Here is a 57,671-nt window from a genome sequence, read left to right on the forward strand (position 1 = left end):
ATAATGACAGTGAATATTTTACAACACTTAACTATTTAATAGACCTTTTAGAAGAGGATGATATTTCGTTTATTATAAGATTAGACTGGAAAGCTGATATTAAAGATTTAGAATGGTTTTTAAAATCAACATTAAAAGATAATTTTAACTTATCTATTGACTTACCCAGTCCTAATAATTACAAAAAAAATGCATCTGTTTCTTTTGATAACGTTTTTGAGGATTTCGATAAACCTTTAAGACAAAATAATCTTCAATTAGGTTTTATAGATACTCAGTCAGACGAATATGTTTTTATTTTACATAAAATTACAGATAAAAAAAGAATACAAAAACTTATTAAACTTATTGGATACAACTATTACGAAAAATAAAAGTTATTTAAGTTACAAACACTAATTATATAGTTATTTAATGAACTTAATTACAAACTACCCTTATATATCAACAATCATAATTATACTTATTTTGAATTTTATAATTAAAAAAATTACACGAGCTAAACATTCTCCTCTTCTAAAGGCATTCTTATTTATAATGGCGATTATCTCTCAAGCCTGTAGTCCTTTTGCAGGTCCTGTAGATAAATCTATTTCAGATTCCTATTACTATTCAAAATCAAAAAATAACATCTGTTATTCTCCTATGGGAAATTGGTTTGAATTGGGTAACACTAAAATAAATGCAGATGTTGAGAGCTTCAAGGTCTTAGGAAGAGATTTTGGAAAAGACAAAAATCACCTATATTTTAAAACTCATATTATAGATAATGAAGTAGATGTTTCTACCTTTTATGTCCACAAAGACAATTACATCTGTTTTGATAAAGACCATGTATATTTAGCTGTAAACTATTTACCCCAAGATATTCAAGAGGAAAGTCAAGGAAAAAAGCACTTGTGGAAAATAGCTAAAGCTAATCCAAATACATTTCAAAAAATTGATAATGATTGGTCTAAAGACGACAAATTTTATTTTTACAACTATAAGCCTGTAAATGTAGATTATAATTCATTTACAATTATAAATAGCAACTTTGTTAAAGATAAAAATAATGTATACTCATTAAAAAGCTATAAATTACTAGCTTCTACAATAGATCCAGCTACAACTAAAAAAATCAACAATAGATATATTGCTGATAAAAACAATATTTATGATTTTCAGGAGTATCAAAATGGTAAAATGGTAGACTCTCTAATATCGATACCTTACCAAAACATCAACAATTTAACTGTTTTAAAAGATAAGTTTCTATTATTTGACAATAAGGTTGTTTATGATGGAGTAAAAATTGAGAATGCTGATCCTGCTTCTTTTGAAATAATTCAATTCCCGTATTCTAAAGATAAAAACAACGTGTTCTATCACGGAGATATAATTGAAAAAGCTGACCCAAATACGTTCAGTATATTTAAAACCTCTTTTTATTCAAAAGATAAAAACCATGTATTTGTTTATGGAAAACTATTAAAAGACGCTGATGTGGCTACTTTTGGACCAGTAAATAAAAAACATTCTTTACTGTATAAGGATAAAAATCATACTTATCGAGGAGACCAAATTGTAGAAAACAATTAAACCTACTTCCTTAATAGTAACTATTTGAAAACAAACATAAAATACGAATACACTATACTTTATATTGAGAATATAAAAAAACGGTTAGTTTTAATAAAAAATTGACTTTATCTAAAAGGCCATCATAAACCTAATCTACTAAAACCTTATACTTTTTGGTACTTTTATTACTTTATAAAGTTTGCTTATACTTCTTGAAAAGAGGAAGAAGCATAAATTTAAAAAAAATAAAATGTCAATAACAAAAGAATCAGAGCTTATTGGAATGAAAAAAATTAGTAAAGTGGTTGGATTAACACTTAAACTAATGAGAGAATATGCTAAAGTTGGAATGTCTACCAAAGAGCTTGACGAATATGGTGGTGAAATTTTAAAAAGCTTTGGCGCTAAATCTGCTCCTTATGTAACTTATGGTTTTCCTGGTTATACCTGTATTAGTGTAAATGAAGAAGCGGTTCATGGAATTCCTTCTGATAAAAAAATTCTAAAAGAAGGAGACTTAATTAACATTGATGTATCTGCTGAGTTAAATGGCTTTTGGTCAGATAATGGAGGTTCATTTGTACTGGGTAAAGACATTTACAATCATCAACCTCTTGTAGATGCTTCTAAAAACATCTTAAAAAAAGCTATAAATAATATAAAAGGAAGTGTTAAAATGGTTGATATTGGATATTTAATAGAAACTGAATCTAAAAAATTGGATTTAAAGTAATTAAAAACTTAGCTGGACATGGAGTTGGAAGAAGTTTGCACGAAGAACCAGAAAATATTTTAAACTACAGAGTAAAAACCAACCAAGAACGATTTAGAAAAAATACTACTGTAGCAATTGAAACTTTTATCTCTACAAGCTCAACTATAGCTGTTTAGTTGCAAAATGAATGGCCTTTGGTTGGAAATAAAGGAGGATATATAACACAACACGAACAAACAATATTAGTAACAGGTAAAACAAACTCCTATTGTTCTATCAAAATCTAATGAAATTGGGGTTTAAATAACTCATTGCACCATCACTTTTACTTTAAAAAAACACTTTCAAAAGAAATAACTACTTTAGTGACTGTTACACTAACTAACAGTCACTAAATATGTCTAAAAAAATAGGGTTAAAAGAAGCCATTTCAATAGGAGTTGGAGGTATGGTGGGTGGTGGTATTTTTGCCATTTTAGGTCTTGCTGTTTTACTTGCCAAAGGTGGAACTCCAATTGCTTTTTTACTTGCAGGTATATTAGCTTTACTAACCTCATACAGCTATGTACATCTTTCCAAAAAATATCCAGATAGAGGAGGAACCGTAAAGTTTATTAATCAAGGTTTTGGAAGAACTATTTTTAGTGGAGCAATTAACAATCTTTTATGGATAAGCTATATTGTAATGCTTTCTTTATATGCTTCTGCTTTTGGTTCATATGCTCCTAACCTATGGGAAATTACTCAAAACAAAACAATCAACTTCCATATATATGCTAGTGCTATTATTATTATAGCTACAGCAATTAACTACTACAGTATTGCTGTAGTAGGAAAAATTGAATCGTACGCAGTAGCTATTAAACTTATAATTCTTATTGGTTTTATTGCCTTCGGTGCTTATGGACTAATAGGAAATCCTAATATGGCACAACTATCTATTAGTAACTGGGAGAATCCTATCAAATTATTTGCTGGAGGTATGGTCATTTTTGTTGCTTATGAAGGTTTTGAGCTAATTGCTAATGCTGCTCCCGATATTTTAAATCCTGAAAAAAACATAGCAAAAGCTTATTACTATTCTGTAATATTTGTAATTATATTGTACATTATCATAGCTCTTGTTACTGTAGGTTCCCTTCCTTTTAATCAAATTGCCAAAGCACAAGATTATGTACTAGCTGAAGCCGCTAAACCAATGTTAGGACAGGTAGGTTTTACTGTCATAACTATAGCAGCATTAATTTCTACTTTCTCTGCCATTAATGCTTCATTATACGGAGGTAGTAAAGTGAACTATGAAATTGCAGAAGATGATGAATTACCACATCACTTTCTAGCTAAATTTTGGAATCAACCTATCGGATTACTAATTACAGCTATAGCAACTTTAATATTAGTTAACACCTTGAATTTAGAAAGTATTTCTATCGCTGGTAGTGTTGGTTTTATCCTTATTTTCGGAATTGTAAATTATGTAGGTTTTAAGCTTTCAAAAGAAACAAACTCTAATAAAGGAATTTCTTTATTCGGTTGCATTTTATGTGCTGTTGCCCTAATTATTCTTATAAGACAACAATTAGAATCAAATCTTATTGGTGTATTTGTTTCTCTTGGTATTATTACTCTATGTTTTATTATTGAGTGGATCTACAAGAAAAATGAAACAAAGGCTATATAAAATGAATTCATTTTATATAGCCTTTGCCTTTGAATAAGTTTTTATTCTTCCAATTTAGAATGTTCAGAATACGTACGCCATTTCTCTAAACAAGCGGTAATATCTTCTGGTACTTCAGAGTTAAATTGTAAAAACTCTCCTGTTATTGGATGTGTAAAACCTAAAGTTTTTGCATGCAAAGCTTGTCTTGGCAACACTTTAAAGCAATTATCTACAAATTGTTTGTATTTAGTAAACGTAGTTCCCTTTAAAATAGCATTCCCACCATAACGTTCATCGTTAAAAAGTGTATGTCCAATGTGTTTAAAGTGAGCTCTAATTTGATGCGTTCTACCCGTTTCTAACTTACATTGTACCAAGGTTACATACGTAAGTCTTTCAAGTACTTTATAATGAGTAACAGCACGCTTACCATGCTCACCATCAGGAAAGACATCCATTTGTAAGCGATTTTTAAAACTACGTCCTATGTTTCCTTCAATCGTTCCTTCATCCTCTTCAATATTTCCCCAAACTAAAGCATAATACAACCGTTCAGTAGTACGATCAAAAAACTGCTTAGACAAATGTGCCATTGCGTATTCTGTTTTTGCAACTACCAATAATCCACTTGTATCTTTATCAATACGATGTACTAAACCAGGACGTTCATTAGAGTTGGTTGGTAAGTTTTCTATGTGATGAATTAGTCCGTTCACTAATGTTCCAGAGTAATTTCCATGGCCAGGATGAACTACCATACCTGCTGGCTTGTTCACCACTATTACTTCATCATCCTCATATACTATATCAATAGGAATATCTTCTGCTACTAATAAGTTTTCGTGAGGTGGATATGTTAATACCACCCTAACAATATCCTTAGGCTTTACTTTGTAGTTTGGTTTTACTGCTACATCATTTACTAAAACATTTCCTGCTTTAGCTGCTTGCTGTATTTTATTTCGAGTTGCATTTTCAATAAAGTTCATTAAAAACTTATCTACTCGCAATGGTACTTGACCATCTGTTGCTACAAACCTATGGTGCTCGTATAAATCATCATTTTCTATCTCTGGAGTGTTATCTTCCTGCATCAATCAATTTATAAAAATTAGTATCCGTTACCATCCCCTAAAATCAAGTCGATGGTTGTTTGTTTTGGTAATTTAGTTCCCGGTTCAATTTTTTGTCCGTTATACTTTAATCCACGAACCACATCTTTTCCTATATCGTGTACCCAAGTAACCTTAGTTCCTACTTTAAACCCTATTGAACGTAGGTGTGTTGTTGCCTGACGTCTGGTACGTCCATTTAAATTAGGCACCTCTATATCTCTATACTTTGACGGATTTAAGGTTAAATATATTTTACGCTTTTCTTTTACAAAATCACCTGCTTCCGGATCTTGCTCAATAATTGACTTCTTAGGATAATCTGGATTATAACTTGCACTGTCAATTACCACAAAATCTAAATTTAATTCACTTAATTTTTGCTCAACATCAGCTAACGACATTTTATGTAGGTCAGGTACTTGTATTTTTTGATTATGGTTTGTTGTAACTCCTAACCACCATTGTAGAACAAATACAAAAACTAGTATTGAAACAACTGCTATAATTATATTTTTTAAAAAAGATTTACTTTTAATAAATTCAAATAAACCTCCAGATTTTCCTGTTAAATTACTCATATCATTTTTTTGTAAGATCGCACAAATTTACAGTAAAAATATTACTATTTTAAATTCAACAAGTCTTAAACGAGTTTTTTTGGTAAGTTTGTATAATCCAACGATTGGATTTTAGATAAACAATGATAAAAACAGTAATTGAAATACATTTGAAGTGAAAAAAAACATCGCTATTATTATGGGAGGTTATTCCTCTGAAGTAGGAATTTCTCTAAAAAGTGGTAATGTAGTTTACAAACATATTAATACAGAAAAATATAACGCGTACAAAGTTCATATTTTAGAAAATAAATGGGTGTATGTTGATGATAACGAAGAAGAATATCCAATAAATAAAGAAGATTTTTCAATTGAAATTAAAGGTCAAAAAATTACATTTGATTGTGTTTTTAACGCTATTCATGGTACACCAGGCGAAAACGGAATTATCTTAGCTTACTTTGATCTTATTGGTTTAAAACACACCTCTGCCCCATTCTACCAAATGGCTTTAACCTTTAATAAGCGTGATACCTTAAGTGTAGTGAAACAATACGGAATAGCAACAGCTGTTTCTATATATCTAAACAAAGGTGATGAGATTGATTGTGATGCTTTTATTAAAAAAGTAGGACTTCCTTGCTTTGTAAAACCAAACGGAGCAGGTTCTAGTTTTGGCATATCTAAAGTGTATACTAAAGAAGAGTTAATTCCTGCTATAGAAAAAGCATACGAAGAAGATACTGAAATATTAATTGAAAGCTTTTTAGATGGAACTGAGGTTTCTGTTGGAGTAATTCAATACAAAGGAGAAACAAAAGTACTTCCAATAACAGAAATTGTTTCTGAAAATGATTTCTTCGATTATAAAGCTAAATATGAAGGTCAATCTCAAGAAATCACTCCTGCACGTTTAATTGATTCTCAAAGAAAGAGAGTTAAAGAAGTAGCCAAACGTGTGTATGAAATTTTAAATATGCGTGGTTTTTCTCGCTCTGAATATATTTTAGTTAACGATGAACCACATTTTATAGAAATGAATACTGTTCCTGGATTAACAGAAGCAAGTATTTTACCACAGCAAGCCAATCATGCGGGTATTTCTTTAACTGAATTATTTGGAAACGCTATTGAAATGGCTTTAAATGACAAGATATAATGAAAAGAGCAATTTTTCCTGGATCTTTCGATCCAATTACTTTAGGACACTTAGATATTATTGAACGTGGTGTTACCCTTTTTGATGAATTAATTATTGCAATTGGGGTGAATGCCGATAAAAAATATATGTTTTCTCTAGAGGAGCGTCAACGTTTTATTGAAGAAACTTTTAAGCATGAGCCAAAAATAAAAGTACTTACTTATAGTGGACTTACTGTAAACTTTTGTAAAGAACAAGACGCTCAATTTATTTTAAGAGGTTTACGAAATCCTGCCGATTTTGAGTTTGAAAAAGCGATTGCACATACTAATAGAAAACTTTCTGAAATTGAAACTGTGTTTTTACTAACCTCTTCAGGTAAAAGCTATATTTCTTCATCTATTGTAAGAGATGTTATCAGAAACGATGGAGACTACACAGGCTTGGTTCCAGATGCAGTTAGAATTTAAACTTTTTAAAACTATTCTTTTGAAAAAACTATTTGTATTACTCCTAATAATAGCTGCTGCTTGTAAACAAAAACCTACAAAAAAAAACATCGAATTCACCACCCTGTTTGAAACATCAAACGGAACGGAGACTCCTACTTATAAAGAGGTTATTTCTTTTTATGAAGAGTTGGCTAACACTTACCCTGAAATTTCATTGTTTGAAATAGGCACTACAGATATTGGAAAACCTTTACATTTAGTTGCTTTTAATACTGATGGAAAAACCAATATTGAAGAACTTAAAAATTCTTCAAAAAATAGAATTTTAATCAATAACGGTATTCATCCAGGGGAATCTGACGGAATAGATGCTTCGATGCTATTATTACGAGACATCGTTCAAAATGATTCTTTAAAAAACAAGTACAAAAAATCTTTAATTTGTGTTATTCCCATATACAATATTGGTGGCTCCCTAAACAGAAACTCACACACAAGAGCCAATCAAAATGGTCCAAAAGAATACGGTTTTAGAGGAAATGCTCGTAACTACGACTTAAATCGTGATTTTATTAAACAAGATACTAAAAATGCCGCTACATTTGCTGAGATTTTTCACACTGTAAATCCAGATGTTTTTATAGATAATCATGTAAGCAATGGAGCAGATTATCAGTACGCAATTACACATCTATTTACACAACACAATAAATTGGGAGGAAATTTAGGTGAGTTTATTGAAACAAAAATGCGTCCTGAAATAGAACATTCTTTGGCTGAGAAAGGAATTATTATTACTCCTTATGTAAATGTTTGGGGAACAACTCCAGAAAGTGGTTGGTCACAGTTTTTCGATTCACCTAGATATTCTACTGGGTACACTACCCTCTTCAATACCTTAGGATTAATGGTTGAAACTCATATGTTGAAACCGTATAAAATTAGAGTAGAACAAACCTATGAATTGTTGTTTTCTGCTTTAGATTTTTCCAAAGAAAACAGTAACAAAATAAAAGATTTACGAAAAAATGCTGTTGAAGAAATAATAAACAAAAAAACATATCCTATTCTATTTACAGTTGATAAGAACAATCCTACAGCTCTTCATTTTAAAGGATACGAAGGAACTTTTATAGACAGTAAAGTTACCAATGGAAAACGTTTGTTTTATGATAGAACAAAACCTTACAATAAAAAAGTTTCTTATTATAACTACTTTGTTCCTACCAAAGAAATCGCCATACCCAAGGCCTATATATTAGAACAAGGTTGGCATGACGTTGTAGAACGATTAGAAAATAATAAAATTGAATTTACTCGTTTTGAAAAAGACACCTTATTAACTGTAGAAGTTCAGCACATCAAAGAATTTGAAACTCGAAAAACGGCATACGAAGGTCATTATTTACACTACAATACTGAAGTTACCCAAACAAGAGGTCTGCAAGTTAAATTTAATAATGGAGATATTTATATTCCTACAAACCAAACAGGAATACGTTATATTATAGAGACCTTGGAAGCTGAAACTATTGATTCTTTCTTCAACTGGAATTTCTTTGATACTATTTTACAACAAAAAGAGGGATACTCTTCTTACGTTTTTGAAGATATTGCTGAAGAGTTTTTAAATAACAATCCCTCATTAAAACAAGAGTTTCTTCAAAAAGTAAAAACAGAAGAAGATTTTGCAAAAAATGCGCAAACACAATTATATTGGGTTTATAAAAAAACACCTCATTATGAAAAAGCTCATAAGAAATTACCAATTTATAAGTTATATTGATAATTTTTTAACCTCTTAGTTACATTTTCATACATTTGTCACCGATTAGGAACTTGATTTAAATGAATAAAGACCCATTAAAATCTGTTTGTGAGCAAAAAAATTTTGAAGAAGTTTTTAACCAACATTCGCAAACATTGAGAAATTATATATATTACAAATGCGGCGATCTCCAGCAAGCTGAAGATATCGTACAAGAAGCGTATATAAAACTATGGAATAATTGTACTAAAGTTGTTTTCGAAAAAGCTAAATCTTATCTATATACAGTAGCCAACAATCATTTTTTAAACGATGTTGCTCACAAAAAAGTTGTTTTGGAACATCAAAAGAAAAATGTTTCTTCTGGTAAAACTAATGAAACTCCTCATTTTATTTTAGAAGAAGAAGAATTTCATACTAAGCTTAAAAAAGCAATAGCTAACTTGCCTGAAAAACAACGAGAAGTTTTTTTGCTTAGTAGAATAGATAAGAAAAAGTATGTTGAAATTGCAGATATTGTTGGAGTTTCTGTAAAAGCTGTAGAAAAAAGAATGAGTAAAGCATTACTTACTTTAAAAGAACAGATAGGTAAAGTATAACAAAAGTAATATTTGTGTTAATTAGGTAGGGTAATTAATCTTTTACTTGTTTTTAATACAAATAGCACGAATAGATTAGAAAATGAATATAAATTATAAAGAAGAAACCTTTTTAGCAAGATGGATAGCCAATGAGCTAACAGCGGAAGAATTAAAAGAGTTTCAAAAAACAGATGTTTATCATCAATTTAAAGCTATTGATGATGCTTCTCTAAATTTAAAAACACCTTTTTATGATAAGGAAGAGGCTTTTAATAAACTCAAAACAGACATCAAACAATCTAAAGCTAATAAAAAAGTAGTGCAATTAGTTCCTAAATGGATGTATGGGGCGGTTGCTTCTGTTATATTATTAATTAGCTTCTTGTACTTTAATAATAATACTGTTGATTTTTCCACAAAATACGGAGAGCAATTAACTATTACATTACCTGATAATTCTATAGTATATTTATCACCTAAGTCTGAAATTAGCTATGATAAACAAAACTGGAATAATAAAAGAGAGCTTTTTTTGACAGGAAAAGCTTATTTTGAAGTCGAAAAAGGAAAGTCTTTTACTGTAAAATCTAATGAAGGTAATGTAACTGTACTAGGAACAAAGTTTACAGTAAATACATCAAAAAATTATTTTGAAATTGAATGTTACGAAGGTAAAGTTAAAGTTACGTCAAAAAGTAAAGAAGAAATTATACTAACTAAAGGGAAAGCTTATAGAAATTATAATAACTCTGGTGAAAATTGGGAATTTGTAGGCTCTGTTCCCTCTTGGATAGAAGGAGAAAGCTCTTTTAATAATACTCCTTTACATCAAGTTATAAAAGCTTTAGAAAATCAATTTAAGTTAAAGTTCGATACTTCTAACGTTGACACTTCTAAACGTTTTACAGGTACTTTTACACATAAAAATGTTGATGTAGCGTTACAAACTGTTTTTGCTCCTATGAAAATTTCTTATAAATTAGCAGAAAATAGTTCAGTTATATTGACGTATTAATAAATGAAGATAAAATTAAGTATACTTTTTTTATGCTTAACTATGTCTATTTTTTCTCAGGAAAAGGTAGACATTTCTTTTATTGATGCTCCTTTATTAAACGTTTTAAAAGAAACAGAAGCTCTTTTTAAAGTAAAATTTTCTTTTAGTACAGAAGTCATTAATGATAAAAATATTTCTTTTAAAAAAAAGAAATGTGAACTTGTTTATCTTATCAATGAAATTCAACGTCAAACATCATTAATTTTTAATAAAATTAATGAGCGGTATTATTATATAACAATAAATTCAACATTTAAATCAAATGAGTATAATCTTTTAAAAGAAGTTCTTGTAACTAATTATATTACTTCTGGTATTAATAAAAAAAGAGATGGAACTATATCTATTATTCCAAAACAATTAGGTGTTTTACCTGGTTTAACTGAACCAGATATACTAGAAAGTTTAAAAATTATTCCTGGTGTTCAAAGTCCTAATGAAACAGCTGCAGGAATATATATAAGGGGTGGAACTCCCAATCAAAACTTAGTTTTATGGGACGGTATAAAAATGTACTATTCTGGTCATTTCTTTGGAATGATTTCAGCATTTAACCCTTATACAACCAAAGAGATTAACCTTTCTAAAAGCGGTACAGGAGCTAGGTATGGTAATAGAGTATCTGGTGTAATAGATATTAAAACTACAAATAAAATACCGCACAAAATAACTGGAAGTTTCGGATTGAACATGACGCATGCTGATGCACTTCTTACTATTCCTTTTTCAAAAAAAACTGCTTTTTCTATTTCTGCAAGAAGGTCTTTTTCTGATGTTTTAAAAACTTTCACCTTTGATAAATTGTCTATGCGTGTTTTTCAAACATTTGATGATAATCAAGAAAGTCAAATAATAGATAAAAACATTAAATTTAGTAGAGATAATAAATTTAATTTTTCAGATTATACCACAAAATTTATATACACCCCTAGTAAAGACGAATCTTTAAACATTAGTTTCTTATACACAAATAATCAAATGCTTAACAATTTTGTAATTCCTAGGTATAAAGACAAATATAATGATGAGTTAGATATCCATAATACAGGTGTAAGTGTAAATTGGAATAAACAATCTTCGGAAAAAAAGACTCATAATATAAAAAGTTATTTTTCTAACTTTAAATTAAAATATAAAGGAAACTATAACTATATAGATGATTATTTGATTTTATTATCAACTAAAAATAATTCTTTAACTGATTTTGGGCTTTCCTACAATATGAATTATTCTTTTAACGATAAAACAGATTTATTTTGGGGTTATGATTTTACATCTACGAAAGCTACTTACGAATTAAAATATCTCATAGACTTAGAAGGAAATAGGAACTCTTCGATACAAAAAGATAAAGTTACAAACAATACACATTCAATTTTTACGGAATATATATATGATAACAATAACTGGAATATAAATTCTGGCATACGATTGAATTACTTTTCAAAAATCGATAAATTTGTTTTTGAACCTAGATTATATTTGGAGAAAAAACTTACATCAAGCTTAAGTTTTAAAGCTTCTTTTGAACAAAAACACCAAACATTGAGTCAAATTATAGAGTTTCAAACTTCCAGATTAGGTTTTGATTTAGAAAATCAGATATGGGCTCAAGTAAATGATGATAATATTCCTCTACAAAAAAGCTTACAGGTTTCAGCGGGAATACTTTTTAATAAAAATAATTGGAAAATTGATATTGAACCTTACTATAAAAAAGTTAGTGGTATGACGTCTCAAACAAGTGGTTATAACGACCAAACCAATGACTTTTCTAATGGTAAAGGTAAAATACATGGTATTGATATACTTATAAATAAAAAATTTAATAATTATAGAACTTGGGTTAATTATTCATACACAAAAAATAAATTTAAATTTTTAGACTTAGAAAATAAGTTTTTTCCTGCAAATCATGATATAACTAATTATCTTTCTTGGTCTCATGCTTACAAATTAAACAGCTATGAGTTCTCTCTTGGGTGGATATTTAGAACAGGAAATCCCTATACTGCCGTTAAAAGATTTTATACAGATGATGAAGGAATTCCTCGTATTATTATAGATTCAGACAATATAAATGGGCTTCGACTTCCTAATTATAGTAGATTGGATGCATCTATGACGTATTCTTTTAATTTTTCTAAAAACTGGAAAGGTAAATTGGGCTTCTCTTTACTTAATCTTTTTAATAACAAAAATATTTTAAGTAGAACTTATAATGCTATTCCAATTAGAAATTCTGATAATGAAATTGAATATAAGTTAAAAGAGGTTAACAAAATATCTCTAGGAATTACACCTAACTTTGTTTTTAGAGTTAATTTTTAATAAAAAAAGACTTTACATTTTGTAAAGTCCTTCCTTTTGGTTTAATAATTTCTGTATTGTTTTGTTTCTTCAAAAACGTGTTCTAGAATTTGTTTTTCTCTCTCATCAAACTCAATACCTCGTCTTTTCATTACTACATTAGCTACTTCAAAAACTTTATTTGTTTTGTATTCAGTAAAACCTGATGCTCCTCCCCAACTAAATGAAGGAACAAAATTTCTTGGAAATCCACTTCCAAAAATATTCGCAGAAACACCAACAACTGTTCCTGTATTAAACATTGTGTTAATTCCACATTTTGAATGATCTCCCATCATCAAACCACAGAATTGTAATCCAGTTTTAGCGAAACGTCCTGTTTCATAATTCCACAACTTAACTTCTGCATAATTATTTTTAAGGTTAGAATTATTACTATCAGCTCCAATATTACACCATTCTCCTAATACTGAGTTTCCTAAAAATCCATCGTGTCCTTTATTTGAATACCCAAATAGTACTGAATTGTTCACCTCTCCTCCTACTTTACAATAAGGTCCTAAAGTAGTAGCTCCGTATATTTTAGCTCCCAATTTTAATACTGAGTTTTCACACATAGCTAAAGCACCTCGTACAACTACTCCTTCCATTATTTCAGCTTTTTTACCAATATAAATTGGTCCAGTTGAAGCGTTTAACGTTGCAAAAGTTAGTTTAGCTCCTTTCTCAACAAAAATATCGTTTCTATTAACACAATTAACAGTTTCTGGAATTGGTTCCGATTTTCTACCTTCAGTTATTAAATCAAAGTCAGCTCTAATTGCTTTGTCATTTAACGAAAAAATATCCCAAGTATTTTTTATTTGAATTATATCATCTTCAAACTCTATATGTTCATAAGAAGAAAAATCTACTTCTTCCTGAGTATCTGTCGTATAAAAAGCAATAACATCTTCACCTTTAAAAATAGCTTGATTGTTTTGTAGGTTTTTAACCATTTCAACCAAAGGTTTAGTTGGCAAGAAAGAGGCATTTAATAATACATTTTCTTCCATTTCAACCATAGGATATTTTTCCTCTAAATACTCCTCTGTTACGGTAGTTGTTGTTAAGCCTAAATATTTTTCCCACTTTTCTCTAATAGTTAAAATACCTACTCTAATATCAGCTACTGGTCGTGTATATGTAAATGGTAGTAGAGCTGTACGTACATCACCATCAAATAAAATATAGTTCATATTAATCATTTTTTGAAGCAACACAAACTTACCACTTTCAATTCATTTTACAAGTCAAAATATAAACCTTACTTTTGTTATTATACATTCTTCAATATCTTACTATGAAAAAAATTTTAGGATTAATTTTAATTGGTATTGCTCTTATAGCAGCACTATACTATGCTTTTATTTATTTTGTTCCTTATAGTGAAGGGGTTCGCTCTGGTGAACTTATTAAAATTAGCTACAAAGGTGTGGTAGTAAAAACATGGGAGGGTGAAATTAGCCAAGGTATTTCTGGAGCGCAAATTTTTGCCTTTTCTGTAGAGGACAATCAAAAGGAAGTCATAAAAAAACTTCAAGAATATCAAGGTCGTTATGTAAAAGTTACTTACAAAGAACGTTTTGGAACTTTCTTTTGGTTAGGTGATACAAAGTATTTTATAACCCATGTTGAAGAAGAACAATCTCCTCATTTTAGAGGAATAAGAAAAGATAATGAACAATAATATTTATAGAAATATAGAAGATACTCGCATTACTATTTCTGAGTTAATGCTTCCTTCTCATGCCAATTTTAGTGGCAAAATTCACGGAGGTTACATTTTAAAACTAATGGATCAAATAGCTTTTGCATGCGCCTCTAAACATTCAGGTACCTATTGCGTAACAGCATCTGTAGATACCGTTAACTTTATAAACCCTATTGAAGTAGGCGAATTAGTTACCATGAAAGCGTCTATTAACTATGTAGGTAAAACTTCGATGGTAGTTGGTATACGCGTAGAAGCACAAAATATACAAACTGAAAAGACCAAACATTGTAATTCTTCTTATTTTACAATGGTAGCAAAAAAAGACAATGGTGATAATGCTGAAGTACCAGGAATTATTATTAATGATGACAATGAAATGCGTCGATTTTTAGAAGCCATCCATAGAATTAAAATGAAAAAAAATAGACAAGAAAAATTTGATAATAATAATTTTACTGCTCAAAACTACATTGAAGAATTAAAAAATTATAATGTTAAGATTGATTTAAAATAAAATTTAAACACAAAAAGAAAGCTTATAAGTCAAACTCTTTTTCTATTTGATTAAGCCAATTCGCTAATCTATCTGGTGTTTTTTCAGGTTCATTATCTTCGTCGAGAGCTAAACCATAAAAATAGTCTTTATCTTCTTCTATTTGAGCTTTTGACTCTTCAAAATCATACTCCTTGCACGACCATTTTCCAATAAGTTCGCCTCCATTTTTAACCACATTTTTAGCTAAAATTCCTACACCATCAACAAAATATTCACCATAACCATATTGATCTCCTAATCCAAAAATAGCCACTTTCTTTCCTGTAAAATCAATAGTTTGAAACTCATTTTCATAATAGGTCTCCCAATCGCTTTGTAAATCGCCATCGTACCAAGTTGATAAACCTAAAATAAATTTATCAAACCGATTATAATCTTCCTTCTTCATGTTAGAAACTTCAATAACTTCTATTTCAGATGACTGCCAATCATCAACTATTGAACTTACAATTTCTTCAGTCATTCCTGTATCAGAACCATAAATTAATCCTATTCTGTTCATTTTATTTAGATTTGTTTTAAATAACAAATATACAGTAAGAAATTATACTTAGAAAGTAAATAAGTTTAATATTGTCCTATATAAAATATAAAAATCCGAAGCATATTTACTTCGGATTTTCTATATTATTATTCTAAAATGCTTTTATTTACTTAAATACATTTTACGTCTTGCATATAAATCGTAAAAGGCATCATCTCTAAGCGAATCTATAAATAAAATACTTTCTCCTGTTGATTTCATCTCAGGTCCTAAGTTCTTATTTACATTTGGGAACTTGTTAAAAGAGAATACTGGTTGTTTAATTGCAAAACCTTCTAACTGAGGATTGAATTCAAAATCAGTTACTTTCTTCTCTCCTAACATTACCTTTGTAGCATAGTTTACATAAGGTTCTTTATAAGCTTTTGCTATAAATGGAACTGTACGAGAAGCACGTGGATTTGCTTCAATAATATATACTTTATCATCTTTAATCGCAAACTGAATGTTAATCAACCCAACAGTATCAAGTGCTAAAGCAATTGTTTTAGTGTACTCTCTAATTTGCTCTAATACTAATTCTCCTAAGTTGAACGCTGGTAAAGTTGCATTTGAATCTCCTGAGTGAATTCCACAAGGCTCAATATGCTCCATAATTCCTATGATATATACATTTTCACCATCACAAATCGCATCTGCTTCTGCTTCAATTGCTCCTTCTAAGTAATGATCTAATAATAATTTGTTATTAGGAATTTTTCGTAATAAATCTACTACATGCTCTAATAACTCTTCTTTATTAATCACTATCTTCATTCCTTGCCCTCCAAGTACATATGATGGACGTACTAAAATTGGAAAGTCTAACTCGTCAGCTAAAGCTAAAGCTTCATCTGCATTTTCTGCAACTCCAAATTCTGGATAAGGAATGTTATTTTCTTTTAATAAAGTTGAAAAACTTCCTCTATCTTCAGCTAAATCTAATGCTTTATAGCTTGTTCCTAAAATTGGAATCCCGTAACGCTCTAGTTTCTCTGCTAACTTTAAAGCTGTTTGTCCACCTAATTGAACAATAACCCCTTCTGGCTTTTCATGCTTGATTATATCGTAGATATGTTCCCAAAAAACTGGCTCAAAGTATAATTTATCTGCCGTATCAAAATCAGTAGAAACAGTTTCAGGATTACAGTTAATCATTATGGTTTCGTAACCACATTCTTTTGCAGCATAAACCCCATGAACACAACAGTAATCAAACTCGATTCCCTGACCTATTCTGTTTGGTCCAGAACCTAATACTATTACTTTTTTCTTATCGGACACCACACTTTCATTTGACACAGAAACTTCACCTTCAGCAGTTTCAATTTCACTTTCAAATGTTGAATAATAGTAAGGAGTTTGTGCTTTAAACTCTGCAGCACAAGTATCTACCAACTTGTATACACGCTTTATTTTTAATTCTTCACGCTTTTTATACACTTCACTTTCTAAACATCCTAACATGTGAGCGATTTGACGATCTCCATATCCTTTTTGCTTAGCTTCTAATAATAACTCTCTATCAAGGGTATCAATAGTATAGGTAGAAATTTCTTTTTCTAACATATACAACTCTTCATATTGACGTAAATACCACATATCAATCTTAGTGATTTCATGGATTTTACTCAGCGGCATTCCTATTTGAATAGCGTCATAGATAGCAAATACACGATCCCAAGAAGCATATTTTAACTTGTCTTTAATTTGGTTATAATCTGTATAACTTTTACCATCAGCTCCAATTCCGTTACGTTTAATTTCTAACGATTGCGTTGCTTTGTGTAATGCTTCTTGGAACGAACGTCCGATCCCCATTACTTCACCAACCGCTTTCATTTGTAAACCTAAAGTTCTATCAGAACCTTCAAACTTATCAAAGTTCCAACGAGGTATTTTTACAATTACATAGTCTAATGTTGGTTCAAATAAAGCTGAAGTAGACTTCGTTATTTGATTATCTAACTCATCTAAAGTATAACCAGTTGCTAATTTAGCAGCAATCTTTGCAATTGGGTATCCAGTTGCTTTTGATGCTAATGCTGATGAACGAGATACACGTGGATTAATCTCAATCGCAATAATATCTTCTTTCTCGTCTGGTGAAACCGCAAACTGAACGTTACATCCTCCTGCAAACTCACCAATAGAACGCATCATTTTAATTGCCATGTCACGCATTTTTTGGAACGTCTTATCCGATAATGTCATGGCTGGAGCTACTGTAATAGAGTCTCCTGTGTGGATTCCCATTGGATCCATGTTTTCAATAGAACAGATAATTACAACATTATCATTATCATCACGTAATAATTCTAACTCGTATTCTTTCCATCCCATCATTGCTTTATCAATCATTACTTCGTGAATCGGAGAAATTTCTAATCCTCTAGATAATGATTCTTCAAACTCTTTCTCATCATATACGATAGATGCTCCCGCTCCTCCTAAAGTAAACGACGCTCTAATACATAATGGAAATCCGAATTCTTGTGCTATTTCTTTTCCTTTTAAGAATGATGTTGCAGTAGCTTGAGGAGCCATAGGCACCCCTATTTCTTCCATTAATAAGCGAAACTTATCTCTATCCTCTGTAATATTAATAGCGTCAATATCTACTCCTATAATTTCAACATCAAAGTCTTCCCAAATTCCTTTTTCATCAGCTTCAATACAAAGGTTTAGTGCTGTTTGCCCTCCCATTGTTGGTAGAACAGCATCAATTTGTGGGTGTTCTTTTAAAATTTGAACAATAGACTTTGTGTTAAGTGGCAACAAGTATACATGGTCAGCCATCGAAGGATCTGTCATAATTGTTGCAGGGTTAGAATTAATTAAGATGGTTTCAATTCCATCTTCTCTCAAAGATCTTAACGCTTGAGATCCTGAATAATCAAATTCACATGCTTGACCAATAACAATTGGTCCTGATCCAATAATTAAAATCGATTTAAGGTCTTGTCTTTTAGGCATTTTAGTCTGTGTTGTGTTGTGATGTAAAAATAAAAATTGTTTGGTTATAAAAAAAGGCGATACTTAATAGTAACGCCTTTAAAATATTAACAATAGTTAATCATTATTTCTTTGGTCTAGATTCAGATGAAACAGACAACTTTTTTCTTCCTTTTGCTCTTCTTCTAGCTAATACTTTACGTCCATTAGCAGAAGCCATTCTTTCGCGGAAACCGTGTTTGTTTCTTCTTTTTCTTTTCGATGGTTGGTACGTTCTTTTACTCATTACAGTATATCTTAAATATCTTCTTTAAAAATGTTTTGCTTTTGTGAAATTCCGTCTGCTAAAAGCGTGGGCAAATATACAACAGTTTTTCAGTCTGACAAACCCTTATTTTATTTTTTTAAAAAAAAAGTTTATTTGACAAACATACATAATTTTTCTGCACGTTTTTTATCTTTTTTATTTGTTCTAATTGCCAGACTTCTTACTTTTGCGCAAACCTAACAGTACCATGAACAACACAAAATACGTTTTTGTAACCGGAGGCGTAACTTCATCACTAGGGAAAGGAATTATTGCCGCTTCTCTAGCCAAATTATTACAAGAAAGAGGATACTCTGTAACCATTCAGAAGTTAGATCCATATATTAATATAGATCCAGGAACATTAAACCCATACGAACATGGAGAATGTTATGTAACTGATGATGGAGCTGAAACCGACTTAGATTTAGGACACTACGAACGTTACTTAAACATTCCTACTTCACAAGCTAACAATGTAACTACAGGTAGAATATATCAATCTGTAATAGACAAAGAGCGTAAGGGAGAGTTTTTAGGAAAAACCGTTCAGGTTATTCCTCATATTACTGATGAAATTAAAAGCAGAGTTCAAATTTTAGGAAATACTGGCGATTATGATATTGTTATAACTGAAATTGGAGGAACGGTTGGTGATATTGAATCTTTACCATATATAGAAGCTGTTCGTCAATTACAATGGGATTTAGGAGAAGATAATGCTATTGTTATACACCTAACTTTAGTTCCTTATTTAGCTGCTGCAGGAGAATTAAAAACGAAACCTACACAACACTCTGTAAAAACATTAATGCAAAGTGGTGTAAGTCCTGACATCTTAGTATGTCGTTCAGAACATGAAATATCTGATGACATTAAACGTAAATTAGCCCTATTTTGTAATGTTAAAAAGCAAAATGTAATTCAGTCATTAGATGCTGAGACTATTTACGATGTTCCTAACTTAATGTTTAAAGAAGGACTAGATTATGTGGTATTAGATAAATTAAATTTATCTACACGTAAACAACCTAACTTAAAAACTTGGAATAAGTTCTTAGAGCGTCATAAAAACCCTACCTCTAGTATTGAAATTGGTTTGGTTGGAAAATATGTTGAATTACACGATTCGTATAAATCAATTACAGAAGCATTTATTCATGCAGGAGCTGCAACTACTAATAAAACAAAGGTTAACGTTCGTTGGATTCATTCTGAAGAACTAACTCCCGAGAATGCTGCTAAACAACTAGAAGGATTAAACGGTGTATTGGTTGCTCCTGGATTTGGTGATAGAGGTATTGAAGGTAAAATAGCAGCAGTACAATATGTACGTGAAAACAATATACCTTTCTTAGGGATTTGTTTAGGAATGCAAATGGCTGTTATTGAGTTTGCTCGCAACGTGTTAAATTTAAAAGACGCTAACTCTACCGAAATGAATCCTGATGTAGCACACCCAGTAATTAATTTAATGGAAGAGCAAAAAGATGTTACTGAAAAAGGTGGTACTATGCGTTTAGGTGCTTGGGACTGTCAATTAACACAAGATTCTAAGGTTTTTCAAGCTTACAAAGAAGAATTAATTAGTGAGCGCCATCGTCATAGATACGAATACAATAACGACTATAAAGAGCAATTAGAAAACGCTGGTATGAAAACAGCAGGTGTTAACCCAAAAACAGGGTTAGTAGAAATTGTTGAAATTGATTCTCACCCTTGGTTTGTTGGAGTTCAATATCACCCAGAATACAAGAGTACGGTGTTGAATCCGCATCCATTGTTTGTTAGCTTTATTAAAGCGGCTTTAAAACAATCAAAGAAATAAATTTTAAAATCCTGTAATTAAGTTTACAGGATTTTTTATTGTTTATAAAAATTGGAATACTGTTTGAACTACCATTACTAACAAAATTATTCACCGTAAAACCTCAAAAAAACTATAGGGTTTTACTACCTTTGTCGGGTTTTTCAGCTTTTAAGAAAAACTTTAAATGACAAGTTGACATTTTAACATATATCAATGGAACAAAAAAAATTTGATTTAAATTCCTTCATAGGAATGCTTTTATTAGGAGGAATTATGCTTTGGTGGATGAATACTCAAAAGCCAGAAGAAACTCCTGAAGCTACTACCCAGACAGAGCAAACTACTAATGCTACTAACACTGAAAACGATTTAACCGATAATGTAATTGTAAACGACTCGTTACAGCAAATTGCTTTACGAAATAAGTTTGGTGCTTTTGCTTACGGAGCTTCAAAAAGCCAAAAAGGAAACACAACATTAGAAAATGACGTTGTTAAGTTAACTATTGATAACAAAGGGGGGCAAATCATCGAAGCTTTAGTTAAAAACTACAAAACATACGATTCTTTACCTCTATACTTGGTTAAAGATAATAATGCTTCTTTCAATATCAACTTCGGAACTACTGATAACCGAATTTTAAATACTAAAGATTTACTATTTACTCCTACTCTAACCAAAAATGGAGATACACAAGTACTTTCTATGAAGTTAAAGGTTTCTGAATCTAAGTTTTTAGAATACCGCTACGAAATGAAAAAAGGTGATTACCGTGTAGGTTTTGCCGTTCGTTCACAAGGGTTGAGTAATACAATTAATAGTTCTCAAGAAATAAATTTAGATTGGAGTTTAAAAGGTTTTAGACACGAAAAGAGTTTGAAAACCGAAAACATGTACTCTTACTACTATTATAAAGCCGACGATGAAGTAGATTACTTACAAATGAACGATGATGATGTTGTGAGTGATATTGATTGGGTTGCTTATAAACAACACTTCTTTTCTTCTATTTTAACATCTGATACACCGTTTAGTAATGCCACTTTGAAATCTGTTGATTTTGCAGGTGAAGATAAAGATAGTGTGTACACTAAAACTTACGGATTAAAAACTCCATTAGCTTTAACAAACGGAGAATTAAATTATAATATGCAATGGTTTTACGGGCCTACAGATTATAATTTATTAAAATCTTATAAAGGGACTAGCTTAGACGAAATTGCTGATTTAGGTTGGGGAATTTTTGGTTTCTTAAACCGTACTATATTCTACCCTGTATTTAATATGTTAAAAGGATTTATTGGGAACTACGGACTAATTATCATTTTAATGACAATCGTAGTACGTATTATAATGTCTCCTGTATTATACAAATCGTACCTATCAAGTGCTAAAATGAAAGTGATTCGTCCAGAAATGGAAGAAATCAATAAAAAGTATCCTGGGAAAGAAAACGCTATGAAGCGTCAGCAAGAAATTATGGCTGTACAGCGAAAAGCAGGAGTGAGCATGATGTCTGGTTGTATACCCGCATTAATGCAAATGCCTGTGTTCTTTGCTTTATTCAAATTTTTCCCTACCAATATTGATTTTAGACAAGAAGGTTTCTTATGGGCTAATGACTTATCTTCATATGATACTATTTTTAAATTACCATTTAAAATTCCTTTCTATGGAGACCACGTAAGTTTATTTCCAATTTTAGCTTCTGTAGCTATTTTCTTCTACATGAAAATGAACCAAAGCCAGCAAGCTAATATGCAAGCTCCTACTCAAGAAGGAATGCCTGACATGAGTAAGATGATGAAATGGATGATTTACTTCTCTCCTATTATGATGTTATTCTTCTTTAATAACTATGCTAGTGGATTAAGTTTATACTATTTTATCTCAAACTTATTAACCATCATAATCATGTTTGTTATTAAGAACTATGTTATTGATGAAGCTAAGATTCATGCTAAAATTGAAGAAAACAAAAAGAAACCTGTTAAAAAGAGTAAATTCCGTGAGCGTTTAGATGCTGCCATGAAACAAGCTCAGGAACAACAAGCTGCACAACAACGCGCTAAAAATAAAAAATAAGTTTTCAGCATATATTTTAACTGAAAACACACTTTAAAAAATCCCTCAAATAGTTAGATACTATTTGAGGGATTTTAAGATAAAAGTTAAATATACACTCTACCATTAACTTTTAAACTAATTAAATTAACCATAGAACACTTTTAATATTAAATGGAATGAGCTCGATTTTTATCGAGCTCATTCCATAAAGTATATAATGTGATTAAGAGTAGTTTATAACTCATGCCTTATAAATCAAGGCTATAAACTATTTTTTAAACTCAGTAATAGTATTCTTAATAATATTAATACAGTCTCTTAATTGCTCTTCATTCATTACTAATGGTGGTGCAAAACGAATAATGTTTCCATGCGTTGGTTTTGCTAATAATCCGTTATCGCGTAACTTCATACAAATATCCCAAGCTGTTGAGCTATCTTCAGTATCATTAATTACAACAGCATTTAATAACCCTTTACCACGTACTAACGTTACTAACTCGTTTTCTTTGGCAAACTCAGCTAACTCCTCTCTAAAGATTTTACCTAAACGCTCAGCATTCTCAGCTAATTTCTCTTCTTTAACTACTTCTAAAGCCGCTATAGCTACTGCTGCTGCAACTGGGTTTCCTCCGAAAGTAGAACCGTGGTTTCCAGGTCTAATAACATTCATAATGCTATCATTTGCTAATACTGCAGATACTGGATATGCTCCTCCACTTAATGCTTTACCTAAAATTAAAATATCTGGCTGTACATTTTCGTGGTTTACTGCTAATAACTGACCTGTACGTGCAATACCTGTTTGTACTTCATCTGCAATAAATAATACATTATGTTTTTCACATAACGCTTTCGCTGCTGCTAAATACCCTTCAGAAGGTACATATACTCCAGCCTCTCCTTGAATAGGTTCGGCCATAAAACCAGCAATGTTATCGTTGTTTTCTAACGCTTCTTCTAAAGCTTGTAAGTTATCGTACTCTATTTTTATAAACCCATTAGTAAATGGCCCAAAATTCTTACGTGCTACTGGATCATTTGAAAAAGAAATAATGGTAGTTGTTCTTCCGTGGAAGTTATTTTTACAAACAATAATTTGCGCTTCGTTTTCATTAATTCCTTTTACTTCATACGCCCATTTTCTACAGATTTTTAAAGCCGTTTCAACAGCTTCTGCACCAGTATTCATTGGTAATAATTTATCAAAACCAAAGTATTCAGTTGCAAACTTTTCGTACTTTCCTAACATATCGTTATAAAAAGCACGAGATGTTAATGTTAATGTTTGCGCTTGGTTTACCATTGCCCCTACAATTTTTGGGTGACAGTGTCCTTGGTTTACTGCGGAATAAGCCGATAAAAAATCATAATATTTTTTTCCTTCAACATCCCATACATATACTCCTTCTCCTTTACTCAATACTACTGGTAATGGATGGTAGTTATGTGCTCCGTATTTGTTTTCTAAGTCAATCGCTTGTTGCGAAGTTAATTGGTCTAAAACAGCCATTTTTCTTAATTTTTTAAAATTTATAAAATAACCATTCCTTATCTACCTTTATCCTTTCGAAAAAGAAGTTTCGAAAATTCAGCGTGGGAAAGAAATCATCCCTAGCTACAAAATTATTAAATTTAAGTGACTTTCTTAGATTTTATAGGGTCTAAAAATATAGACTACTTAACTTTTTATTATTTACAATAAAACAACAGTTAATTAGTTTTTTTATCTTTAAGAGAATTTAACTAAATATCATTTTTATGAAAAAAATCTTTTTTTTACTACTGCTTTCTATAGTTACAATCGGCTGTAAATCTACATCTGTAACTAACACAAAACTTGACAACAAAACTGAACGAATGTTAAAGGGTAACTGGACCATTACTGCTGTAAGTTTTCCGGGTTCAAATTATTTAAAAGTAAACTCATTTAATTTAGAAGATTCTAACTGTTTTATTGGTAGTGATTGGAGTTTTATCTCTAACAATAATAAAGGACAAATGAATTTAAATAATCCAAGTACAAATTGTAAAAACTTTAGTTCTCCAATTACTTGGTATGTTAATAAAGATGGTAATTTTGTTTTAAAAATTATAAATAACCACAAAGCAAAAGAAGTAAACCAAGGATATATATTAAATATAAATAATGTTACTGAAACTAGCTTCGATTTAATAGACAAAGTAAACGTTGCTGGCCAAGTAAAAAACATTACCTATTCATTTCAAAGACAATAATTAATAAAACATTATGAAAAAATCAATAATTTATAGTTTATCAATTTTATTTTTAGCTAGTACAGTTTTTACCTCATGTAAATCTATTCAAAATGCTAACAACACTCAAAAAGGAGCTGCTATTGGTACAGCCGCTGGTGCTGTGATAGGTGCTGTAATAGGTAATAATGTAGGAAGTAAAAACAACTCAGAACTTGGAGCTATTTTAGGTGGCGTTGTAGGTGGTGTTGCCGGTGGTGTAATTGGTAATCAAATGGATAAACAAGCTCGTGAGATTGAAGAAGCTTTACCTGGTGCTGAAGTTGAAAGAGTTGGTGAAGGTATTAAACTTACCTTAGGAGAAAACGCCGTTCGTTTTGCTACTAACAAAGCTACTTTAACAACTACTGCTAAAGCTAACTTAGATAAATTAGTCCCTGTTTTTAAAGATTATGGAGATACTAATATTGTAATTTATGGTTATACAGATAGTACAGGTAGGGTTGAATACAACCAAACGCTTTCAGAAAAAAGAGCTAACTCTGTAAAAAGTTACCTAGCTAGTAAGGGATTAAAAAACAGTCGTTTTGAAACTAAAGGACTTGGTGTTAAAGATCCTATAGCAACAAACGATACTGCTGAAGGAAGAAGTAAAAATAGACGTGTAGAGTTTGCTATCGTTGCAAACGAGCAAATGATAAAAGAAGCTAAGCAAGAAGCTCGTCAATAAAAAAATAACTTTTACAAACTATACCTAAAAAGACTGCTCTACAATGAGTGGTCTTTTTTTTACCTTCAAACCATATCTTTTCCTAATTTTGCACACTATAAATCATAGTATAGAATGCCAAGAAGAGAACGAAATAAGTTTGTAAAAAGAGGACAAGTCATTGAAATTTTAATTGAAGATTATGCCTTCGGCGGAAAAGGAATTGGAAGAATACGTTCAGAAGAAGGTGTTTTTGTTGTTTTTGTTCCTAACACTTTACCAGGACAGTTAGTAAAAGCACGTGTAGACAAATCAAAGAAAAAGTATGCAGAGTGTAAATTAATTGATGTCTTAAAACATTCTGAGGACGAAGTAGCTATTCCTTATCAAGATATTCCTGGAGCACCTTACATTCAATTACCTATAGATTTACAACACAAATACAAGCAAGAAAGTACGTTATCTTTATTTAAGCGTATTGGTAAAGTTGAAAATATTGAAGATTTATTTGATGAATTTATCGCTTCCCCTAATGTATTCCACTATAGAAATAAAATGGAATATGGTTTTTCTGCCATTGGTTACGATCGTGAAAACAAAACCGATGTAGATGAATTTACCTTAGGTTTTAAACGTCGCGGTGTTTGGTGGATGGGTGATAACCTTGAAAAAGATTCTGGTTTATTTGACAAACAAGTAGAAGACAACATCAAAAACATTAGAGAATACTGTAAAAAAACTGGTTTAGCTCCTTGGCACGGACCTAAAAAAGAAGGTTTCTTTAGGTATTTTGTGGTAAGAAAATCATACAAAACCAACGAATTGTTATTCAACTTAGTAACCACTTCTCACGATTTACCTAAATTTGATTTAAAAGAATTTGCTAACTATTTAGTAGAGTTATTTGGCGATAGAGTGGCTGGTTTATTACATACTATTAATGACGAAACTGGCGATAGAACTATTGCTACCTCAGGAAGTATCAAATTGGTGTACGGAAAAGATAAAATTGTTGAAGAGTTATTAGGTTTAAATTTTGAAATTAGCATGAAAAGCTTTTTTCAAACCAACCCTAAATCTGCCGAAAAACTATATACCAAAGTAGTTGATTATGCGTTAGAAAACAAAGATGCAATTGACAATACCGTAGTGATGGATTTATTCTGTGGAACAGGAACTATTGGACAAATTATTGCTTCAAAGTCGAATAACACTAAAATTGTTGGTGTAGATATTGTAGCCTCTGCTATTGAAGACGCTAAGAAAAATGCAGAACGTAACAATATTGAAGGTTTACAATTTTATGCAGCTGATGTAGGAAAGTTCTTAAACGAACACCCACAATATAAAAATAAGATAAGAACCATTATTTTAGATCCAGCTCGTGCGGGTATTGCACCAAAAACACTTAAGAAAATCATAAACTTAAATGCAGATAGAATGGTTTATGTATCTTGTAACCCAGCAACACAAGCTCGTGATACGGAGGAATTGATGAAAAACGGATATCAATTAAAAAAGATTAGTTTAGTAGATCAATTTCCACATACATCACACATAGAAACGGTAGTTCTATTTGAAAAATAAACATTATATGAAAAAATACATTGCTCTATTCATATTTATAGCAGGTTTAACGGCCTGTGAAAAAGATGATTTCTGTACACAAAACCCAGTAACCCCTAATTTAGTGCTTCGTTTTTACGATATGGATAATACGAATGATTTAAAAAATGTAGAACGTTTATCTGTAATTGCAGAAGGAAAAACTGATAGCCTTTTTACCAATAGAACAGTAGACAGTATTGCTATTCCTTTAAACAGCCTATCTCAAAAAACAGTCTATACACTAAAAATGAATGATGTAGATGGCAATATAGCTAATAACCAAACGGCTACACTTACCATTGAGTACAATCCTAAAGAAGACTTTGTGTCTCGTTCATGTGGTTTCAGAATTATTTATGAAAATGTAACTTTAAATGATACAGGTTGGATAAACAGTTTATCAACTACAGAAATTCCATTAATCGATAATCAAGCTAGCGCCCATGTACAAGTATTTCATTAGTCTATGTTTCGTTTTTGTATTTGTGAACGGATACTCACAAATAAATACATCTAAAGAAGAAACCAAAGAAAAAAAAGATACCGTTACATATAAAACAGGATATGGCTTACGTATTGGATTAGACATTAGTAAACCTGGTCTTGCCATTATTGATAAAAGTTATAGCGGACTTGAATTAGTAGGTGATTATAGAGTATCAAAAAAATGGTACATCGCTACTGAATTAGGTTTTGAAGATGAAACTACCTATGAAGATTTTTCTTCTTCTAGTTCAAAAGGAAGTTATATTAGACTTGGAGCAAACTACAACGCCTACGAGAATTGGTTAGACATGAATAACGAAATTTATGTTGGTATGCGTTATGGTTTTGCCATATTTGATCATACCTTAAATAGCTATCAACCTAATGTTTCTTCAGGTACTGAAAACTTACCTCCTTATTTTCCTTCAAACCCTGTTACAACACCTATGTCTGACGACGGACTTACCGCTCATTGGACTGAATTACAGCTAGGTATAAAAGCAGAAACTTTTAAAAACTTGTTTATAGGTTTTAGCTTTTCATATAAAATTATGTTAAGTGTTGACGATCAAAAAGGCTTTAAAACGCTATATACACCAGGTTTTAATCGTGTTTTTGAAAGCAGTACAGGCTTCGGATTCAACTATACAATATCGTACTTAATTCCTTTTGTTAATAAATAAATTATCAGCATACGCTTGATTTCACTAACTTTACTGCCTGAATAATAAAACTTATTAACAATGAATAAAATTCCAAGCGTAAACTTAGCAGATTTTTTATCGGACGATGCTGAAAGAAAACAAAAATTCATCAATGAAATTGGTGACGCTTACGAGAATATAGGATTTGTAGCATTAAAAGGACACTTTTTAGACGATGAATTAGTAGATAACTTATATGCTGAAATCAAAAAGTTTTTTGATTTACCTACAGATGTAAAAGAAAAATATGAAATTCCAGGTATTGGAGGTCAAAGAGGGTATGTTTCTTTTGGTAAAGAAAGTGCTAAAGGAAAGAAAGAAGGAGATTTAAAAGAGTTTTGGCACTTTGGTCAGTATGTTGATACAGATTCAAAATACGCAAAAGAATACCCAGAAAATGTTGAAGTTGAAGAATTACCTGAATTTAACAAAGTGGGTAAAGAAGCTTACCAAATGTTAGAAAAAACAGCTAAATACGTTTTACGTTCATTAGCCTTACATTTAGGTTTAGAAGAAACGTATTTTGACAACTACATCAAAAACGGAAATAGTATTTTACGTCCAATACACTACCCTCCTATTACAACAGAACCTAAAGGAGCTGTAAGAGCTGCTGCTCATGGTGACATTAACTTAATCACTTTATTAATGGGAGCTCAAGGAAAAGGATTACAAGTTCAAAACCATAAAGGTGAATGGATTGATGCTATAGCAGAAGATGACGAGTTAATGATTAATGTAGGTGATATGTTATCACGCCATAGTAACAACAAGTTAAAATCAACAATTCACCGTGTAACTAACCCTCCTAAAGAATTATGGGGAACATCACGTTATTCAATTCCATTTTTCATGCATCCTGTTTCTGATATGAAATTAGATGTTTTAGAAAACTGTATTGATGAAAACAATCCAAAACAGTTTGAAGATATTACTGCTGGTGAGTTTTTAGATGAACGTTTACGCGAATTAGGATTGAAAAAATAAATCTAATGGATTTACAAGATCAATTAAAAAATTTATTCCCAGATCATCAGTTTGAGGAAAAACCTGAAGAAAAAAAACCTGACGTCTGGTTACAAGATGAACCCATTCTTTGTAAGTATGAAAAACGTAAAGGGAAACCAGTTACTATAATAGACGGTTATAATGGGGCTACCCAAGACTTTAAAAAATTAGCAAAAGAAATCAAAACCAAACTAAGTGTTGGTGGTAGTTTTAAAGATGATAAAATCATAATTCAAGGTGATTATAGAGATACTATAATGCAACTTTTAAAAGATAAAGGATTCAACGTAAAACGCGTTGGTGGATAAGTAAAAAATGTCGAAGAAGCAAATCTTCGACATTTTTTTTATATTTACAACTTTTGTAAAGTGTTAAATACCAACCAGTAAATAATAACGTATAAAATAAATCGTTTATTTTATATAAATAAAGAAATCAACCAATTCCCTAAAATTATGAAACATTCTTTATTACACATAACCAATGGAGACGTTACAACTCAAAGACTTCAAGAACTAAATATTGAAGGTGATATTATTACGTGGCGTGAAATGTTATGTGAAGGAAAAACATCAGTAGACGTAGGTAGTGAAGACTTCTGGAAAACACGTTTTGACTTTTTAAAAACTACTTATAAAATTACTAAGAAGAAGTTTATAGATTATACCCTTAAAGAATACCGAAACCTATGTAATCAAAAACAACAAGATGAGATTGTTTTATGGTTTGAATACGATTTATTTTGTCAAGTAAATATGTTAGCAGTAATAAGCTGGCTAAAAAGATACCGTAAAAATCACAAAATATCTTTAGTTACAAGTGGTAAAATAGATAACTCTAAAAAGTTATATGGTTTAGGAGAATTATCTGACGATCAATTAAAAGAGCACTTTAAAAATAAAATAGAGCTTTCTCAAGATGATATAGAATATGCTGACTATATATGGCAATTATATTGCTCAGATAGTCCGTTACCTCTTGAAAATGCACATAAATTTAATCCAAAATCACCTTTTGTATATCTAGAAAACGCTATAAAAGCACATTTACTTCGTTTTCCTTCAATTGAAAATGGATTAAATTATATAGAAAATAATATTTTAAAGGTTGCTAACGAGCATACATTTGCAAACCAAGATGAACTGCTTAGAAGTCTTTTAACTCATCAAGAAAACTATGGGTTTGGTGATATTCAATACGTTAACAAACTTGAAAGCCTTAAAAAGCTATTTACCTCTTTTGATCCTGTAAAACTTAGTAAAACAGGTAAGAAAGTATTGCAAAACCAAACAAACTATTATGCTAAAATTCGTTCTGATTTTTCGTATCTTGGTGGCGCAAAAAAATACAGCTATCTCTACGTAAACTCTACTGATAAGCTGTTAAAAATAACATCGTAAATGAGTATACAACATTCTGAGCTCATCTTAAATCCAGATGGTAGTATTTACCATTTGAATTTAAGACCTGAACATATTGCTACCGATATCATTTTTGTTGGAGACCAATATCGTGTCGACAAAGTCACCAAACACTTTGATACTATAGAATTTAGCACACAAAAAAGAGAATTTAAAACCACTACTGGTACCTATAAAGGAAAAAGAATTTCTGTAATTTCTACAGGAATAGGCCCTGATAATATTGATATTGTTTTAAACGAGTTAGACGCCTTAGTTAATATCGACTTAAACTCACGTAAACCTAAAGAAAAACATACACAATTAAACATTACAAGAATTGGAACTTCTGGTTCTTTACATGCTGATATTCCTGTAGATAGTTTTTTATTAAGCTCTCACGGGTTGGATTTAAACGGAATGTTACAATCGTATCAAGTGGATGAAATCTCACATCCAGATATAGAAGAAGCTTTCATAAAACATACCAATTGGAGTGCAAAAAAATCATATCCGTTAATCATTTCTAATGGAAAACCTTTAGAAGATAAATTAATATCTAACAAAGTATATATAGGAATTACAGCTACTGCTGGTGGTTTTTATGGTCCTCAAGGACGTGTTTTACGCTTACCTTTGCAAGACCCCGATTTAAATAAGAAGATTGATAGTTTTAACTATAATAACAATCGAATTACCAACCTTGAAATGGAAACATCAGCCATTTATGGGTTGGCTAAACTGCTAGGTCATAATGCAGCATCAATGAATGCAATTATTGCTAACAGAGCCAACGGAACATTCAGTAAAGATCCGTATAAAGTAGTAAATGATTTGATTGCATATACCCTAGATAAATTAGTTGAATAAATGCTGAAATTAAAAATAGGTGGTGTTCCTGAACATTTTAATTACCCATGGTACATTACATTAAAAAATAAAGAATACACCAAAGAAGGAATCAACTTACGCTGGAAAGATTATCCTGGAGGTACTGGAGCTATGACGAAAGCTTTACGCTCTGGTGAAGTTGACATTGCCCTAGTGCTTACTGAAGGAATTATTAAAGATATTATTAATGGAAATCCTTCAAAAATTACACAAACTTTTGTAAAAAGTCCACTTGTTTGGGGAATTCATGTTGCTGCGAACTCAAAATTCAAAACCATTAATGACTTAGAGAATGCTACAGTAGCTATTAGCCGATTTGGTTCAGGTTCTCAACTTATGGCAATTGTAAATGCCCATAACAATGGTTGGGATGTTAATAAACTACAATTTAAAGTAGTTGGAGATTTACAAGGAGGAATAGACGCTTTAACTAATGGAGAAGCCGATTATTTTATGTGGGAGCACTTTACCACAAAACCATTGGTTGATAACGGTACTTTTAGGCGAGTTGGTAACTGCCCTACCCCATGGCCTTGTTTTGTAATTGCTGTTCGTGATGAAATCTTAGAAAATAATTTTGAAGAAGTAAAAAAAGTACACAATATCATTAACGCTTGTACTAAAGACTTTAAAGACTTCGATAATATTGATAAAGTTCTTTCCAATAGGTATGAACAACAAATAGATGATATTCAGGAATGGTTATCTATTACTGAATGGAATGACGGCGAAGCTATTTCCGAAAATTTAATTACGGACATACAAAATAAAATGGTGGAGTTCAACGTTATTGAAAAGAAGGAAAATTCTGGTGACTTAATCAGAAATATGTATATTTGATTTTTATAAAACGGAATAATGATGAAAAAAGTAGTATTTATTGCAATTTGTACTGTTAGTTTATTAGGTTTTTCTTCTTGCGGAAGTACTAGTCCTTGTGGATTAGCAAAAACTAATCAAAACAAACAAAAACAACATCAACAACAAGAGATAGTAGTTGCAGATGCAACTGAAATAGCAATCGCTGAATAAGTTGATGTTTCTTTATTCAAATTCAATAAATCCGCTTTTTTAGGCGGATTTTTTTATTTTGATTTTTCTCATAACAAAAAATCCTTTTCTAAAATAGAAAAGGATTTGAGCTTATCTTATGTGTGTTAGTTTTTTACTTTGCTATAATTTCTCCTAACAGAGCACCTTTTTCAAAGGCAAACACCATTACTAATAACAACATGATTCCTACACATGTAATAACGTAATATTTTGTTTCATTCTCTTTTTTCATAATATAATTTAGTTTTAATGATTAATTTTTCTTTTTTAACATTGGCACAAACCTAAAATCACCTAACTCATGCTTTTCGAATTCTTTTGGTGATTTCCTTATAAAAAGTGTCATTACTTGCTCTTGATCCCCCACAGGAATCAACAACCTACCTCCTACTTTAATTTGCGCCAATAATGCTTTAGGCACATACGGTGCTCCAGCTGTAACAATAATTTTGTCAAAAGGAGCTTCTTCTGGTAATCCTTTGTAACCATCACCAAAAATAAACCTTTTTGGCTTATATCCAAGTCTTGGCAAAAACATTGAAGTTTTTTTAAATAACTCATGTTGCCTTTCTATTGAATACACCACAGCATTCAATTCTAATAATACTGCCGTTTGGTATCCAGATCCAGTTCCTATTTCTAATACTTTTTCTCCTGGCTTTACTTCTAATACTTGTGATTGAAACGCTACTGTATAAGGCTGAGAAATTGTTTGTTCAGCAGCAATAGGAAAAGCTTTGTCTTGATACGCATGCGCTTCAAAACTACTATCCATAAACAAATGTCTTGGAATTTTTCTGATAGCTTTTAATACTCTCTCGTCATTAATTCCTTTTGCTTCTAAAACGTTTGCTAATTGATTTCTAAGTCCTTGGTGTTTGGTTGTATCTCTCACTAATTATAAAATTTCAGGAGGATAAAAGTAGTAATAAATCTGTATAAAAGTGTATCTTTGTTTGCGTTGATTTTTTGTAGAAATCATTTCTTTTTCAACAAACCAATCAAATAACTAATAATCTTTCACTTATGTTAAAAGCTGGAGTTTTAGGCGCAGGTCACTTAGGAAAAATCCATTTGCGTTTGTTACAACAATCAGAAAAATATGAATTAGTAGGGTTTTATGACCCTTTTACAGAAAATGCACAAAAGGTAGCTGATGAGTTCGGCTATAAATTATTCGATTCAGTAGAAGCATTAATTGATGCTGTTGAAGTAGTTGACATTGTTACTCCTACACTTTCTCACTTCGATTGTGCAAAACAAGCCATTGAAAAAGGAAAACATATTTTTATTGAAAAGCCTATTACGAATACAGTGTTAGAAGCTGAAGCTATAAGAACTTTAGCTAGCCAGCATCATGTTCGTGGTCAAGTTGGACATGTAGAGCGTTTTAACCCTGCTTTTATGGCTGTAAAAGACTTGATTGACACGCCAATGTTTATTGAAACACATCGTTTGGCTGAATTTAATCCTAGAGGAACAGATGTACCTGTAGTTTTAGATTTAATGATTCATGATATTGATATTATTTTATCGGTTGTAAACTCAAAAGTAAAAAGTGTGCATGCAAGTGGTGTATCAGTAATTTCAGAAACTCCTGATATTGCTAATGCTCGTATTGAATTTGAAAATGGTTGTGTTGCGAACCTAACAGCAAGTAGAATTTCGATGAAAAACATGCGTAAGAGCCGTTTTTTCCAAAGAGACGCATACATTTCAGTAAACTTCTTAGAAAAGCAATCAGAAGTTGTTAGAATGAAAGACGTACCAGAAAAACCTGATGAGTTTGCTATGATTTTGCAGAATGCTGAAGGTGTTAAAAAGCAAATTTATTACGATAATCCTGAAGTAGTAGCTAACAACGCTATTTTAGATGAATTAGAATCGTTTGCAGATGCTATTCACAATAATACTACGCCTATTGTTTCGTTACGTCAAGGTACTGAAGCTTTACGTGTAGCACATCAGATTATAGACTGTTTTTAGAATAAAGTAAATAAGTAACAACCGCGTTAGGGATTGCAGTGAAAATCCTTTTTTGTTATTCTGAGTAAAGCGAAGAATACACCAAAAAGATTGTAGCGGAAAGCCCGCCCCATAGGGGAACGCCCATATAAATACCAAAACACAACAACATGAAAAATATCGCCGTAATTGGAGCAGGAACAATGGGAAATGGAATTGCGCATACGTTTGCTCAATTTGGATACAATGTTCAACTTATCGACATTTCGCAAGCTGCCTTAGATAGAGGTTTAGCAACCATTACTAAAAACTTAGATAGAATGGTAGCGAAAGAAAAAATTACTGAAGACGATAAAAATAATACCTTAAACAATATTACTACCTACACTTCTATTAAAGAAGGTGTACAGAATACTAGTTTAGTTGTTGAGGCTGCTACTGAAAATATTGACTTAAAACTTAAGATTTTTAAAGATTTAGATGAAGCTTGTGCTGAGGATACTATTTTAGCTACCAACACTTCATCAATCTCAATTACTCAAATTGCAGCAGCTACCAATAGACCTGAAAAAGTAATTGGAATGCACTTTATGAATCCTGTGCCAATTATGAAATTGGTTGAAATTATTAGAGGATACAACACTTCTGATGAAGTAATGGACTTTACAGTTGATTTAACTAAGAAAATAAATAAAGTTCCTGTTGAAGTAAATGATTACCCAGGTTTTGTTGCCAATCGTATTTTAATGCCAATGATTAACGAAAGTATTGAAACGTTATACAACGGTGTTGCTGGTGTTGCTGAAATTGATACCGTAATGAAATTAGGAATGGCACATCCAATGGGACCATTACAATTAGCCGATTTTATTGGGTTAGATGTTTGTTTATCTATCTTAAACGTAATGTATGACGGATTTAAAAACCCTAAATATGCTCCATGTCCGTTATTAGTAAACATGGTTGCAGCAGGTAAATTAGGTGTTAAATCTGGTGAAGGTTTTTACGATTATTCTGAAAGTAGAAAAGCTGAGAAAGTTGCTAAGATGTTTTCTTAAAAACTAAGAAAAATATAAAACAAAAAGAAGCCCAAAAGGCTTCTTTTTGTTTTATAACTGTAATACTTCACCTTCATTAGGGATTACAATTTTATCTTGAATAGATTTTTCTTGCTCTTTTAAAAATAAGCGAAGCTCCTCTTTCGTTAATCCACAATGATTTATTGCGTCCATATGAATTGCTATTAAAATAGCTTTCTTATTCTCAACAGCTATCCTTAGTAATTCTTCTTTACTTAACGTCATATGTTTACCTGGTTCTAAAACAGGGTTTGGCTTGCTAAAAGTACACTCCCCTGTATTTGCAATAATATGAGTAGGTTTTTCAATTTTCAAAGCATTCTTTAAAAGACTATCTAAAACGGCGTCTCCTGTAATAAATATTGTATCTTCTTTAAATGTTAAAGAAAAAGAAGATGATTCGCCAAAAGGCATTGCTCCTGTTGCTCCTTCATGATGATGTGCTTCGTAGCGTTTTATCGATACTCCAGACCAATTTACAACCTGCTCTATGCTTTGTAAGTTTGTAAATCCTTTTGATTTTAATTTTTCTACATCAAAAGGTTGGCAAAAAATAAGTATGTTTTTAGGAAGTAATTTTTCAGCATCAGCATCAAAATGATCTGGATGGTAATGCGTTATCAAAACAGCATCGGCTTGTTCTATAATTTTATTTTTAGGTATCGGTAAATCATTCATAGGAATCCGTTTATCATTAGAAAAAGGAATTGGGTCTTGTGTTCCCTTATCTGACAAAACAGGGTCTATTAATATTTTTTTTGAGTTTACTTCTAAAAACACCGTAGCCTGTCGTATATATTCCAGTTTTGTTGTGTTTTCTCTTCTTGTTTTATTAGTTGTTTTACACGCACTAATCATGGTTAAAATTACGAGTAGCAATTGATAACGTTTCTTCATTTTTATATGTTTTTTTTCTTATATAGTCACGAAACTAAAGCACTTTTAAACAAGAAACAATACGTTACATTTTTGTACCTTACGCACCTTTTGGTTAGTTTTTTTAGTACCAAAAAGATAGAATTTAAAAAAAATGAAAAAATTTTCACCTGATTATTGCCCTTTAACTTATGCGACAAAAGTTGTAAGTGGAAAATGGAAGTTATTTATCATTTCTAGGCTTGTTGAAAAACCACTTAGGTATGGACAAATCAAGACTGCATGTGAAACAATTTCAGAAAAGATGTTAACTAGCCAGTTAAAAGAGTTAGAAACTGATGGAATTATTAACAGAAAAATATATGCTGAAGTACCTCCAAGAGTTGAGTATTCTCTTACTCCATTTGGCAATGATTTAGTCAATGCTTTAGCCCCATTACATGCTTGGGGAATTGATTACATGGAGCATAAGAAAATTCCTTTTCCTAAATATAACTGAAAAGATGATTACCCCCATCATAGTAAACTAAAGACTAGTTTCCTAAATTATAAGTTTATCTAATAGCTTTTTACGATTATTCTGAAAATAGAAAAGCTGAGAAAGTAGTGAGAATACTTTCAGAAGCTTTTTTAGGGCTAATACTTTACCATTGTTTTATTAAACTACCGATTCCTTTTTCAATTCCTCTATAGTAGTTTTCGTTTTTAAACTCAGGAACAATTACACTATCTATTACCTTTTTGCAAATTTCATCGGTAAGCGTTTCTTCTGTTCCTAACCCTGTAGATATTCGTATTTCTCTTTTTAATTTATTGATAACAATTGTTAAGCCATTATTCTTGTCTTTTCTCCCTACTCCCCAATCATTAGCCAACGCTAAAGAATAATCTTCAATATTATCATACGGTTGATAACTACTTACAGTAACAACTGCTATAACATTTGTTGATTCTTTTTCATAATCATCAATTAGTTTTTCCAATTTTTGCTCTTCATCATTTGTGAACATATCTTCATAATCATTCACATAACCTATCGGAAAAGGAAACTTACTCTCTACAACTTCTTTTGACTTATTAAAAAAGACTACTTCCTTTTCATTTTCTGTACTTTTACATGAGAATACTACAATTATTAGAAGTAGTATTACTATAACTTTTTCCTTTTTCATCTCTCTTTATTTAACACGAAGTATCCGCTATGATTTTCCACTCATCTTGTATCTTCTTAAAAATAATCATAAAAACGCCGTTAGCGTCTCCTATTGTTCTTTTTAAATGATATTCACCCATAACTGAATAAGCTCCTTCAGTAATTTTAGAAATGTCATTAATCTTAAAAGTTAATGTTCCTGAGTGTTCTTTTGTTGGATACCCTTTTTTATAATTATCTAAGGTTTTTTGCCATCCAAAAGTAACTCCATTTCGTCCGTAAAACTTTAATGAATCACTCTTCCAATACCCTTGCATAAAACCTTCTAAATCGTGATTTGACCAAGCTTCTTCTTGTGCCTTCATCACCGATAAAATCTCTTGTTTTTCTGTTTCTTCTGAAACGGTTTTGGCTGCTTCTTGCTTACATGAAACAAATAATATCACTAAAAAAACAATACTTAAAAATTTTTTCATTTTAAAATAGAGAATTTATAATTTCTTTTACCGTCACTCCCTCAGCCTCTGCTTTATAATTCTTCACAATTCTATGTGATAAAATAGGAATAGCTACCGCTTGAACATCCTCAATGTCTGGAGAATATTTTCCATGTACCGCTGCGTGTGCTTTGGCTGCCAAAATTAAGTTTTGTGAAGCTCTTGGTCCTGCTCCCCAATCAATGTACTTTTTAATTAATTCAGTAGCTTTATCTGAATTAGGACGTGTTTTACCCACCAAACCAACAGCATACTCAACTACATTATCTGCTACAGGAATTTTACGTATTAACTTTTGGACTTCAATAATTTCTTCTGAAGAAAAAATAGCGTTGACTGTTTGTTCAGCTATTGATGTCGTATTTTTTACCACTTGTACCTCTTCTTCAAAGCTTGGATACTCTAAGTTGATTGAAAACATAAAACGGTCTAGTTGCGCTTCTGGTAAAGGATACGTTCCTTCTTGCTCAATTGGATTCTGAGTTGCTAATACAAAAAATGGTAGCTCTAACTTATAATGATGTCCTGCTACAGTTACCGATTTTTCTTGCATAGCCTCTAGTAAAGCTGCTTGTGTTTTAGGTGGTGTACGATTTATTTCATCTGCTAAAATGATATTTGAAAAAATTGGTCCTTTTATAAATTTAAAATGACGCGTTTCATCTAATATTTCACTTCCTAAAATATCAGAAGGCATTAAATCTGGAGTAAACTGAATTCTATTAAAATTCAACCCTAATGCGCTAGAAATTGTATTTACTAATAAGGTTTTTGCCAATCCTGGTACTCCAATTAACAACGAATGTCCTCCACAAAAAATTGAAAGTAATGTATAGTTTACAGCTTCTTGCTGACCTATTATAACCTTACCTATTTCTTGTTGTAGTTGACTATATTTTTCTACAAGTGTGTTTACTGCTGTTACGTCAGACATAAATCAAAATTTTTCTTTGTTCAATAAATTTAATTACAAACTTTTATAAAATGAAATTCCCGCTTTCGCGGGAATGACAATATACTAAATTTATTATTTCTTATTTGTTTTCTTTCTTCCAATCTTTCTTGAAAGTACACTTCTTATAATCGTTACTTAATTTTAGGTAAGTTTCTTGGATTTTATCCTTGGTCCATTTTGTAATTTCTTCTTCTTTTTTCTTAGCAAGAGCAAATTCTTGCATTCTTACATAGTCATCTACTAAATCAGCTTTATGTGTATCTGTTTTATCTTTTAATAAGATTACTTTATACATTTTTTCTCCTTCTCGTGTTTCATCATAAAAAATATCAGACAAATCACCTTTTTTCAACTCACTAATTCTTGCGAATAGTTCAGGCGGCATTCTCGTTAACTCAAAAGTTGGTTCTTGAGTATAAGGATTCATTATAATACCTGCACTATTTTTTGTTTCTTCATCCTCAGAATATTTCTTTACAGCTTCTTCAAAAGTTATTTTCTCTTCTTTTATATCAGCTACTATCTTTTCTATTTGTTCTTTAGTTTCATTTAATTTTTCATCAGAAACTTCAGGTTGCATTAAAATATGAGATACTTCTCGTTGATTACCTTTAATTTTATGCAGTTGAAGTATATGGTATCCGAAAGCTGATTTAATAGGCTCTGAGATTTGATTTACATCCAATGAAAATGCTGTTTCTTTAAATTCTTTAATAAATGGACTATCTTTTGTAATTACATATTTCCCACCATTTTGAGCTACTCCTGGATCTTCTGAGTTAATAATTGCCTTCAACTTAAAACTTGCACCGTTTTCTATTTCTTTTTTTATTTCTTTTAATTTGTTTATTACTCGCTCTTTCTCTTCTTCTGTTGGTTCTGCTTTTACTACTAATTGTTGCAATTGAACTTCAGCTGGTATTTCAGGAAGCTCTCCCTTATCTTGTAATCCTTTAAAATAGATGCGAATTTCTTCTGGAGTTACGTCAATATTTTCAGTGATCTTTTGCTGTTCTTTTTCTATTAGTAAATTCTCTCTTTGAACTCTACCTAGTTCTTTCTTTAAATCTTCAACATCATTAAAACCATAAGCTTCAACCACTTTTTCTTCACTTCCATATTCTTGTGTAAAAAAAGCAATACTTCTATCTACTCTACTATCAATTTCAGATTGAGATACTGTTACACTATCAATAATTGCATGATGAGCTAATAGTTTTTGTTGCATTAATTCTTCTAACATTTCACAGTCAGATATCTTTACTTTTCCTTCACTTCTTAACTCTACTTCTTGCTTAAACTTATCTATATCAGAATCTAAAACAATGTTTTTACCTACCACCACAGCAACACCATCTACTTTTGTTCCTTGTCCATTAACTGTTGTTAAGCCTGCTAAAAACAACGTAAATACTATACTAATATTCTTTAAAGTTCTTGTTTTCAATTGCATCATTTATCAGCGTTTTTTCAATATCTCGTATTAATTCTAATTTTCTTTTATGTAAAATAATCTGTTTTATTCTAGCGCTTACATAGCTCAGTGGAGCCGTAGCGTTTTGTGGTAACATATTTTTTACAGCGACCAAATATACTCCTAAACTATCTTCTTTTTGTATGAATTTTGATATTTTTAACAAGTTTTCTTTCGTTTCGTTACGAAAAGGTGGAATTTTTTTCTTTAAATATTCAAAAGTTACCCAAGTTGAATCTTGTAATCGATATGATTTAAAATTTAATAAATGTCTTTCTAAATCTTCTTTATCCTCTTCTTTTTCTGACTTAAACTGCTTTATTGTTTCTTTTTTATCCAGGTAATCTTTACCAAAATGTACATATTCAAATTGTACAAGTTCTTCACTTACTTTAAAATTCTCTTTATTTTCCTCATAATACAACTCTATTTCTTCCTCAGTAACAACCGTATCTAATTGTTGTTTTATCAAACGTTCTTTATAGCCGTTAATGTATAAACTCTTTTTATAATCGTTAACTAAGTTTTGTATTTCTTCACTGTTTACTTCTGAGATATTCTCTTCTGCTTTAATGTACAATAATTCTTGTTTAGCCCAAGAATTAATCAAACCTTTTACTATAACTAAACTATCTTTGGGTGAAAGATTTTTTGGCAATAAACCAGCAATATCTTTTTTGTATAGATGTTTATTATAAACAGTAGCAATTGGTCTTTCACTCGTAACCCTTTTAGTTTTTAAACTAACAAGATCACATGAAACGATTATAAATAATGTTGTTAAAAAAATATATTTTCTCACTTTGTATTATTGGTTAAACGTATTCTTAAATTTTATTAATCCCCTTTTCTTACTCTAACCATATAGTTGTTTCATAGCTTTTTTATCATTCTTTTCCTTACTAGAAATAATTACTTATCTTTTTTATTGCATCAAGTTCTTTGCCATACTTTTAGCTTAGTAAAAGATTTTTAGCCATAATTTTTCTTTTTTTAAAAGAAAAACTACATCCAAAAATGAAAGTGTAAAACTTTTTTTGTTATAAATTTACAAAGAAATAATACCTTTTATTGCCTCTGCTTTTTTATAATACGAAATAACTTCGTTTGAACTCTTTACTGTAATATGTATTGATACACTTACGTATTTTCCTGTTTTAGATTTTTTTGTATTGATAACTGCTCCAGCATTATTAAATAAGTCTTGTACTTCTTTCTCCTGACTACCGTCAGTAGGAACAATAAATTTATATAAATACTTAGCTGGAAACGTTGTGGTATCTTCTAATTGTGATTTTAATTTTGCGTAAAAAGCTTCTCTATCTTGCATAACTCAGAAATTACTATTTTATAAAAACTCATCAAAAATTTAAAGCATGTAGTGATGATGCACAAAATTACACTATTTATTATATTTATAACTTGAAACTTTTATTTTTGCCCCATGCAACAAAAAATAGTTTTAATAGGTGGTCCTGGTACAGGTAAATCCTCTATTTTAAGAGAATTTATTAGACGTGGGTATGAATGTATGCCAGAGATTTCAAGAGAGGTTACACTTAAAGCTCAAAAAGATGGTATTGATCAACTTTTTTTAGAGCAACCTTTATTATTTAGCCAACTATTATTAGAAGGAAGAGAGCAACAGTACTTAGAAGCTCACCAAAGTGATGCTGAGATTATCTTTTTTGATAGAGGGATTCCTGATGTACACGCTTATATGAATTATTTAGGTTCTGACTACCCAGATGTTTTTATTAAAAAAAGCAATAAATATTTATACAATAAAGTATTTATGTGCGCTCCTTGGGAGGCTATTTATAAATCTGACAACGAACGTTATGAAACCTTCGAGCAATCAGTGAAAATAGATACCTTTTTAAAAGAAGCTTACGAGGAAGTAGGCTATAATATTATTGATGTTCCTTTTGGTTCGGTACAAGAGCGCTGTGATTTTATTTTACATTCGTTAAAACACGATGTATGATAAATCGCTACAAATATTAAAACATTATTGGGGCTATACTTCTTTTAGAAAACCTCAACAAGAAATAATTACTGAAGTTTTAACAGGAAACAATGTTGTTGCTTTACTTCCTACAGGAGGTGGAAAGTCTATTTGTTTTCAAGTACCCGCATTGGTTAAGGAAGGAGTTTGTATAGTAGTTTCTCCCTTAGTTGCCTTAATGCAAGATCAAGTTGCTAATCTTATTGATAAAGGCATAAAAGCTACTTTAATATCTTCTGGAAGCTCACAAGACGATATTATTACACTTTTTGATAATATTCGGTTTGGAAATACTAAGTTTTTATACATTTCACCTGAACGGTTGCAATCTCGTTTTATTCAAGAAAAAATAAAGCAACTAAATGTAAACTTAATAGCTATTGATGAAGCACATTGTATTTCTGAATGGGGGCACGATTTCCGTCCTTCTTATCAAGAGATTACTGTTTTAAAAGAGTTACTACCAACAATCCCTATAATTGCTTTAACAGCTACGGCAACTCAAAAAGTAATTTCAGATATTGTTTCTTCTCTTGAATTAGAAAAACCTACCGTTTTCAAAAAATCTTTTTTTAGAGAGAATTTAGCCTATCAAATTTTTAAAACTGAAGACAAGCTTGGTAAGCTCAATCAGATTTTTACTAAAACAAAAGCTCCTTCAATTATATATGTAAATACTCGTAGTAAAACGAAAGAAATTAGTAGTTACTTAAATGCTAATGGATTTAAAAGTTCTTTTTACCATGGAGGTCTTTCTCCTGTAGAAAAAAAGTTAGCTTTTGATAATTGGATGACAGAGAAAACTCCAATTATAGTTGCTACCAATGCTTTTGGTATGGGAATAGACAAACCCAACGTTCGAGTTGTTATTCATCTTAACCTACCTTTTTCTATTGAAAACTACATTCAAGAAGCGGGTCGTGGTGGACGTGATGGAGTAAAGTCTTTTTCTGTAGTATTAACTAACGATAGTGATATTTCTTTAAGTAGTGAATTACTTGAAAAATCATTACCAACCATTGATGAAATAAAAACTATTCACCAAAAACTATATCAACATTTTCAAATTGCAAAAGGTGAATTAATCGAAACTGCTTTCGATTTTAATTTTTTAGCTTTTTGTAACAAGTATAATTTCATCCCCAATAAAACATTCAATGCTCTTCAAATACTCAATAATAATGGCATTATTGAATTAAATCATAGCTTCCAACAAAAATCTACAGTTCAGTTTTTAGCCTCAAGTAAACAAGTTATATCACATACAAATCAAAACTCCCAAATTAAAAATTTTGTCCAACAAATTTTACGTATGTATGGTGGCATTTTTGAAAACCCTGTAAAAATTGATGAATTTTATATTGCTAAAAAGCTAGGTACTACCTCTTGGTTCGTAATCAATACTTTAGAAAAGTTAGCTCAAAAAGAATTAATAGCTTATACAAAAGCTACTAACAATTCGGAACTTTTCTTTTTACACCCTAGAGAAGATGATAAAACCATCAACCGAATTTCTCTAAACATTAAACAATACATTAAACAGAAAAAACAAAAAAATAGAGACTTACTTCAGTTTGTAGAAAACAATTCGGTTTGTAGAAGCGTACAACTTCTTTCCTATTTTGGTGAACACAGCTCTCAAAGTTGTGGAATCTGTGATGTTTGTTTGCAAAGAAAAAACAAAACTAGTATAAGCCAAAAAGATATTCTTTCTAACTTACAAAAAGAAAAAACCTATACAGTTACTGAAATCTGCTCGCTATTAAATGAAAAAGAAACGAACATTTTAATACTTTTGCGAGAGCTTCTTTCCGAAGAAAAAATACACACAAAAAACAATAAATACTTTTTAAAATAAATGAGAGATTTACGCATCGTTTTTATGGGAACTCCTGATTTTGCTGCTACCATTTTACAGCATTTAGTGGAGAATGATTATAATGTAGTAGGAGTTATTACTGCTCCAGATAAACCTGCTGGTAGAGGTCGTAAGCTTAATCAATCTGCTGTAAAAAAATATGCACTTTCTCAAAACTTGCCTATTCTTCAACCCAAAAACTTAAAGAACGAAGAATTCCAAGAAGATTTAAAAAAGTGGGATGCTAACTTACAAGTAGTTGTTGCTTTTAGAATGTTACCTAAATCCGTTTGGGCACTACCAGAATATGGTACTTTTAATTTACATGCTTCATTATTACCAGAATATCGTGGTGCTGCACCTATTAATTGGGCAATTATAAATGGCGAAACGAAAACAGGTGTTACTACTTTCTTTATTGATGATAAAATTGATACAGGAGAAATCATATTACAAAGTGAGATAACTATTAAAGAAGATGAAATTGTTGGTAAGTTACACGACAGATTAATGCACTTAGGAGCTAAACTAGTTGCTGAAACTTTAGATTTAATTGCTAAAGGAGATGTTACAACTACTAAACAACCTGAATTAGAAGAAAAGTCTGCTCCAAAATTATATCCTCATAACTGTAAGATAGATTGGTCTAACTCTTTAAATGATATTTATAATCATATTCGCGGATTAAATCCATATCCTGCTGCTTGGACTACTATTGTAAATGGAGATGATGAACTTTCTGCTAAAATATACGGAGTTAGTAAAGATCCTACTTCTCATAATCTTGAGGTTGGTGCTATCGTTACCACTAAAAAGGAGTTAAAAATTGCTGTTACAGATGGTTACTTAAATATTTATCAAATTAAAATTTCTGGTAAAAAGTTAATGGATGTTCAGAGTTTATTAAACGGTTTTCAATTCGAAAAAGACGCAAAAGTTCTCTAGCCCTTTATCCATGGGGTTTTAGCGTTTTTAACAAAAAAAGATGAGTGGTTATTAACAATTTAAGGTAACTTATTAACAAAAGAGTATTTTTTTCAAGTCAAATCTTGCACAATCTCGCGTTCCGTCTATATTTGTTGAGCTATTGAAGCAAAAAAATATTAATTAATTTTAAAATCTATTTAAATTATGAACAAATCAGATTTAATCGATGCGATGGCTGCTGATGCAGGAATTTCTAAAGCTGCCGCTAAAGCTGCATTAGATTCTTTAACTACTAACGTAACTAATACTTTAAAGAAAGGTGATAAAGTTGCTTTAGTTGGATGGGGAACTTGGTCTGTTTCTAAGAGAGCTGCTAGAACTGGTAGAAACCCTCAAACAGGAAAAGAAATAAAAATTGCTGCTAAAAACGTAGTTAAATTTAAAGCTGGTGCTGGTTTAAGTGACTCAGTAAACTAATATCCTCTTTTAAGAAAATATACTAACAGTATTTAGGCAACTAAATACTGTTTTTTTTTAAGTGTCACAAAAACCAAAAGTTAGTTGTCTTTTATATAGAACTTAAAAAACCATTAAAAATGAAAATTATAGTTACTATTACAGGACTTTTACTTTGCTTTTCAACTGCTTTTGCTCAAAAAGTTATAAATGCATCTGACATTATGAGAGATGTTAAAAACGGAAAAGCAATAGAAATTTCTAACACTACTATTAAAGGTACATTAGACTTTACTTTTATGAATGAAGCGTTACCTAAATTACCTAAAAGAAAAAGTTGGTGGAATAATGGAGGATCTAACACCGTTGAAAAACAAATTACAAATAAAGTTTCTTTTGTAAATTGTGTTTTTGATGATGATGTTTTAGCCTACATTCCTCATGAGAAAAGTGGATATACTTTTGTTGCTAATTTTGAAGATATTGTTGTATTTAAAGATTGTACTTTTGAACAAAAAGCGATGTTTAAATATTCAGATTTTGAGAGAAACACAAACTTTTCTAACACTAAATTTAAAGGTGACTCAACATTTAAGTACGCAAAATTTGATAGAGATATTACTTTCGAAAACACCTCTTTTGAGGAACCAGCTACATTTAAGTATGCAGATTTTAACCGTTTTGTAAGCTTTAAAAACTCTGTTTTCAATGAAAGTGCTATTTTTAAATATACCGAATTTAAAGATGGGGTATCATTTAGAAATGTAAAGTTTGAAGAAGACTTAAATATTAAATACACAAAAGTATCAGGAGAGTTTGATATTACTGGAATGGAAGTAGCTTTTGATATAGACTCTAAATACACTAAAATAAACGGAAAAAGTTTTAATAAGTACTTAATGAAAAGATAAGCTTTCTATTTTATACATAAAAAAAGCTCGCAAAATTGCGAGCTTTTTTATTATATCATATTAAAAGCTTACTTACCTTCTTCAGCAGCTTTTTTAGCTTCTCTTTTCAACTTCATGTTTTCCCAGATAGTTCCACCAATCCAGTAAGGAACTACAAATGTTAATAAGAAAATTAACAACCAAAATCCAGCTGTAAAAATAAACATGAATAATACCAATCCTGAAAATTCTGAAAAATCTAACATTTGTTTCTTATTAATAATTGTTATGCCACAAAATTATAACTATTTTTCTTTTCCTCCAATAAAATCTGATAAAAATCACTATTAAAAACTATTAGAATTTGTAATTTTGAACATCATTAATTTTAAGCATTTTAAATCATTCCAAATGACAAAATATAGAATTGAGAAAGATACAATGGGACAAGTAGAAGTTCCTGCTGATAAATATTGGGGAGCACAAACCGAGCGTTCTCGTAACAATTTTAAAATTGGTCCTACTGCCTCTATGCCATTAGAAGTTGTATATGGATTTGCATACTTAAAAAAAGCAGCTGCTTTCACTAACGCTGAGTTAGGTGTATTAGCTACTGAAAAACGTGATTTGATTGCACAAGTATGTGATGAAATATTAGCTGGAAAGCACGACGACCAATTCCCATTAGTAATCTGGCAAACAGGTTCTGGTACACAATCTAACATGAATGTAAACGAGGTTATTGCTAACCGTGCTCACGAAATCGCTGGGAATGTAATTGGTGAAGGTGAAAAAACCATCCAACCAAACGACGATGTAAACAAATCGCAATCTTCTAACGATACCTTCCCTACTGGAATGCACATTGCTGCCTACAAAAAAATTGTAGAAGTAACCATTCCTGGTGTTGAACAATTGCGTGATACTTTACAAACAAAAGCTGAAGCTTTTAAAGATGTGGTGAAAATTGGGCGTACACATTTAATGGATGCTACTCCCCTAACCTTAGGTCAAGAGTTTTCTGGATATGTTGCTCAATTAAACTTCGGGTTAAACGCTTTAAAAAACACCTTAGCACATTTAGCACAATTAGCGTTGGGTGGAACAGCGGTAGGAACTGGATTAAATACACCTGCTGGTTACGATGTGTTAGTTGCTAAATACATTGCTGAGTTTACAGGATTACCATTTATAACTGCTGAAAATAAATTTGAAGCTTTAGCTGCTCATGACGCATTAGTTGAAACTCACGGAGCGCTAAAACAATTAGCCGTTTCATTAAATAAAATAGCAAATGATATTCGTTTAATGGCTTCCGGACCTCGTTCAGGAATTGGAGAAATCATTATTCCTGCGAATGAACCAGGATCTTCTATTATGCCAGGAAAAGTAAACCCAACTCAGGCAGAAGCTATGACTATGGTTTGTGCACAAGTAATGGGTAACGATGTTGCGGTAACTGTTGGTGGTACTCAAGGTCACTACGAATTAAACGTTTTTAAACCTATGATGGCAGCTAACGTATTACAATCGGCTCAATTAATTGGGGATGCTTGTGTATCGTTTGATGTAAACTGTGCTGCTGGTATTGAACCAAACCAAACAAGAATCACTGAGTTATTAAATAACTCATTAATGTTAGTTACGGCATTAAATACTAAAATTGGATATTACAAAGCTGCTGAGATTGCAAATACAGCACACGCAAACGGAACTACTTTAAAAGAAGAAGCAGTACGTTTAGGATACGTAACTCCAGAACAGTATGACGAATGGGTAAAACCAGAAGATATGACAGGTAGCTTAAAATCATAAAAGCTTTACTTACCATAGATATAAAAAAACCACAACAAAATGTTGTGGTTTTTTTATTGCATATTATATTGTATTATCTCATTCTAAAATAATGTTACCCTAAAAGAAAAGACTAAGCATCTTGCATAGTATCGCAAATAACAATTTCTCTTAACAACACAGATTGTGGTAACTCATATGCAAACTTTATAGTCTTAGCAACATCTTTAGCAGTAATATTAACAGCTCCTACACTCTCTTTCCACTCATTATATCCTTTAATTATTGTATCATCCGTAGTATGCTCGAGCAATTCTGTTTTAACCGCACCAGGTTCAATTGTTATTACTCGCACGTTAAAGGGAGATAACTCTAATCTCGCTGTTTGTGTTAACCCACGAACACCAAACTTACTAGCACAATATGCTGCATGATTTTCAAAAGCTTGATAGCCTGCCATAGATGACAAATTTATTATAGTTCCACCTTTACGAGCCTTCATACTTGGTATTACCGTTTGCATACCATGCATCACTCCCATTACATTAACATCTAACATTTTTTGCCATTCATTGGCATTTTGTGTTTCAATGGATCCTAATAACATAACCCCTGCATTATTTATCAATAAATCAGTTTCTCCATAAACAGCTTCAGCCGCTCTTATTGCTTTTTCTAATCCCGTTTTATCAGTTACATCAACTTTTTTACACAAGGTATGAGGTAAATTTAAAGCCTCCATCTTTTCTACCCTTCTTGCTAATAATAAAAGAGGGTATCCGTCTTCTGCAAACATTTTAGCCATTTCTAACCCAAAACCAGAACTAGCTCCAGTAATAACTACTAATTTTTTATCTTCCATAAATCATTCCTTTGTTATAATTATTTTTTATACTAATTTAAATTCAACTTTACTACTAGCTAACTATTTTATTAGCTTTTACAAAGGTACATTTCAAAAAAAACTACTCAAAATACTATTTTTGTATCTTAATCATAATTTATAATTATAATGGAAGAGCGTTTATTAAAGTTTTTTATTGCTGTATATGAAGAAAAAAACCTTACACGTGCGGCCAATAAATGTTTTGTTTCTCAACCTAATATTTCTAACGGAATAAAATTATTTGAGAGTAAAATGAATTGTACTTTATTTAAAAGACATCAACGAGGTGTCGAGCCTACAAACGAAGCACACTACCTATACCCCATAGCTAAAAGAATTTTAAATGAATTAAATGATTTACCTAACATATTTACAAAAAGTGCGTTTAAAAATGAGGTTAAAATTGGTATTGCAGATAGTTTACCACAAGAATACAAACTACAATTTATAAAAAAGGTTAACGAATTAAATAGTAATGTATTTTGGACAGTAAATCATTGTAATGAAAATAATGAGATTAATTTATTAGTTAAAGAATGGAAGAAAGAAGAAGATTTGTTTTTACCACTATGGCAAGAAGATTATTTATTATGTATTCCCAATGGACATAAATTATTAGCCAAAAACGAAATTGATTTGGTAGCAGATTTAAAAGATGAAAACTTCATTCATTGTCCTCCTTGTGAAGCTCATAAACAATGTATTTCTATCCTAAATTTTGCTAATAAAACTATTAATACTGTAGGTAATTGTAGTACAAAAACTGAAACTTTAACTTTATTAATGGCAGGTTTAGGTTTAACTTTTTTACCTGAGTATTTTATTGATGGTTGGTATGGTTTTGAAACTAGGCCGTATAAAGGCCCTCGTTATTATAGAGAAGTAGGTTTAGCTTACTCTAGGCACAGCTTACAAAACCCTGCTATAGCAAAAACCATTAATTATTTTTCAAAAAACAAACTTAAGGCAAATAAATTTAACAATTTCGGGTATTATTTTAAACCGTGATTCTTTTTCCCTCAAACCATTACTCTATAAATTTTATTTATAAACTAACAATTTTCCACATTATAAAGTAAAAGCATACATAGAATACTTTACTTTTTAAATGATGCTTTAGTTTTTTATTTTGGGCGATGATTAACTAAGTATTAGCGAACAAAATAATCATCAAAATAAGCTTAAAAAATAGAAAACCACAACAAAATGTTATGGTTTTCTGTTTAACGAACTTTTAAAATAAATTATATCTCTTGATATGTATAGGTTTTAGCTATTTCTTTTATTCTTTCATTAGTAACAATTCCTTTTTGTACCTCATAATCCTCAGCGGTTTTTCTTGGTATACGAATTGCTCCGTTAGATAATTTTACGGTGTATCCAAAATGTTCGTTTATAAAATGCTCTTTATATGAACCAATATTCTTATCTATTAAACTTGCTTGTTGGGTAATACCTATTACCCCTTTCCTATTATTTTCTGTCTTTGTCATAATTATTTATTTAGATTTTTAGTAGTTACTTTTTTACAATTACTCTTTGTGTTTCCGAACACATAAACCACGACAATACACTTTTACACCTATGCGTAGTGTACTCTTAGCTCTATTAAAAAAATAAAAGGAATGTAGTGAGGATTACTTTTGCTTTTTCAAAGTTTGAAGGTACAAATAACAAATCATACTACAAAAAAATCTCTGTTATATAAGAAAGTGTTTATTCCTTATTCATGTTTCATCCTGAAATAGCATTAGAGTAAGAACAAAGTATGATAACTAAAAAAAGTGACCTTCAAATTTAAAACTTTATACTGTATAAAAAAGTTAGTTGTTCTTATTAAAAAACTCAAGTAGTAAAATATGAACTAGATTTAAAAAAATCTCTCAACAAACTTTTAGTTCACTGAGAGATTTCTACAACTTTAACTCTAGCTAATTTAACTATCAATTCGTTCAATCTTTGCTCCGATAGATTTTAAACGTGCTTCGATATCTTCGTAACCTCTATCTATCTGTTCAATATTATTAATAATACTTGTCCCTTTTGCTGAAAGTGCTGCTATTAATAATGAGATACCTGCACGGATATCTGGAGAGGTCATTTTTGTTGCCTTCAACTGCGATTTAAAGTCATGACCTATTACTGTAGCTCTATGAGGATCGCATAAAATTACCTTAGCCCCCATATCGATTAATTTATCAACAAAGAATAAACGGCTTTCAAACATTTTTTGGTGAATTAGTACGGTTCCTTTTGCTTGTGTGGCAACTACCAATACAATACTCAATAAATCTGGTGTAAACCCAGGCCATGGTGCATCTGCTACAGTTAATACTGACCCGTCAATATAACTTTGAATTTCGTAGCTTTCTTGCTCTGGTATGTAAATATCGTCTCCCTTTCTTTCTAATTGAATTCCAAGTTTTCTAAATACATTAGGAATTTGTCCTAAATCATCCCAACTTACATCCTTAATTGTCAATTCCGAACGTGTCATAGCAGCCATACCTATCCAACTACCAATCTCAATCATATCTGGCAATATAGTATGTTCACAGCCTTTTAGAGTTTCCACTCCTTCAATAGTGAGTAAATTAGATCCTACTCCAGTAATTTTTGCTCCCATTGAGTTCAGCATTTTTGATAATTGCTGAATGTAAGGCTCACAAGCTGCGTTATATATTGTTGTGGTTCCTTTGGCTAATACTGCAGCCATAATAATATTTGCTGTACCAGTTACCGAAGCTTCATCTAGCAACATCTCTGCTCCTACTAATCCTGTTTCTGTTTCTACACCGTAGAAATATTCTTCACGATTATATCGGAATTTTGCTCCTAAATTGATGAATCCTTCAAAGTGAGTATCTAGACGACGACGTCCTATTTTATCGCCTCCTGGTCGAGGAATATATCCTTTTCCAAAACGAGCCAATAACGGACCAACAATCATAATAGACCCTCTTAAAGAGCTTCCATCTCTTTTAAATTCTGGTGACTCTAAATATTTTAAATTGATATCGTCTGCTTGAAAACTATATGAGTTTTTAGATAATTTTTCTATTTTAACTCCTAATTCTCCTAAAATAAAAATCAGTTTATTAACATCAATAATATCAGGAACATTGTTTATAATTACTTTTTCTGACGTTAACAACACCGCACATATTACCTGTAATGCTTCATTTTTTGCTCCTTGTGGTGTTATTGTTCCTTTTAATTTGTGACCTCCTTCTATTTTAAATGATGCCATTTACTTTTTTCTGTATTTAGTATTTGTTTTTCCTTTTGATTTGTGCTGTCCTTGTCCGCTACGTTTTCTTAACAGGCTTTTGCTATCTGTTAAGTCCTCATCAATATCTCGAATATCTATTTTTCCTTCAGACAGCTCATATAAATGATCGAAAATAACACTATCTTCAACTGTGTCTTTGTTCCAGTTTAAATAGCATTTTTTCATATGATTAGCAATGGTGAATACCAAAGCTTCTTTCATTTCTCCTTCTTCCCATGTTAATGCTACATCAATCATGGTTTGAATATTTGTACCATAAAAACGATACTTTGATGCTGATTTTGGATATGGCAATCGCTCAGGAGATTCTTGTAACTCTTCCTTTGAAGGTGTTTCGTAAGGAGAATCAACATCTAACTGAAAATCTGCCATTATATGTAACTGATCCCAAAGTTTATGCTTAAAATCAGGCACATCGCGTAAGTGAGGTTGTAAATTACCCATTACATCAATAATAGCTTTAGCCATTGTATTTCGTTCTTCTTTATCTTCTAAAGCGATACAATGATTCACTAGCTTTTGTATATGCCTCCCATATTCTGGGATAATTAATTTGGATCTTTTCGAATTGTATTCTAAATCAAACGTCATTTCTCTATATTTTATCTATGCAAAATAGGTAATTATTATGAATTAACTACCCGATTACTTTCAATTTTGCAAATTGTAACAATAATTTCTTTTTACCTACGGTACTAAACTCTATTTCTGCTTTTTTATTGGGTCCTTTCCCTTCTAAAGCTACTACTTTTCCAGTACCAAAACGGTTATGTTCTACTACGTTTCCTACTGTGATTTCTCCATCAAACAAATTCATTTTTGGGCTCATTTCTGAAACCTTCTTCATTTTACTTTTTGGAGGAACCATATTTGGTTTTTCCTTCTTCGCCAAGAACTCTTTTCTTTTCTTTTGAATTGGTTTTTGAAAACGTATTTTCTTTGGTGAATCGTCTTCAAATAAACTAGCATCAATAAACCTATTTACTGATGGTTCAGGTACTTTTGGCGTTAAATACTCTAAATATTGCTCATCTATTTCTTCTAAAAACCTACTTGGCTCACCATCAGTTAATTTACCCCAACGATAACGTGTTTGTGCATAAGTTAAATAAGCTCCTTTTTCAGCTCTTGTTAACGCTACGTAAAACAAACGACGTTCTTCTTCTAACTCACTGCGAGTATTCATACTCATTGCTGAAGGGAATAAACTTTCTTCTAAACCTACAATGTACACGTAAGGAAACTCTAACCCTTTGGATAAGTGAATTGTCATTAACGAAACTCTAGGTTCTTCATCTTGTTTATCGGAATCAAAATCAGTGGCTAGTGCGACGTCTTCTAAAAATGAAGTTAACGATGCGTCTTCTCCTGTTTCTATTTTATCGGTAATAAAGTCTTTTATTCCGTTTAAAAGTTCTTGAACGTTTTCAACCTTATTAACGCCTTCTGGAGTTCCATCTTTTTGTAAATCTTTGACTAATTGGGTTTGTTTAACTACCAAATCAGCAATTTCAAAAGCGTTTTTTGTTTGTGCTTCAATTTGAAAACGCTGAATCATGTTTACAAAATTCTGCAACTTTGTTTTGGTTCCTGAATTAAGATTAATGTCTACCGTATTGATATTCTTTAAAATATCAAACATTGATTTTTTGTAGTGATTCGCTGCAATTGTTAGTTTATCTAACGTTGTAGCTCCAATTCCTCTTGCTGGGTAGTTGATGATACGCTTTAATGCTTCCTCATCATTCGGGTTGATTAAAATTCGTAAATACGATAGTAAATCTTTAATTTCTTTACGTTGGTAGAATGAAATACCTCCGTAAATTTTATACTTAATATCTTTTTTTCGTAGCGCATCTTCTATCGCTCTCGATTGTGCATTGGTACGGTATAGAATAGCAAATTGATCGCTTGTTAACTGATGATTCATTTGGTTTTCCCAAATAGATTGAGCTACGAAACGTCCTTCTTCTCCATCAGAAATTGTACGCATTACCTTTACACTATCTCCTGCATCGTTAGCTGTCCAAATTTCTTTATCTAGCTTCGTTTTGTTTTTATCAATTACACTATTCGCTGCACGTACGATGTTACTTGTTGAGCGGTAATTTTGTTCTAACTTGAAAGTTTTTACATCTGGATAATCCTTCTGGAAGTTTAAGATATTTTGAATATTTGCTCCACGGAATCCGTAAATACTTTGTGAATCGTCTCCTACCACACAAATATTCTGAAAACGATCTGCCAACGCACGTACAATTAAATACTGCGAATGGTTGGTATCTTGGTACTCATCTACCAAAATATATCGGAAACGATCTTGATACTTTGCCAACACATCTGGAAAACGTGCTAATAATTCATTGGTTCGCAATAATAAATCGTCAAAATCCATCGCTCCAGACTTAAAACATCTATCTACATATTCTTTATAGATATCACCTGTTCTCGGTCTACTCGCTTCTAAATCGGCTTGTTGTAAATCAGAGTTATTAAAATATGCTCTAACCGTAATTAAACTATTTTTAAAAGACGATATTCTACTTAATATTTGCTTTGGTTTATATCGATCTTTATCTAAATTCATTTCTTTGATAATCGCCGTTATCAATCGAACTGAATCTTGTGTATCGTAAATGGTGAAGTTTGACGGATAGCCTAATCGATCAGCCTCTGAACGTAAGATACGTGCAAAAACTGAGTGAAATGTTCCCATCCAAAGGTTTTTAGCTTCGCTATACCCCACTACTTTACCAATACGATCTTTCATTTCACGGGCAGCCTTGTTGGTAAATGTTAACGATAAAATGTTAAAAGCATCTACTCCTTGCTCCATTAAATAAGCAATTTTATAAGTCAGCACTCTCGTTTTACCCGATCCTGCTCCTGCTATAATTATCATTGGGCCGTCTTTTTGTAAAACAGCTGCTCTCTGTGGTTCGTTAAGTTGCTCTAAATAAGTATTCAATGGAAATTAAATTGAAAGTATTTTAAAAATGGAAAATTAACCAATCTTTTAGGTTTTTTAAAGATTCTACCCTTTTTTTTATTCACTAATTTTTAATCCTATAAATTCAAGCTAAAACCCGAATCAACAATAATTCGACTTATAACCCTTATTTTTTAATATTCGTTTTAAAACCCGAATTGTTTGGGGTTTTCAATTTGAAAGCCTATTTTTACTAAAAATTGAATATATGACAAGTGTAATTACTGGTGACATTATTAATTCTCGTGGTGTTTCTGCTGAAACATGGCTTCCTGTACTGAAAGAATCCTTCAATACTATCGGAAAAACACCGAAAACGTGGGAGCTTTTTCGTGGAGACAGTTTTCAAATTGAAATTGAAAATATTGCAGAAGCTCTTCTTTTTACTTTTAAGCTAAAATCTACTATTAAAAAAATAAAAGATTTAGACATTCGTTTAGCTATTGGTATTGGTAATAAAAGTTTTGATACAGAAAAAATTACCGAAGCCAACGGTGAAGCTTTTATAAATTCTGGGTATGCTTTTGACCATTTATTAAAAAAACAAAATTTAGCCTTGAAAACTCCTTGGGAAGGTATTAATGAAGAATTTGAGGTTTCTTTGGGCTTAAGTTTGTTAATAATAGACAATTGGACAACTAATTCTGCTGCTTTTGTGAATATGTCTCTGCAAAACCCTGAGTCTACTCAAAAAATTATCGCTAAAAAGCTAGCCATTTCAGAAAGTAGCGCCAGTGAACGAAGAAAACGTTCTGGATTTGATGAAATTATGAAGTTAGAAAAGCGTTATAGAAAACTTATGAACCAGAAACTAACTAAACTATGATACTGTTTTTAAAACTACTCGTTGCTCACTTATTAGGGGATTTTGTATTTCAACCTAAAAATTGGGTAAAAGATAAGGAGAAAAAGAAAATAAAATCTAGCAAACTTTATGCTCATATAGGTGTTCATGCTTTATTATTACTTTTATTCCTGCAGTTTAACCCTATGTATTGGAATGTATTTTTACTGGTTATTATTTCTCATTATTTAATTGATCTTGGAAAACTATATTTTCAAAAGAAGAAGAACAAACGTTTATTCTTCTTTTTAGATCAGGTTTTACATATATTCTTTTTAGGTTTAGCTACTTATATATATTCTCCTTTTAAAGTTAGTACAGATGCTATTTTAACCCAACAAAACTTATTACTTTTTGCTTGTTTAGTTTTTGTCACTTATACTTCGTCTATTATTATAAATACATTAATTTCTAAATGGAATCCAGAAAAAGGTAATAAATCAACAGAACAATCGTTAGCCAATGCAGGTAAGTATATTGGTTTTTTAGAACGTATATTAATTTTTGTTTTTATTGCAATTAACCAATGGGCTGGTGTCGGATTTTTACTCGCGGCAAAATCTATATTTAGATTTGGAGACTTAACAGCATCAAAAGACAGAAAACTTACTGAATATGTACTGATTGGAACTTTACTAAGTTTTGGATTGGCAATTTTAACAGGACTCGTATATTCGCATTATGGAAGATAAAATTATTGAAGGGCTTGCTTATGCCCTACCAGCACTAGTAACTGGCGGCGTAGCTTACTTAATT

60 protein-coding genes (2 of these 60 cut by a window edge) are annotated in these 57,671 nt (G+C 31.1%); 39 read left to right on the forward strand and 21 right to left on the reverse strand.

Annotation, left to right across the window (positions count from 1 at the left end; all coding sequences use genetic code 11):
* From ABHQ57_RS12895 to ABHQ57_RS12915, 5 genes are all read left to right on the forward strand, one after another.
* Positions 1 to 374 carry the final stretch of a hypothetical protein gene (locus ABHQ57_RS12895; RefSeq protein ID WP_073183611.1) on the forward strand. It extends 604 nt beyond the left edge of the window, so only the last 374 of its 978 coding nucleotides appear in the window; the start codon falls outside the window, past its left edge; it ends in the stop codon at positions 372 to 374.
* 163 nt (positions 375 to 537) lie between these two features.
* Positions 538 to 1,581, forward strand: coding sequence for a DKNYY domain-containing protein (locus tag ABHQ57_RS12900; protein WP_167713688.1), 1,044 nt, complete (start codon positions 538 to 540; stop codon positions 1,579 to 1,581).
* 232 nt (positions 1,582 to 1,813) lie between these two features.
* A complete protein-coding gene (locus ABHQ57_RS12905; protein ID WP_389863901.1) occupies positions 1,814 to 2,296 on the forward strand; it encodes a M24 family metallopeptidase in 483 nt (160 codons plus the stop codon).
* Positions 2,297 to 2,331: 35 nt separating this feature from the next.
* The gene (locus tag ABHQ57_RS12910) at positions 2,332 to 2,454 is read left to right on the forward strand and encodes a hypothetical protein (RefSeq protein ID WP_389863903.1); all 123 of its coding nucleotides are present in this window, start codon (positions 2,332 to 2,334) and stop codon (positions 2,452 to 2,454) included.
* Positions 2,455 to 2,675: 221 nt separating this feature from the next.
* Positions 2,676 to 3,959, forward strand: coding sequence for an APC family permease (locus tag ABHQ57_RS12915; RefSeq protein WP_281979867.1), 1,284 nt, complete (start codon positions 2,676 to 2,678; stop codon positions 3,957 to 3,959).
* Positions 3,960 to 4,000: 41 nt separating this feature from the next.
* Here ABHQ57_RS12915 and ABHQ57_RS12920 read toward each other — a convergent pair whose 3' ends face one another.
* Together ABHQ57_RS12920 and ABHQ57_RS12925 are read right to left on the reverse strand one after the other, a co-directional pair.
* The gene (locus ABHQ57_RS12920) at positions 4,001 to 5,035 is read right to left on the reverse strand and encodes an RluA family pseudouridine synthase (protein WP_167713687.1); all 1,035 of its coding nucleotides are present in this window, start codon (positions 5,033 to 5,035) and stop codon (positions 4,001 to 4,003) included.
* 17 nt (positions 5,036 to 5,052) lie between these two features.
* A complete protein-coding gene (locus ABHQ57_RS12925) occupies positions 5,053 to 5,634 on the reverse strand; it encodes a PASTA domain-containing protein (protein ID WP_073183621.1) in 582 nt (193 codons plus the stop codon).
* 154 nt (positions 5,635 to 5,788) lie between these two features.
* Between ABHQ57_RS12925 and ABHQ57_RS12930 the strand changes: the two genes are divergently transcribed.
* The 6 genes from ABHQ57_RS12930 to ABHQ57_RS12955 all read left to right on the forward strand — a co-directional run bounded on the left by ABHQ57_RS12930 (position 5,789) and on the right by ABHQ57_RS12955 (position 12,943).
* Entirely contained in the window at positions 5,789 to 6,772 is a 984-nt protein-coding gene (locus ABHQ57_RS12930; RefSeq protein WP_073183623.1) for a D-alanine--D-alanine ligase, read from the forward strand.
* A complete protein-coding gene (coaD, locus tag ABHQ57_RS12935; RefSeq protein ID WP_047788995.1) occupies positions 6,772 to 7,224 on the forward strand; it encodes a pantetheine-phosphate adenylyltransferase in 453 nt (150 codons plus the stop codon). The genes ABHQ57_RS12930 and coaD overlap by 1 nt, the downstream gene beginning before the upstream one ends.
* A gap of 19 nt (positions 7,225 to 7,243) precedes the next feature.
* Positions 7,244 to 8,992 carry a M14 family metallopeptidase gene (locus tag ABHQ57_RS12940; RefSeq protein WP_231128406.1) on the forward strand — a complete coding sequence of 583 codons (1,749 nt, stop codon included), beginning with the start codon at positions 7,244 to 7,246 and terminating at the stop codon, positions 8,990 to 8,992.
* A gap of 62 nt (positions 8,993 to 9,054) precedes the next feature.
* Positions 9,055 to 9,573 carry an RNA polymerase sigma factor gene (locus ABHQ57_RS12945; RefSeq protein ID WP_047788996.1) on the forward strand — a complete coding sequence of 173 codons (519 nt, stop codon included), beginning with the start codon at positions 9,055 to 9,057 and terminating at the stop codon, positions 9,571 to 9,573.
* An 82-nt stretch (positions 9,574 to 9,655) separates the two neighbouring features.
* A complete protein-coding gene (locus tag ABHQ57_RS12950) occupies positions 9,656 to 10,570 on the forward strand; it encodes a FecR family protein (protein ID WP_047788997.1) in 915 nt (304 codons plus the stop codon).
* 42 nt (positions 10,571 to 10,612) lie between these two features.
* Positions 10,613 to 12,943: a TonB-dependent siderophore receptor gene (locus tag ABHQ57_RS12955; protein WP_167713686.1), complete on the forward strand. Its 2,331-nt coding sequence runs from the start codon at positions 10,613 to 10,615 to the stop codon at positions 12,941 to 12,943.
* Between the two features lie 41 nt (positions 12,944 to 12,984).
* Here ABHQ57_RS12955 and ABHQ57_RS12960 read toward each other — a convergent pair whose 3' ends face one another.
* The gene (locus ABHQ57_RS12960; RefSeq protein ID WP_159615982.1) at positions 12,985 to 14,160 is read right to left on the reverse strand and encodes a GlmU family protein; all 1,176 of its coding nucleotides are present in this window, start codon (positions 14,158 to 14,160) and stop codon (positions 12,985 to 12,987) included.
* 104 nt (positions 14,161 to 14,264) lie between these two features.
* Between ABHQ57_RS12960 and ABHQ57_RS12965 the strand changes: the two genes are divergently transcribed.
* Both ABHQ57_RS12965 and ABHQ57_RS12970 read left to right on the forward strand, forming a co-directional pair.
* On the forward strand, positions 14,265 to 14,651 hold the full coding sequence (locus ABHQ57_RS12965; protein ID WP_047789000.1) for a hypothetical protein: 387 nt from the start codon (positions 14,265 to 14,267) through the stop codon (positions 14,649 to 14,651).
* A complete protein-coding gene (locus tag ABHQ57_RS12970; protein ID WP_389863909.1) occupies positions 14,641 to 15,192 on the forward strand; it encodes an acyl-CoA thioesterase in 552 nt (183 codons plus the stop codon). Before ABHQ57_RS12965 ends, ABHQ57_RS12970 begins: the two co-directional genes overlap by 11 nt.
* A 22-nt stretch (positions 15,193 to 15,214) precedes the next feature.
* Here ABHQ57_RS12970 and ABHQ57_RS12975 read toward each other — a convergent pair whose 3' ends face one another.
* The 3 genes from ABHQ57_RS12975 to rpmH form a co-directional block, all read right to left on the reverse strand.
* Complete coding sequence (locus tag ABHQ57_RS12975) at positions 15,215 to 15,736, reverse strand: flavodoxin (protein ID WP_167713685.1); 522 nt, start codon at positions 15,734 to 15,736, stop codon at positions 15,215 to 15,217.
* 144 nt (positions 15,737 to 15,880) lie between these two features.
* Positions 15,881 to 18,733: a carbamoyl-phosphate synthase large subunit gene (gene carB, locus ABHQ57_RS12980; RefSeq protein WP_167713684.1), complete on the reverse strand. Its 2,853-nt coding sequence runs from the start codon at positions 18,731 to 18,733 to the stop codon at positions 15,881 to 15,883.
* Between the two features lie 103 nt (positions 18,734 to 18,836).
* Complete coding sequence (gene rpmH / locus ABHQ57_RS12985; RefSeq protein ID WP_028891113.1) at positions 18,837 to 18,998, reverse strand: 50S ribosomal protein L34; 162 nt, start codon at positions 18,996 to 18,998, stop codon at positions 18,837 to 18,839.
* Between the two features lie 229 nt (positions 18,999 to 19,227).
* Here rpmH and ABHQ57_RS12990 point away from each other — a divergent pair, with 229 nt between their 5' ends.
* Positions 19,228 to 20,847: a CTP synthase gene (locus tag ABHQ57_RS12990; RefSeq protein WP_167713683.1), complete on the forward strand. Its 1,620-nt coding sequence runs from the start codon at positions 19,228 to 19,230 to the stop codon at positions 20,845 to 20,847.
* A 195-nt stretch (positions 20,848 to 21,042) separates the two neighbouring features.
* The gene (gene yidC, locus ABHQ57_RS12995; RefSeq protein ID WP_167713682.1) at positions 21,043 to 22,914 is read left to right on the forward strand and encodes a membrane protein insertase YidC; all 1,872 of its coding nucleotides are present in this window, start codon (positions 21,043 to 21,045) and stop codon (positions 22,912 to 22,914) included.
* Between the two features lie 250 nt (positions 22,915 to 23,164).
* Here the strand turns inward: yidC and rocD are convergent, their stop codons facing one another.
* A complete protein-coding gene (gene rocD, locus ABHQ57_RS13000) occupies positions 23,165 to 24,409 on the reverse strand; it encodes an ornithine--oxo-acid transaminase (RefSeq protein WP_159611654.1) in 1,245 nt (414 codons plus the stop codon).
* Between the two features lie 248 nt (positions 24,410 to 24,657).
* Between rocD and ABHQ57_RS13005 the strand changes: the two genes are divergently transcribed.
* From ABHQ57_RS13005 to ABHQ57_RS13055, 11 genes are all read left to right on the forward strand, one after another.
* On the forward strand, positions 24,658 to 25,134 hold the full coding sequence (locus ABHQ57_RS13005) for a lipocalin family protein (RefSeq protein ID WP_047789007.1): 477 nt from the start codon (positions 24,658 to 24,660) through the stop codon (positions 25,132 to 25,134).
* A 13-nt stretch (positions 25,135 to 25,147) separates the two neighbouring features.
* Complete coding sequence (locus ABHQ57_RS13010) at positions 25,148 to 25,843, forward strand: OmpA family protein (protein ID WP_047789008.1); 696 nt, start codon at positions 25,148 to 25,150, stop codon at positions 25,841 to 25,843.
* A gap of 114 nt (positions 25,844 to 25,957) precedes the next feature.
* Complete coding sequence (gene rlmD / locus ABHQ57_RS13015) at positions 25,958 to 27,409, forward strand: 23S rRNA (uracil(1939)-C(5))-methyltransferase RlmD (protein WP_167713681.1); 1,452 nt, start codon at positions 25,958 to 25,960, stop codon at positions 27,407 to 27,409.
* Positions 27,410 to 27,416: 7 nt separating this feature from the next.
* Positions 27,417 to 27,893, forward strand: a complete 477-nt coding sequence (locus ABHQ57_RS13020) for a DUF6452 family protein (protein ID WP_167713680.1) — start codon at positions 27,417 to 27,419, stop codon at positions 27,891 to 27,893.
* Between the two features lie 22 nt (positions 27,894 to 27,915).
* Positions 27,916 to 28,599 (forward strand): DUF6048 family protein, encoded by a 684-nt coding sequence (locus ABHQ57_RS13025; protein WP_231128405.1) that lies wholly within the window; start codon positions 27,916 to 27,918, stop codon positions 28,597 to 28,599.
* A gap of 60 nt (positions 28,600 to 28,659) precedes the next feature.
* Positions 28,660 to 29,607, forward strand: a complete 948-nt coding sequence (locus tag ABHQ57_RS13030) for an isopenicillin N synthase family oxygenase (protein ID WP_167713679.1) — start codon at positions 28,660 to 28,662, stop codon at positions 29,605 to 29,607.
* Between the two features lie 5 nt (positions 29,608 to 29,612).
* Positions 29,613 to 29,936 (forward strand): translation initiation factor, encoded by a 324-nt coding sequence (locus ABHQ57_RS13035; RefSeq protein WP_073183642.1) that lies wholly within the window; start codon positions 29,613 to 29,615, stop codon positions 29,934 to 29,936.
* Positions 29,937 to 30,083: 147 nt separating this feature from the next.
* A complete protein-coding gene (locus ABHQ57_RS13040; RefSeq protein WP_159491368.1) occupies positions 30,084 to 31,028 on the forward strand; it encodes a DUF1835 domain-containing protein in 945 nt (314 codons plus the stop codon).
* Entirely contained in the window at positions 31,029 to 31,898 is an 870-nt protein-coding gene (locus ABHQ57_RS13045; RefSeq protein WP_159611662.1) for a nucleoside phosphorylase, read from the forward strand.
* The gene (locus tag ABHQ57_RS13050; RefSeq protein WP_167713678.1) at positions 31,899 to 32,759 is read left to right on the forward strand and encodes a substrate-binding domain-containing protein; all 861 of its coding nucleotides are present in this window, start codon (positions 31,899 to 31,901) and stop codon (positions 32,757 to 32,759) included.
* A gap of 18 nt (positions 32,760 to 32,777) precedes the next feature.
* Positions 32,778 to 32,951: a hypothetical protein gene (locus ABHQ57_RS13055; protein WP_156167015.1), complete on the forward strand. Its 174-nt coding sequence runs from the start codon at positions 32,778 to 32,780 to the stop codon at positions 32,949 to 32,951.
* Between the two features lie 274 nt (positions 32,952 to 33,225).
* On the opposite strand, the gene ABHQ57_RS13060 is transcribed toward ABHQ57_RS13055, so the two are convergent.
* Positions 33,226 to 33,867, reverse strand: a complete 642-nt coding sequence (locus ABHQ57_RS13060) for a protein-L-isoaspartate(D-aspartate) O-methyltransferase (protein WP_047789017.1) — start codon at positions 33,865 to 33,867, stop codon at positions 33,226 to 33,228.
* Between the two features lie 131 nt (positions 33,868 to 33,998).
* Here ABHQ57_RS13060 and ABHQ57_RS13065 point away from each other — a divergent pair, with 131 nt between their 5' ends.
* Together ABHQ57_RS13065 and ABHQ57_RS13070 are read left to right on the forward strand one after the other, a co-directional pair.
* Entirely contained in the window at positions 33,999 to 34,958 is a 960-nt protein-coding gene (locus ABHQ57_RS13065; protein ID WP_159611666.1) for a Gfo/Idh/MocA family protein, read from the forward strand.
* Positions 34,959 to 35,107: 149 nt separating this feature from the next.
* Positions 35,108 to 35,995 (forward strand): 3-hydroxybutyryl-CoA dehydrogenase, encoded by an 888-nt coding sequence (locus ABHQ57_RS13070; protein WP_047789019.1) that lies wholly within the window; start codon positions 35,108 to 35,110, stop codon positions 35,993 to 35,995.
* A gap of 51 nt (positions 35,996 to 36,046) precedes the next feature.
* Here ABHQ57_RS13070 and ABHQ57_RS13075 read toward each other — a convergent pair whose 3' ends face one another.
* Positions 36,047 to 36,913 carry an MBL fold metallo-hydrolase gene (locus ABHQ57_RS13075; RefSeq protein WP_167713677.1) on the reverse strand — a complete coding sequence of 289 codons (867 nt, stop codon included), beginning with the start codon at positions 36,911 to 36,913 and terminating at the stop codon, positions 36,047 to 36,049.
* A 133-nt stretch (positions 36,914 to 37,046) separates the two neighbouring features.
* Here ABHQ57_RS13075 and ABHQ57_RS13080 point away from each other — a divergent pair, with 133 nt between their 5' ends.
* On the forward strand, positions 37,047 to 37,391 hold the full coding sequence (locus ABHQ57_RS13080; RefSeq protein ID WP_047789021.1) for a helix-turn-helix domain-containing protein: 345 nt from the start codon (positions 37,047 to 37,049) through the stop codon (positions 37,389 to 37,391).
* Between the two features lie 145 nt (positions 37,392 to 37,536).
* On the opposite strand, the gene ABHQ57_RS13085 is transcribed toward ABHQ57_RS13080, so the two are convergent.
* From ABHQ57_RS13085 to ABHQ57_RS13110, 6 genes are all read right to left on the reverse strand, one after another.
* Positions 37,537 to 38,064, reverse strand: a complete 528-nt coding sequence (locus tag ABHQ57_RS13085; protein ID WP_167713676.1) for a YgcG family protein — start codon at positions 38,062 to 38,064, stop codon at positions 37,537 to 37,539.
* A 10-nt stretch (positions 38,065 to 38,074) separates the two neighbouring features.
* Positions 38,075 to 38,521, reverse strand: coding sequence for a DUF4440 domain-containing protein (locus ABHQ57_RS13090; RefSeq protein WP_167713675.1), 447 nt, complete (start codon positions 38,519 to 38,521; stop codon positions 38,075 to 38,077).
* Between the two features lies 1 nt (position 38,522).
* Positions 38,523 to 39,476 carry a MoxR family ATPase gene (locus tag ABHQ57_RS13095; protein ID WP_125067224.1) on the reverse strand — a complete coding sequence of 318 codons (954 nt, stop codon included), beginning with the start codon at positions 39,474 to 39,476 and terminating at the stop codon, positions 38,523 to 38,525.
* A 100-nt stretch (positions 39,477 to 39,576) separates the two neighbouring features.
* Positions 39,577 to 40,953, reverse strand: coding sequence for a peptidylprolyl isomerase (locus tag ABHQ57_RS13100; RefSeq protein WP_231128404.1), 1,377 nt, complete (start codon positions 40,951 to 40,953; stop codon positions 39,577 to 39,579).
* A complete protein-coding gene (locus ABHQ57_RS13105) occupies positions 40,916 to 41,773 on the reverse strand; it encodes a hypothetical protein (protein ID WP_047789025.1) in 858 nt (285 codons plus the stop codon). Before ABHQ57_RS13105 ends, ABHQ57_RS13100 begins: the two co-directional genes overlap by 38 nt.
* Positions 41,774 to 42,019: 246 nt before the next feature.
* Positions 42,020 to 42,301 (reverse strand): DUF493 family protein, encoded by a 282-nt coding sequence (locus tag ABHQ57_RS13110; protein ID WP_047789026.1) that lies wholly within the window; start codon positions 42,299 to 42,301, stop codon positions 42,020 to 42,022.
* Between the two features lie 114 nt (positions 42,302 to 42,415).
* On the opposite strand from ABHQ57_RS13110, the gene ABHQ57_RS13115 reads away from it, so the two are divergent.
* The 5 genes from ABHQ57_RS13115 (at position 42,416) to ABHQ57_RS13135 (ending at position 47,131) form a co-directional block, all read left to right on the forward strand.
* Entirely contained in the window at positions 42,416 to 42,958 is a 543-nt protein-coding gene (locus ABHQ57_RS13115) for an AAA family ATPase (RefSeq protein WP_047789027.1), read from the forward strand.
* Positions 42,951 to 44,837 (forward strand): ATP-dependent DNA helicase RecQ, encoded by a 1,887-nt coding sequence (locus ABHQ57_RS13120; protein ID WP_159491384.1) that lies wholly within the window; start codon positions 42,951 to 42,953, stop codon positions 44,835 to 44,837. The genes ABHQ57_RS13115 and ABHQ57_RS13120 overlap by 8 nt, the downstream gene beginning before the upstream one ends.
* Entirely contained in the window at positions 44,838 to 45,782 is a 945-nt protein-coding gene (fmt, locus tag ABHQ57_RS13125; protein WP_196781623.1) for a methionyl-tRNA formyltransferase, read from the forward strand.
* 186 nt (positions 45,783 to 45,968) lie between these two features.
* A complete protein-coding gene (locus tag ABHQ57_RS13130) occupies positions 45,969 to 46,241 on the forward strand; it encodes an HU family DNA-binding protein (protein WP_047789030.1) in 273 nt (90 codons plus the stop codon).
* A 119-nt stretch (positions 46,242 to 46,360) separates the two neighbouring features.
* The gene (locus ABHQ57_RS13135) at positions 46,361 to 47,131 is read left to right on the forward strand and encodes a pentapeptide repeat-containing protein (RefSeq protein WP_047789031.1); all 771 of its coding nucleotides are present in this window, start codon (positions 46,361 to 46,363) and stop codon (positions 47,129 to 47,131) included.
* A gap of 68 nt (positions 47,132 to 47,199) precedes the next feature.
* Here the strand turns inward: ABHQ57_RS13135 and ABHQ57_RS13140 are convergent, their stop codons facing one another.
* Positions 47,200 to 47,376 carry a hypothetical protein gene (locus tag ABHQ57_RS13140; protein ID WP_164505156.1) on the reverse strand — a complete coding sequence of 59 codons (177 nt, stop codon included), beginning with the start codon at positions 47,374 to 47,376 and terminating at the stop codon, positions 47,200 to 47,202.
* Between the two features lie 145 nt (positions 47,377 to 47,521).
* Here ABHQ57_RS13140 and fumC point away from each other — a divergent pair, with 145 nt between their 5' ends.
* Positions 47,522 to 48,925, forward strand: a complete 1,404-nt coding sequence (gene fumC, locus ABHQ57_RS13145) for a class II fumarate hydratase (RefSeq protein WP_167713674.1) — start codon at positions 47,522 to 47,524, stop codon at positions 48,923 to 48,925.
* 112 nt (positions 48,926 to 49,037) lie between these two features.
* On the opposite strand, the gene ABHQ57_RS13150 is transcribed toward fumC, so the two are convergent.
* Complete coding sequence (locus ABHQ57_RS13150; RefSeq protein WP_167713673.1) at positions 49,038 to 49,766, reverse strand: SDR family oxidoreductase; 729 nt, start codon at positions 49,764 to 49,766, stop codon at positions 49,038 to 49,040.
* A gap of 150 nt (positions 49,767 to 49,916) precedes the next feature.
* Here ABHQ57_RS13150 and ABHQ57_RS13155 point away from each other — a divergent pair, with 150 nt between their 5' ends.
* On the forward strand, positions 49,917 to 50,798 hold the full coding sequence (locus tag ABHQ57_RS13155; protein WP_073183662.1) for a LysR family transcriptional regulator: 882 nt from the start codon (positions 49,917 to 49,919) through the stop codon (positions 50,796 to 50,798).
* Between the two features lie 236 nt (positions 50,799 to 51,034).
* On the opposite strand, the gene ABHQ57_RS13160 is transcribed toward ABHQ57_RS13155, so the two are convergent.
* From ABHQ57_RS13160 to ABHQ57_RS13175, 4 genes are all read right to left on the reverse strand, one after another.
* Positions 51,035 to 51,283, reverse strand: coding sequence for a hypothetical protein (locus ABHQ57_RS13160; protein WP_047789036.1), 249 nt, complete (start codon positions 51,281 to 51,283; stop codon positions 51,035 to 51,037).
* Between the two features lie 443 nt (positions 51,284 to 51,726).
* Positions 51,727 to 53,040 (reverse strand): UDP-N-acetylglucosamine 1-carboxyvinyltransferase, encoded by a 1,314-nt coding sequence (gene murA / locus ABHQ57_RS13165; RefSeq protein ID WP_047789037.1) that lies wholly within the window; start codon positions 53,038 to 53,040, stop codon positions 51,727 to 51,729.
* Positions 53,041 to 53,673: a DUF4290 domain-containing protein gene (locus ABHQ57_RS13170; protein ID WP_047789038.1), complete on the reverse strand. Its 633-nt coding sequence runs from the start codon at positions 53,671 to 53,673 to the stop codon at positions 53,041 to 53,043. It lies immediately after the preceding gene.
* 46 nt (positions 53,674 to 53,719) lie between these two features.
* Positions 53,720 to 56,050, reverse strand: a complete 2,331-nt coding sequence (locus ABHQ57_RS13175) for an ATP-dependent helicase (protein WP_167713672.1) — start codon at positions 56,048 to 56,050, stop codon at positions 53,720 to 53,722.
* 229 nt (positions 56,051 to 56,279) lie between these two features.
* On the opposite strand from ABHQ57_RS13175, the gene ABHQ57_RS13180 reads away from it, so the two are divergent.
* The 3 genes in view from ABHQ57_RS13180 to ABHQ57_RS13190 are tightly spaced (each overlapping or abutting the next) and all read left to right on the forward strand, a layout consistent with a single transcriptional unit that may run on beyond the window.
* Positions 56,280 to 56,897: a SatD family protein gene (locus ABHQ57_RS13180; protein ID WP_167713671.1), complete on the forward strand. Its 618-nt coding sequence runs from the start codon at positions 56,280 to 56,282 to the stop codon at positions 56,895 to 56,897.
* Positions 56,894 to 57,607, forward strand: a complete 714-nt coding sequence (locus ABHQ57_RS13185; protein ID WP_167713670.1) for a DUF3307 domain-containing protein — start codon at positions 56,894 to 56,896, stop codon at positions 57,605 to 57,607. The genes ABHQ57_RS13180 and ABHQ57_RS13185 overlap by 4 nt, the downstream gene beginning before the upstream one ends.
* Positions 57,597 to 57,671: the 5' portion of a hypothetical protein gene (locus ABHQ57_RS13190; RefSeq protein WP_073183674.1), read on the forward strand. 438 nt of this gene lie beyond the right edge of the window; 75 of the gene's 513 nt are visible here — the first part of the coding sequence; the start codon lies at positions 57,597 to 57,599; the stop codon falls past the right edge of the window. Before ABHQ57_RS13185 ends, ABHQ57_RS13190 begins: the two co-directional genes overlap by 11 nt.

Source organism: Tenacibaculum sp. ZH5_bin.1 (assembly GCF_042865525.1).
GTDB classification, from domain to species: domain Bacteria; phylum Bacteroidota; class Bacteroidia; order Flavobacteriales; family Flavobacteriaceae; genus Polaribacter; species Polaribacter mesophilus.

What these genes read in the sequence shown, in the direction of transcription:
- ABHQ57_RS12900 (WP_167713688.1), top strand. Translation starts at nt 538, where the DNA reads ATGGCGATTATCTCTCAAGCCTGTAGTCCTTTTGCAGGTCCTGTAGAT.
- ABHQ57_RS12905 (WP_389863901.1), top strand. Translation starts at nt 1,814, where the DNA reads ATGTCAATAACAAAAGAATCAGAGCTTATTGGAATGAAAAAAATTAGT.
- ABHQ57_RS12915 (WP_281979867.1), top strand. Translation starts at nt 2,676, where the DNA reads ATGTCTAAAAAAATAGGGTTAAAAGAAGCCATTTCAATAGGAGTTGGA.
- ABHQ57_RS12920 (WP_167713687.1), bottom strand. Translation starts at nt 5,035, where the DNA reads ATGCAGGAAGATAACACTCCAGAGATAGAAAATGATGATTTATACGAG.
- ABHQ57_RS12925 (WP_073183621.1), bottom strand. Translation starts at nt 5,634, where the DNA reads ATGAGTAATTTAACAGGAAAATCTGGAGGTTTATTTGAATTTATTAAA.
- coaD (WP_047788995.1), top strand. Translation starts at nt 6,772, where the DNA reads ATGAAAAGAGCAATTTTTCCTGGATCTTTCGATCCAATTACTTTAGGA.
- ABHQ57_RS12945 (WP_047788996.1), top strand. Translation starts at nt 9,055, where the DNA reads ATGAATAAAGACCCATTAAAATCTGTTTGTGAGCAAAAAAATTTTGAA.
- ABHQ57_RS12950 (WP_047788997.1), top strand. Translation starts at nt 9,656, where the DNA reads ATGAATATAAATTATAAAGAAGAAACCTTTTTAGCAAGATGGATAGCC.
- ABHQ57_RS12955 (WP_167713686.1), top strand. Translation starts at nt 10,613, where the DNA reads ATGTCTATTTTTTCTCAGGAAAAGGTAGACATTTCTTTTATTGATGCT.
- ABHQ57_RS12960 (WP_159615982.1), bottom strand. Translation starts at nt 14,160, where the DNA reads ATGAACTATATTTTATTTGATGGTGATGTACGTACAGCTCTACTACCA.
- ABHQ57_RS12965 (WP_047789000.1), top strand. Translation starts at nt 14,265, where the DNA reads ATGAAAAAAATTTTAGGATTAATTTTAATTGGTATTGCTCTTATAGCA.
- ABHQ57_RS12970 (WP_389863909.1), top strand. Translation starts at nt 14,641, where the DNA reads ATGAACAATAATATTTATAGAAATATAGAAGATACTCGCATTACTATT.
- ABHQ57_RS12975 (WP_167713685.1), bottom strand. Translation starts at nt 15,736, where the DNA reads ATGAACAGAATAGGATTAATTTATGGTTCTGATACAGGAATGACTGAA.
- carB (WP_167713684.1), bottom strand. Translation starts at nt 18,733, where the DNA reads ATGCCTAAAAGACAAGACCTTAAATCGATTTTAATTATTGGATCAGGA.
- rpmH (WP_028891113.1), bottom strand. Translation starts at nt 18,998, where the DNA reads ATGAGTAAAAGAACGTACCAACCATCGAAAAGAAAAAGAAGAAACAAA.
- ABHQ57_RS12990 (WP_167713683.1), top strand. Translation starts at nt 19,228, where the DNA reads ATGAACAACACAAAATACGTTTTTGTAACCGGAGGCGTAACTTCATCA.
- yidC (WP_167713682.1), top strand. Translation starts at nt 21,043, where the DNA reads ATGGAACAAAAAAAATTTGATTTAAATTCCTTCATAGGAATGCTTTTA.
- rocD (WP_159611654.1), bottom strand. Translation starts at nt 24,409, where the DNA reads ATGGCTGTTTTAGACCAATTAACTTCGCAACAAGCGATTGACTTAGAA.
- ABHQ57_RS13005 (WP_047789007.1), top strand. Translation starts at nt 24,658, where the DNA reads ATGAAAAAAATCTTTTTTTTACTACTGCTTTCTATAGTTACAATCGGC.
- ABHQ57_RS13010 (WP_047789008.1), top strand. Translation starts at nt 25,148, where the DNA reads ATGAAAAAATCAATAATTTATAGTTTATCAATTTTATTTTTAGCTAGT.
- rlmD (WP_167713681.1), top strand. Translation starts at nt 25,958, where the DNA reads ATGCCAAGAAGAGAACGAAATAAGTTTGTAAAAAGAGGACAAGTCATT.
- ABHQ57_RS13020 (WP_167713680.1), top strand. Translation starts at nt 27,417, where the DNA reads ATGAAAAAATACATTGCTCTATTCATATTTATAGCAGGTTTAACGGCC.
- ABHQ57_RS13030 (WP_167713679.1), top strand. Translation starts at nt 28,660, where the DNA reads ATGAATAAAATTCCAAGCGTAAACTTAGCAGATTTTTTATCGGACGAT.
- ABHQ57_RS13035 (WP_073183642.1), top strand. Translation starts at nt 29,613, where the DNA reads ATGGATTTACAAGATCAATTAAAAAATTTATTCCCAGATCATCAGTTT.
- ABHQ57_RS13040 (WP_159491368.1), top strand. Translation starts at nt 30,084, where the DNA reads ATGAAACATTCTTTATTACACATAACCAATGGAGACGTTACAACTCAA.
- ABHQ57_RS13045 (WP_159611662.1), top strand. Translation starts at nt 31,029, where the DNA reads ATGAGTATACAACATTCTGAGCTCATCTTAAATCCAGATGGTAGTATT.
- ABHQ57_RS13050 (WP_167713678.1), top strand. Translation starts at nt 31,899, where the DNA reads ATGCTGAAATTAAAAATAGGTGGTGTTCCTGAACATTTTAATTACCCA.
- ABHQ57_RS13055 (WP_156167015.1), top strand. Translation starts at nt 32,778, where the DNA reads ATGATGAAAAAAGTAGTATTTATTGCAATTTGTACTGTTAGTTTATTA.
- ABHQ57_RS13065 (WP_159611666.1), top strand. Translation starts at nt 33,999, where the DNA reads ATGTTAAAAGCTGGAGTTTTAGGCGCAGGTCACTTAGGAAAAATCCAT.
- ABHQ57_RS13070 (WP_047789019.1), top strand. Translation starts at nt 35,108, where the DNA reads ATGAAAAATATCGCCGTAATTGGAGCAGGAACAATGGGAAATGGAATT.
- ABHQ57_RS13075 (WP_167713677.1), bottom strand. Translation starts at nt 36,913, where the DNA reads ATGAAGAAACGTTATCAATTGCTACTCGTAATTTTAACCATGATTAGT.
- ABHQ57_RS13080 (WP_047789021.1), top strand. Translation starts at nt 37,047, where the DNA reads ATGAAAAAATTTTCACCTGATTATTGCCCTTTAACTTATGCGACAAAA.
- ABHQ57_RS13085 (WP_167713676.1), bottom strand. Translation starts at nt 38,064, where the DNA reads ATGAAAAAGGAAAAAGTTATAGTAATACTACTTCTAATAATTGTAGTA.
- ABHQ57_RS13090 (WP_167713675.1), bottom strand. Translation starts at nt 38,521, where the DNA reads ATGAAAAAATTTTTAAGTATTGTTTTTTTAGTGATATTATTTGTTTCA.
- ABHQ57_RS13095 (WP_125067224.1), bottom strand. Translation starts at nt 39,476, where the DNA reads ATGTCTGACGTAACAGCAGTAAACACACTTGTAGAAAAATATAGTCAA.
- ABHQ57_RS13100 (WP_231128404.1), bottom strand. Translation starts at nt 40,953, where the DNA reads ATGATGCAATTGAAAACAAGAACTTTAAAGAATATTAGTATAGTATTT.
- ABHQ57_RS13110 (WP_047789026.1), bottom strand. Translation starts at nt 42,301, where the DNA reads ATGCAAGATAGAGAAGCTTTTTACGCAAAATTAAAATCACAATTAGAA.
- ABHQ57_RS13115 (WP_047789027.1), top strand. Translation starts at nt 42,416, where the DNA reads ATGCAACAAAAAATAGTTTTAATAGGTGGTCCTGGTACAGGTAAATCC.
- ABHQ57_RS13120 (WP_159491384.1), top strand. Translation starts at nt 42,951, where the DNA reads ATGTATGATAAATCGCTACAAATATTAAAACATTATTGGGGCTATACT.
- fmt (WP_196781623.1), top strand. Translation starts at nt 44,838, where the DNA reads ATGAGAGATTTACGCATCGTTTTTATGGGAACTCCTGATTTTGCTGCT.
- ABHQ57_RS13130 (WP_047789030.1), top strand. Translation starts at nt 45,969, where the DNA reads ATGAACAAATCAGATTTAATCGATGCGATGGCTGCTGATGCAGGAATT.
- ABHQ57_RS13135 (WP_047789031.1), top strand. Translation starts at nt 46,361, where the DNA reads ATGAAAATTATAGTTACTATTACAGGACTTTTACTTTGCTTTTCAACT.
- ABHQ57_RS13140 (WP_164505156.1), bottom strand. Translation starts at nt 47,376, where the DNA reads ATGTTAGATTTTTCAGAATTTTCAGGATTGGTATTATTCATGTTTATT.
- fumC (WP_167713674.1), top strand. Translation starts at nt 47,522, where the DNA reads ATGACAAAATATAGAATTGAGAAAGATACAATGGGACAAGTAGAAGTT.
- ABHQ57_RS13150 (WP_167713673.1), bottom strand. Translation starts at nt 49,766, where the DNA reads ATGGAAGATAAAAAATTAGTAGTTATTACTGGAGCTAGTTCTGGTTTT.
- ABHQ57_RS13155 (WP_073183662.1), top strand. Translation starts at nt 49,917, where the DNA reads ATGGAAGAGCGTTTATTAAAGTTTTTTATTGCTGTATATGAAGAAAAA.
- ABHQ57_RS13160 (WP_047789036.1), bottom strand. Translation starts at nt 51,283, where the DNA reads ATGACAAAGACAGAAAATAATAGGAAAGGGGTAATAGGTATTACCCAA.
- murA (WP_047789037.1), bottom strand. Translation starts at nt 53,040, where the DNA reads ATGGCATCATTTAAAATAGAAGGAGGTCACAAATTAAAAGGAACAATA.
- ABHQ57_RS13170 (WP_047789038.1), bottom strand. Translation starts at nt 53,673, where the DNA reads ATGACGTTTGATTTAGAATACAATTCGAAAAGATCCAAATTAATTATC.
- ABHQ57_RS13180 (WP_167713671.1), top strand. Translation starts at nt 56,280, where the DNA reads ATGACAAGTGTAATTACTGGTGACATTATTAATTCTCGTGGTGTTTCT.
- ABHQ57_RS13185 (WP_167713670.1), top strand. Translation starts at nt 56,894, where the DNA reads ATGATACTGTTTTTAAAACTACTCGTTGCTCACTTATTAGGGGATTTT.